The following is a 56,663-nucleotide window of genomic DNA, read 5'->3' as shown; positions in this document are numbered from 1 at the left end:
ACAGGACCACAGATAGCAGTAGGCGACACAGCCAACTTTGAATATGTAGTCACCAACACCGGAGACACAGCATTAGGTAATGTCACAGTCACCGACGACCAAGGTGTAGAAGTCACATTCCAAGGTGGAGACACTAACAACAATAACTTATTAGACACAGACGAAACCTGGACTTACACAGGCAGCACCACAGTTACCGAAGGTCAATATACCAACATCGGTAGTGTGACAGGCAACCCAGTAGATGAAAATGGTAATCCACTCACAGACATCGATGGTAACGACCTACCAGATGTCACCGACAATGACCCCAGTAACCATATCGGTGTAGTGCCAGCATCTGGTTTAGGAGACTTCGTGTTCGAGGACACCAACGCCAACGGTATCCAAGATTCAGGGGAGCAGGGCATCGACGGTGTAGAAGTGAAACTGTTAGCTGACAACGACAACGATGGTGAAATTGATGATCTCGTTGCAACTGCTATCACTGGTGATGATCCCAACACTCTTGAGATTGAGCAAGGTTACTACGAATTCACAGGTCTGACACCAGGTGACTACAAAGTCATGTTCACTCAGCCCACAGGGTTTGATGGGGTCAGTCCGTTCCAAGAAGGTGACAATACAACTGTTGATTCAGATGCTGGCCCCGGCTTAATATCTGATGTGGTCAATCTAGAGCCTGGTGAATTTGACCAAACCATTGATGCAGGGTTCTTCAACGATGCCCCAGAACCTAACATAATCGACGGTACCAGTGGTATGGACATGATTACAGGAACTCCTGATCGAGATATCATCACTGGCTTTGAGGGCATGGATATGATTACCGGAGGTGGTGGAAATGACGACTTTGTCTACACCTCAACTTGGGATCAATTAGATTATGTCCAAGACTTCCAGACTGGTAGCGATCGCCTGGTATTCACTGACCTATTGCAGAATGGAACTGACTTCTCTGGAGGAGACCCTCTTGCTCAAGGCTATTTGATATCCACAGAGTACGGTCCATATGGAACCTTAATCCAGGTTGATCCTGATGGGTCAGCTGGTCCAGGATTTGCTGAAAATATGGTCTTCCTGACTGGAGTTTCAAGCTCGAACGACAACGCATTCAACCCAACCACAGACCTCTTAATTTAAGTAGACCACAGTATGGAAGTTCCATGGAACTTCCCTACAAGGGTTGTGGTTTTGACTGTATAGTTCACCCAGATGAAAAGCGCTATAGGCAATTAAATTAATTGTCTTACGGCAAAAGTAGATACCTGTATTGATGTCTCTAGTGCAATTAGTTCAGTCGCAACCTAGCAATAGGAGAATGACTAGCTTCAGTTGAGTAACCATTAAGGGTGGAGTTTGCACTTTAATCCTCAACTGTTCCCAACTACATAATCTTGCAAGTAAATGTGAGTATCCTAGAAAACATAAGTCCTGTTCCAAACTAAGATGTAGTTTGCTGCAATCACATCTGTGCATCTGTGAAATAGAAACCTTTGTTAATTTGTCCCTAATTTTTTGAATTAATTCAATGACCATGTTTAACCTTTTTTCTAGTTCCAAGTCCATTTTTAGTCGTTGTTCCTGGTTGACTGTTAGCAGCCTCAGTTTAGTAAGTTTCGGAAGTATAGCTGTTAGTCCAGCTCAAGCCCTGATTAATAGAAGTTTTGAAAATGGCTTCAATGGTTGGGATACCGCAGGAGATGTCAGTATTCAACGTGCTTTCCAAGGGTTTGCCCCAACAGATGGTTCTTCCCAGGCTTTGTTAACCACTGCAACAACCTTCAGATTTGACGATATACTTGGAAACCTAGATGCCTATAACTTCTCAGGAAATTCCGCTGTTGATGCCCGTTCCGATACCGCCTTACTGCAAAACTTTCTGGGTTTATCTAACGATGCCCTAAACTTTACTGGAGCATTTAATTTTCCACATGATTCTAAGGAAGGATCTGCAATCAAACAATCCATCTCTTCGACAACTGATTTTGAAATTAGTTTTGATTGGAGTTTTCTGACCAACGATGGAGCGCCCCTTTTTCCAGGCGATCCTAGAGATACTGCCTTCGTTACCCTATATAACGTTACAAGTCCCGAAGAAAACCGAGGGATAGAGGTGCTTGCTCAAAGCTTACCCATCACCAATGGATTTATGGGATTCCCTGCCCCTGGAACACTAGATGGAACCAATTTTTTCCAGAGTTCTGGGGTTTCCAGATTTAACTCAGGAACTCTGGCTGCTGGTGACTACATCTTGGGTATCGGAGTTTATGACGTAGATGGAACTGATAAGACCTCTGCTTTGCTAGTCGATAATGTTAGAGTAGAATCTTCTGATGATCCACAACCTGTTCCTGAACCACTGAGTAATCTAGGATTAGTGGCTGTTGGTGCTTGTATTGCTTGTTATAAAAAGCGTCAGCAAAATACTCAAACTTCTAAACAATAACAATTGTTTTACCCATCAACGATCAATAACCCTATTATCATAACGGTAATCGAATTTTTCGATCTCAAGTAGAGTTAATTGGTTAAGAAAAAATGGAGGTGAATACACATATGACTCCATTCAAGTCGAACCTCAAGGACAATTTTTTGTCGAAGGCGATCAAGTAATTGTAGATGTAAAAGTCAGTGAAAATAGAACTCTTAGTATTCAGGGGCAAATCGATTGGTCTCGAACTGGCTGCACTACAAGTGTATATCGTTGGACTTTACAGAGAGAGTTTTAGCCCACTTTATATGAGCAGTAAAGTTTTTAGACTACTGCAGGGTGGCGGAAATAACTGACCAGTTACAAAATTCTAAAACAATTACAAATCAAAAATGATTGACTGTCAGATGTGCGTCTTACATTCCGGAGGGGCTGTGTGCGGAATTACTTCCGCACAGTAGGCGCCTCGTAGGAAACCTCGCCAATTAGCACTTGCTTTTAAATGCATGACTTTTAACTTCCCAGTAGCGGCACTAGAGACGAGGACTTTATGTAGAAATAATATTACTTATGTTCTGGATGAGCTGGTGTATTTGCTCCCATCTTATTTATCTGAGCAATCATTTGATATAATCTACCAGTATCTTTCTGATTGAAGGACATAACTAAACGAGGAAGATGAGCTGTTTCATCTCCCAACTCTTCTGGTAAAATTTTACTTTTTTCAATTTTTCCTATAGTCAAAATATCACTATATTCTTGATTCAAATAATTCACATCCCCTTCTGAAAGTTCTGAATTCAGACGAATCACAAACTTTTCTCCCACATAACGACTCGAATGATAAATTCTGTAAAAGTTAGCGATCGCTTGACAAGCATCTTCTAAGTCATCTGTAATAGTATATAAGCTAGGGTCTTCTGGACTAATCAAACCACGCCGAAGCAGTTGTTTATGAATAAAATCGTTCCAGTCATGCCAATAGTTTCCACCAGGACAATCTATTAAAACTAGAGGTGCCGGGCCATATTTACCTGTTTGTGTTAATGTTAAACTTTCAAATGCTTCATCTAAAGTGCCAAAACCACCGGGAAATAAAGCTAAAGCATCACTTTCTCTGAGGAAAAATAACTTACGAGTAAAAAAGTATTTAAAGTTAATTAATTTTTGTTCTCTTTCAATAAAAGGATTTGATTCTTTCTCAAAAGGTAACTGAATATTTAAGCCGAAAGATTTTTCTGCCCCAGCACCTTCATTGCCAGCTTGCATTATTCCGCCTCCACCACCTGTCATGACCATAAAACCTTGCTGAGTAATGCGACGGGCAAAGTTTACGGCCATTTGATATTCTGGAGCTTCTGGGGATGTTCGTGCAGAACCGAATATCGTAATTTTGCGAATATGGCGATAGGGATAAAAAACCTCAAATCCTTTTTCCATATCCTGTAGAGAAGCTGCTAATATCTTCCAATCTAATCGGTCTAGCTCCTGTGATGCCATACTGACAATGGTAGAGAGCGATCGCTTAATCCATTTCTCATGTTTTAGGGTCGGCAAATTTTTGACTAACTTAGTCACTTCTGCCTCAATAGACTCAACTGCTGTTTTCTGAAAATCTGAGGCCATTAACTTTTTCCAAATACTTAATAACTTTAATTTTTACTGGAATTTTTTAGTTGATGGTTTTTTCATTTTTCCCAGTTAATCGTATTTTATCTCGTGACATCTCCCACACGCTCGCTGACGCTATAGTGTAGGCTTCTCGTTTCGTAGTCCTGCCATTGCATCGGACAAGCGCGTGCTTTAAGGACGGGATGCCCCGCCGCCCTATTTTTTATATTTATTGCTGCATTTAAGTCGCGGTCTATGACGATACCGCAGTGTGGGCAAGAATGAGTTCGTATGTTTAATTCTTTGGGGACTTTTTCACCGCAATTCGAGCAATCTTGGCTGGTATTTTGAGGGTTCACTGCTATAGTTTCCACCTCCAGCATTTCCGGCTTTGACAGTCAAAATAGACAGGAATTGTCCCCCAAATCGCATCGTTAATTGATTTACTCAAACGGGTCAATGCTTGCCCTTTTATGTTTAAGTTTGCCTCCGGCACGCCGCTCCGCGTCTACATGGGCAATAACATCCGATGAGTGATAACAATTCATTGGCTGTTTTGAAGTTAAAATCTTTACGTTTATCGGCAACCTTTTTATGTTGTTTGGCTACAGCTAGAAGAGCCTTTAACCACCTTTTGCTACCTTTTTTCTTTCGAGATAAACGTTTTTGCAAAGTCTTTAATCCCTTCTGATATGAGCGATAATATTGAGGTATTGGAAGCGATTCTCCAACACTAGTTACTAAGAATTCCTTCAGTCCCATATCAATTCCCAGAGTATTTTTTAATGTAGGTTCAACTTTAGTTGTCAAAGCTGGAACTGATTTTTCTTCTAGGGATAAAGTCACATAATAACCATCAGCTTTACGGCTAATCGTCACAGTTTTAATTATAAATCCTTCTGGTATTGGACGATGCTGAATTAACTTTACTTTTCCAATTTTGGGTAAGTTTATTTTATTTCCTTCAATGCAGTCAAGTTTGATTTGAGGATAAGTAAAACTGCGATAACGTCCAATTCCATTAAACCTGGGTTTTCCTAATTTCTGCCCATTTTTGTCTGCCTTAAACCATCTATCAAAAGCAAGTTTTACCCGTTTTATGCAATCTTGGCATACCTGAGAATGAATCAGTTTGTACTCAGGAAACTTGTCTTTAGTATTGACCAAATCTCGTTTTTGAGAGTAATAATTTGGATTATCTCTTAGTTGAGGAATTGGCATGCACCTTGGGGCAAGCGTTAACTGGACAACGGTTTTCTGACCACCATGAGAACCTTTCACCCAACCGATAGTTGTACTGCTGAGGCAACAATTCCAACCACAATTCTATTGTGGCTATTTGATATGAGTTGGGCCTCAATTTATATTGGTAGGCAGTCCGCATGGTGGAAATTTTCTGGGGTTATTGCAATATCATAATACAAGTTTTTCAACTAGAGCGAAGGTTTTTGCTGAGATAGCATGCAAATTGAATGGGCATCGAACCCATTCAATTTGCTGCCGATTCATCTCACACCAAATCTGCATATTATAGTGTGAGGCTTCTCAGCGATTCAGCTAAAACCTTAGTATTAAATTGGGGCTTTCTATTTATAAATAAAAATACAAAATTTCCGAGACCACTGAGAATCTCGGCTAAGTCATAAAATAGGTTTATTCTACCTTACTTGCTTGAGAACTAGGACTGTAGAAAGAAAACAGTTTTATTATGTTAGATTAGTTGACTAGAAACCTGACAGAGCATTATTCTCTCAATGAGAATATAACTGAGAATTACTTTCTACTTTTAAGGATAAACATATCTCAGTTTAGATCGTTTTTCCTGTTGTTCTAGAGATACTTAATCAAATGTTTAGTATATCTTAATTAGTTCTAAACATTTATAAACATAAACAGTTTTCTACAACTTTCTACATATCTGTTTCAAAAGTTCTCAATTATTCTCCAGGTACTTTTCTACAGTGTTAGCCAATGTAGTTTTAGGAACAGCTCCAACCACCATATCAACTCTTTGGCCTCCCTTAAAAATCATCAAGGTAGGAATACTGCGAATTCCATACTGACTTGCTACATTAGGATTTTCGTCCGTATTTACTTTAACTACTTTTATTTGTCCTTCGTATTGCCCTGCAATTTCTTCAACTACAGGAGCCACCATCCGGCATGGCCCGCACCAAGGTGCCCAGAAATCTACTAAAACTGGAACTTGACTTTCAAGCACTTCTTGCTTGAAACTGCTATCGGTGACTGGTGTTGCTGCTGTCATTCTTTACTAATCCTTAAATATGAATCTTTAATAGTATGGCGTAGGATTCTTGCTTCTTGCAGATTGCCTCTTGACTAGATTTAACTTGGTACCAAAGAAACCCTAGAATTTCTCCCAAGTATCAGCCAGGATGGCTTCACAAGCGTTTCAGACTTGGTTGCTAGTCCAAGACACGGTCTGTCTGGCCGCCAAAGTATGCCTATTTACTAGGCTTAATGCAACTCAAATTTTTTTTATACAGTTCATCAGTTGCCAGTTACGTCTGTTTGAAAACACCTTTATTATAATTTGGTATTTTTTGATTTTAGCAAGTTCACTTTTCCCAGAAAACACCAAATTTATTATTAGTTTAAGTGTTTTGGGAAAAATTTAAGATAAAATCCTGAAAAATATGGTAGGTTTTGATTCTACCAATGTATCTATAAAGAGTATAGTATAGACTGGTATCAAGGTTAACAAACTATCATATAACATTTAATTAAAGTCTTCTCTAAGTACAATGGAACTTTAGTTAGTTAAGTCCACCATACAATCTTAAATCACTAGCTTTGTTAATAGTTCATAAAAATATAGTCAAATATGACATATTCTTCGGAACGCAGGTGTTACCCTGACGCTCGTTTTAGCGTAGCTCCTCCGTTTGCGCAGCATGACCTAGGAAAGGAGGCACTACAACACCACGCCAGTTGCTTTAAGTCGGGAGACTCGAAGGGGGCACTGGCTTCTCTATCCCATGGTCAAAGACAAGAGGGAGCTGCTTTTTTCATTATGTTTAGATAAGCATTAACATCAGCTTTAATTAATCCAATGCTTGCAGTACGATTGCATTACTCTTTTTCCTGAAAAGGTGACTTGATTGTTCTGACCTTTCTTGTACACAGGAATCAAATCATTATCTATAAAGCTCGCTTTTGAGGTTTAAGATTCTTCTGTAAGAATTACATCTATACCCTACCATCTTGGCTTTATAATATAACATTTATATTAACTTATTATAGGAGACAGATACAAAATTTTGATTATTTCTTTTCCCTAAATTTATCTTCTGCTTCCACTCTTCATTGTGCCCAATTATCAAAGTTCCTATTTTTTGATTAATCAGAGTATTAATAATTAAACGGGATGATTTATGGAGATAATCCTTGATTTTAAATTCTCTTTTTAACATAAGCTTTTTCAGTTTCTTACTTGATTGATTTTCCTGGAGTTGAGACTGTAGAAAGCTCCTCACTTTATTATAGTATTGATTGATAGATTTTAATGGTCTGCCATTTATCACTCTTGGGTTTTATTCCGGCGCTTATTAAAAGTTAATTTAGCTAGATTGTTTAATCCTATATCAATGCTGGCGCAACGATTTTTTTCTAGCTCGTATTGTTTTTCTGTCGCTTCATAAATGACCTCTATTACATAATGGTTAATTCTGGGGACGAGACGAACTTGTTTAATTTGTGAAGTAGGTACTAATGTTTTTAGATAAATTCCTGTTTTACTTAGATTAATAATTCCTTGTTTTAATTGCCTCTTGCTAATGCCTTGTGTTGTATAAACTACAATATTTATTCCCGTTATTTTATTTTTATATCTAGGAAAGGAATACGAGGACAAGCATTAAACTTTGATGGATTCTGTTTATAAACTTCGTTTGCTGCTAAAAAGCTTTTCGGTGTTTCTATCTAGTATCATCAATATTTGTTGAGATACTTTAGCTGGCATTGCTTGATAGTCTGCTTGAGTAGAGAGTGTTTTTTGTAGGTCATAGTAAGATAGATTTGTCTTTTCAAATATCCAAGACTAACGAACTAAATAATTACCATGAGTTTAAGAGATTTTTAGACAAGAAACATAGTCTGTCAATTTCAGCATAAAACCGATGATTTTTTTGAATAATATGCCTCTCTACTAATTTCATCAATCCAGGAGTTAAAATTATATTAGGATTCGAGCAGTTCGGAATTTTGATGACTATTTAGTCTGGAACTCTCAGCAAATTTGATTATACTATCAACAGATGGTCAAGATTTATTAAATTTTGTCAAATATTTAGTAGCTCTTTTGTACAAACCAACGAAAATATTTGACAGAATTTGACTATATATGACTATATTTATGTATAACTTTTATTATACTTTCTTTTATATCTTCTTCTGTGTCAAGTAGTATATAGAAAAATTAAAATACAAAGCGCGGAATCTTTTTTTCAAGTTAAGTTTTTCCCTATTCTCAAAAATTCTAGATATCTATCCATAACTTTAACTTTATCAAGTCGCAAATAACTAACTAAGCAAACAAGTCACTATATTTATTTGTACCGTACTTGATTTGCACGATAAATTTTATAAACAATTAAGCAATTAACTGAGTAGCTTACGCCGAATCTGTGATACCCTAATCACTATCAAAAAAAATTTGATCAAAATAACATGGGTCGTGCAACCCCGCCTTTTAAGGCGATCAGGTTTTTGGAGCGGGGCTTAAATCCCCTACTTCCCCTCCAGGGACGAGGTTAGGGGTGGGTTAACTTCTGTACGTCGCCAATCCGACGGCTCCCCTATCTGACTTCTGACTTCTGACGCGCGTTAACTGATCGAGCCTTAAGTGGCCATAAGGAACCGCCCAAACTAAAAAAGCTCGGGCGGAGTGTGGTGTGAGGAGTGAACGGAAACATGCATCTCCGCTATTTCTATTGTGACATTTCTTTTCAGATAATTCCAGGGTAATTTGTAAATTTCAAAACTGTTTCACAAATTTTGTCCAGGGTACTGAGATATCTTAAGTCATTGACATACTCTCCAGCGGTCAGCCACGGAGATTATCCTAAAACCAGGATTCTTGGTTTGCGCTCCGCAAAGCTAGGCCAACAACGAGTCTACTTAAACTAATTACCATCGGTAAATCTACTTGCCCATACCTAATTGTTGGGCTTTTTGATAGACTTTACCCTCAGTCAACAATGAAGGAGCAATAACAACTTCAACCTGCTGCATTTCTTTCAAATCCTTAGCTCCCAAAGTGCCCATGCTAGTTTTGAGAGCGCCCAATAAATTATGTGTACCATCATCCAATAATGCTGGACCACGCAGAATTTGTTTGATAGTGCCAGTAGTACCTACCCTGATCCGAGTGCCTCGTGGCAAAACGGGACTAGGAGTAGCCATACCCCAATGATAGTCACGTCCAGGTGCTTCTGCGGCCCTAGCTATAGGCGAACCAATCATCACCCCATCAGCGCCACAAGCAATACATTTACAAATATCTCCGCCAGTAATTAAGCCCCCGTCCGCAATAACTGGGACATAATTTCCTGTTTCTTGGTAATAATCATTTCGTGCTGCTGCGCAGTCAGCTACAGCAGTAGCTTGGGGAACTCCGACACCTAAAACACCACGAGATGTACAGGCAGCACCAGGACCAATACCTACTAGCACCCCTGCTGCCCCTACTTTCATTAAATTTAAGGCCACTTCATAAGTAACACAGTTACCTAAAACCACAGGTATAGGCATTTCTTGACAAAGCTTAAACAAATCGAGGTTTTCCACTGACTCTGGTGAAAGAAATGCAGTTGAAACAACTGTTGCCTGGACAAAAAATAAGTCTGCACCAGCATCAGCGACTACTTTTCCATATTTGAGTGCTCCCGCAGGTGTTAAGCTTACTGCTGCAATGCCACCTTGGCTTTTTATTTCCTTAATTCTCTGAGAAATTAATTCCGGTTGAATTGGAGCAGCATAAAGTTCTTGCATTAAACCCACAAATTCATCTTTACCCACAGAGCTAATTTTTTCTAATATTGGCGCTGGGTCAGCATAGCGAGTTTGAATCCCTTCTAAGTTGAGAACTCCCATCGCTCCTAACTCAGATAATAGAACGGCCATTTTGACATCAATTACTCCATCCATTGCGCTGGCAATAATGGGAATTTCTCTTTCAATGCCGCCGATACTCCATCTAGTGTCTGCTAAAGTTGGATCGAGTGTTCGTCCCCCAGGAACTAGGGCAATTTCATCGATTCCGTAAGCTCTGCGAGCTGTTTTTCCACGTCCAATAAATATATCCACTGCTTTTACCTATTCCCAAGACCATTTTAGTTAGAGTATCAAATTTAGAGGAGTATTGGTCAGGAGTTAGGAGTTAGGAGTCAGTAAGAATAGCTTATATATCTATATATCATTTAGTTAAAGTCAAACTCTGTTTTTAGTAGTTAGAGCCAAACTCTGTTTTTAGTCAAATCGACATTTCTAGGTAAAGTATTTTCAGCAGGGAAGTTATTTGTAGCATTATTTTTTCTATTTCATTAGGACTTACGCAGATACGCTATATATAGTACTTGTAACTATTGTCCAATAGTTACTAGACTCTATACATAGTGTCTTTGAAGTCCTGTTCATATTATTTGCCACATTCCGTAGGTCAATTTATAACGTTAAAAGTAGTATAAAAATCCCTGTATTGGCAGGTATTGATACTGAATAAATTATCTTCATTGACCTTTCTCCAAAGTCAAATTATCCGGAAAATATTCAGCATAAATACTCAATTATTCCTAAGCATTCAGCGGTCAGCTATCAGCTACCAGCTTTATTACCTTTAGTGTAGAATTTAAGCTTGCTGGTCTTGTGCTTTAATTCTTTGTTTGAAAATGTTTTAGAAGTTAAGCAAATGCTTACTTCATTTATTAAAAAGCTGATAGCTGTTTGCGCAGCATTCGGCAGGAAATGCTTACAATTATTCAACCAATTATGACCACTATATATTTTCTCCTGGCTGCTGAAATATGAATTATGAATAGACATAGGCATCATTTCAGTTATCAGTTATCAGTTATCAGTACCTTTGCCTGTTTGCGCAGCATGACCTAGGAAAGTATTGGGATTTAAATATTGAACTTGATTTTTTTTCATACCTTTGAAAGGGGAGGCTTCAGACCTTATTTTTTGGTGAAAATAAACTTGCCCTTTATTTGCTATAAACTAGAGTTTAATAACTCAAAAAATAATTGTTTGTGTTTTTTTTCCTAAAAATATCTTCCCTATTCTCTATTCCCAACTTTTACCTAAAAATTCAGGTATAAAGCCTCTCCTTTCATGGAGAAAAAAGCGGTCGATCTTCGGAGCTTCCCGAAGGGTGGGATGGATGGGTTTCCTAACCATATCCAATCGACCAAGAGAAGAAAAAAATTCCTTTTAACCCAATCCTCTTCTTTTCCAGGAGAGGTAATTCTAAATTCGCGCATTCTAAATTCTTAATTCTTGAAAAAAAGTCTATATCTTTTTCACACCTATCTCTAATATATAGCAAGAAACGAATTGGTTAGGACATAGATTAATGATCGACCGTAAGACAAATAAATACTTTTCCCACTGTTTCTTGTTCCCTATTCCCTATTCCCTGCTATAGTTAAAAACCTTTAAATCCTAAGCCTGTTTCTCTTTGCTGAGGATGATCCTTTTGAGCAAGTGGATTAATAGTAGTTTCGTTTTTATTCCCGACTTGGCTCAATATAATCCCAACTAAAATAATAGCTCCCCCAATATAGTGAGCAGCGATGGGTTTTTCTCCTAAAATTAAATAGGCTGCTATGACTCCAGCAATGGGATTAAATGCACTGGCAATAGAAGCATCAGAACTACTGGTTTTACTTAATCCTTTTAACCACAGAATTTGACCTATTACGATAATAACTGCGCTATAAATTAACATCCATTGCCATAAAAAAGGTGAAAATAGTTCCATAAAATGACCGCTTCCATAAAAATATAATGCAGTTATAAAGAAGATAAAACTTCCAAAACCATTACGAATAATATTAAAAAATCCTACGGGAATTCGATGAAGACGTGCTTTGCTAATAGTATTAGAAATTGTCGCAGCGATGGCTCCAACTGCGGCTAAAATTTCTCCTGAATTGATAGATATCATATTTGTAGAATCAACTGAGTTTTGCCCAAAACTTTGCAAAACTATAATTAAAATAACTCCGGCAAATGAAATAATTGCTCCAGTAATTTTCCACCGATTAACTTTTTCTCCTAGCAAAAAAATAGCTAGTGCTAAAGTTAAGGGAGGTTCAATACGTCCAATTAATATTACATTGTTAACCATTGTGCGAGAAAGTGCTTCAAATGAGGCAGCAGGAGATAGAGCGCCAGCTAGGAATGCAACGGCTAACATACTTGCCCAATCTTGACTTGAAAATTGTTGAAAATAACGTAGATTTAGTTGTTTTCTATAGATAATAATTAAAATTAATAGGGCGCAGATATTTCCCACAAATAAAACATTACAAAATGAAATGGGATTTTCTCCAGGAAATTTTTCGGCACCAATTTCTGTTAATTGTTTTGTAATTGCGTTAGAAGAACCGAAAATAATGATGGCTAATAGTAAGTAAATTTGTCCGGGAATTTTTTGCCAAAGGTTAGAGATATTTTTCATTAATTGATAATTGATAATTGATAATTACCTCGGGTTTTAACCGTTACGGAATTGAATATAATACCAAATTCAAGAAAGATTGTTACAGTAAAATATAGATGCTTAACGGAATTGAAAAATCTTCACTGTTTATTTCTTATACCTACCACCTACCACCTATCACCTAACACCTTGAATCGCCAATGTAGCAATTTTTTTTGAAAATGGTATAAGGAAATATTATTTCTTTTCTCTTGGTGGATGGTCTCCTCGCCATATCTATGAGACTAAGAGAAAAAGAATATTCCGTATTTTCGTAGCCTCCTGCTTTCGGTCCGGAATGCGGAACTAACAGCAGAAAGTACTGATAACTGATAACTGATAACTGATAACTGAAATGACTAGAGTTTCCAAGATTGATGACAAGTCCAAGAGTTATTGGGGTGACGTTCATAAAATCGTAATTCCCATAATACCTCTGCTTGGGAATTGATAATTTTTTTTGCTATTTTTGCTAGTGTTTGTTGTTGTTCAGATGGAAATTTGTAGGCTAAACTGAGATGTAAATTATTTTTGAGACGTAATTCATCAATACGAGTTTTTGAATTGGCAATATTAGCAAAGTTAGCAATTAATTTTTCTAGCCAAATTGATTTTAATTGGAGATAATGAAAGTCTGTTTTTAACTCCATATTTACAACAACTATAGGTGGGGATGGGCTTTTATTACGAGCATTTTTTAAGGCAGTATCTAAAGCTTGAATATATATTGGAACTGCGGTTAATTGGTCGTGAAAAAAACCTGTTAAGGTACAGTGCGGCATATATTTATGCGCAGCATTTTCGCTACATTCTGCACGAGTAGTGGTGAAATATTGTTCTAGTTGATTATTTAGTTCGCCTACTGGGCAAGCATATACGATAAATTCTTGTAGCATCAGATTATAGATTAAATTTTTGACCAAAAAATAAGGCCTCAAGCCTCCCCTTGGCTGCGCTGCAAGCTACCGCTCTACAAGGGGATGAAAAAGCGGTCGAGGGATGGCGAGGTTTCCTCGCCATATCCAATCGACCAAGAGAAAATCAAGTTCAATATTTCAAGCCTCTGACTTTCCTGCGGAATGTTGCGCAAACAGGCAGAGAGAGGTACTGATAACGCAGTTCCGACCATAGGAGGCGTGCCTGATAACTGAAATGACATTCTATAGTTCTTTCTGCTTTGAGTTTCTCCTTTCAGAGATAGTAATATCATGTCGGGATAATTAGCCATAGAGCTCTGTTCCGCTTACGCTTTCAACAACTTTCTTTTACTTTTACCTCCTGAATTCTAAATTCTGAATTCTAAATTCTGAATTCTAAATTCTCATATTGCAATTAAGAAAACTGTAGAGCTAGGGTGTCAGACATAGGTTTTTGAGGCAAGCAAGAACTAGAAGTTACATATTTATTAACTATTTCTAGAACTTGTTTTTCTCTAATTGGTTTAATTAGATAATCTGAACATCCTACCATTGTTGCTCGAACTCTATTTATTAACCTATTACTGCTTGTTAAAATTATTACTGGTGTTTCTTTTAATGCTGAAATACGACGAATCTGAGCACAAATTTCATAACCGTTTGCTATGGGCATGATTAAGTCTAAAAAAATTAGATCGGGTTTTCTTTCTATCAAGGTTATGATGGCTTGGACTGAGCTGTTAATACCAACAAAATCAAGGCTATTAGCAGTCACAATTTGTTTCATTTGATGGCAAACTATTAGGCTATCATCTATACAAGCAATTAAAGGTTGATTTTTTTTCTCTTGGCTACATTCTCTTTGTTTATATAACTGTGGATTTGTTTTTTGTAAGTGGGGAAACATTACGGGAATATCTGGTAGTTTTCTCAGCTTAATTAATCCTTTTTGAATATGAGGCAAGAGAAATTTTGCTAGACGAAACTGGTCTGATTTTATTTTACTCGCGATATCTCTTAAACTGCGTTGACTGTTGATTAATTTTCCTAATTTATTATAGAGAGTGGGTGATATTTGTGCTTGGAATTGTTCTGGTTTATATAAAACTATCCCCAAGTTAGGAGATAAATGTGTTAACCCTGAATTACTCCAATTACACCAATTTTCTACTGCTTTTTTAAGAATGCTTTTCGTATCAATTAAAACTATTGGCCAATGCAGAATGTTTTTCTTAGTATTTGGTTCAATTTGATAATTTATTTGTCTCTGATTTTCCTGTTGTAATATATCAAATAATACTTCTAAAACTATTGATTTAATTATATTGTCAAACTGTTCTCTTGTAATTTGCTGTTCTTGCAGTAAACTACACAATAATTGATAAACCCAGCAATTATGATTATTATTAATTTGAAAGGGGTCTAAATTTATCGGATTAATTTTAACTTGATAGCGTATGATATGTTGTCGTAATTGTCGTCGAGAATATTGTCCACTACAACCCCAGACTATACGACCTCTAAAAAAGTAAAGACTCCACTTATCTGTGGAGCTAGCTACTACATTTAAACTACCTGTAAATTGCTTTCTACTAATAGCGATTAGTCTATTAGTTAGACTCAGATTATTAATATTTGTAGTGGATAACATAAGTTGTCTAAAATAATAATATTTGTAACAAATATTTCATACTATAAAATCTAGTATACATAGTATAATTTTTTGATACTGGCATTTAAGATATTTTTAATTTTATAACAATAAAATACTGACAGTTTTGTAGATGTACTGGTCAATTCAAATAATATTAGTTTGGGCTAAACTGAAACTTCTATTCCTTCCCTCGTTGCCACCAAAAGCTGATTCTCAAGTGAGATTAGCCTCAAAGTCAGTTTTAGATTAATACTATTATGGTCGTTAAATTTCGATCTAGCTAAACAATTACAAATAACTTATAAGCTTGTTTGATCTGGTTTTTCTGACGACTTAGGTGGTGACTTAGGAGGATAATTATGTAAATATCGCTTTACTATTGCCAATATTTTTTTCGGCTCAAGAGGCTTGGTTATATACCCTGTTGCTCCCACCATTTTAGCACGAACTCTATCGACCACTCCATCGTTTCCAGTGATGATAATTATGGGTGTATTCTCAAATATGGGTACTCGTCGCAGTTGAGTGCAAATTTCATAACCATTGGCAATTGGCATCATTAAATCTAAAAAAATTAGATCGGGTTTAGTTTCAATAATTATTGGTAATGCTCTAATAGAATCTTGAATTCCGATAAATCTATAATCTGCCTTTTTAAGAATTCTCTCTAACATATAACAAATTTGTTTACTATCATCTACACAAATAATTAATTCTTGGACTTTAGCTGGAGCTTTCTTTTTATTTACATCAGGCTGTAATCCTGGACTTCCTTCAATACGTTGTTTATCTGGAACTGACTTAAGAATAATTAATTCATTACGCACATAAGGCATTAAAAATAAAGTTAATTGACGCAAATCTTTATTCATCAAAATAGCTATTTCTCTGAGAGTTTTTTTGCCATCGACTAATTTAGTGATTATTTGATAAGAGTTAGGTTTAGCTATTTGTTGTAACAATTTTTGTTTGATAATTTCAGGAACTAAATTAGGAGAATATTTAGTTAAATTAGACTGCTGCCATGCTAAAAATGATTTATGAAGAGTAGGAATTATAGATTCAGGAGGAATAATTGCTGACATTAAAATCAAGGATTTTTCCAATCCTTTTGGAGATAAATTATAAGCTAATAATTCTTGTGATTGCTGCTGTAAAATATCAAATATAACTTCTTTGATGTTCTCAATTATAACTGCTTTTACTTGATTGGGAATTAATACTTTTTTTCTAGATAAAATAGATAGAAGATGATAGTAATAATAATTAAGATCATTATGTTCTCGTAACTTCATATTAGCCAGAGAAATATTCGGACAAAATTGATGCCAAATTCTATGAAATCTGCGGTTAGGATGTTCACCTCCAGTAGCCCAAACTAGACGACCAACACAAAAGAAAATCATCCAACTTTTCTGAGAACCTTTTACTTCTAACTTCCCTGTAAATTGATCGGGAAGCTCATTGAGCAACAAATTAAAAAGTTTATTTTTCCTATTTTCATTACTGTTCATTTTTAATACCAATTGAATAAAGAATTAGGGAAATAAAAATTCAAAACTATAGAATTATAGATGTATAAGAAAATATTGTAGACTATTTTTGAGTACAGTATCCTAATTCTAATCAAAATTATTTCCTGTTTTCCAGTGAAATTTATTGGCAATGTAAAAATGCGATTGTTAGAATTATTTTCCTGAAAAAAAAGGATAAAAAGGCAAATAAATCTATCATTTTATGTATTTTTATAATTTATTAGTTTTTATTTTACACTGAAATTTTTTTATTAAAAATAATATCAGTCCTACTCATCCGAAATCAACTCCCTAGTAAACAAAAGTTTCTCATAACAAGAATCTGAGAGAGACAAAATAGTACAAAATATCTTTTAAGAGCATATAGGGTGAGACCCATAATGTTAAATGGCCAGATTCAGATTATATGGTCTTTAACTAGCTATTAGCTATCAGCATTTTCTGTACCGGAATGCTCTGCAAACAGCACTTCAGCTTTTTGACCTTGGGTTAAATTCCTAGCAACTATTGCGCCGGATAGCTTAGGAGGGATTGTTCATCTTCTCCTAAACGTCAAAAAAATTCCTAATGCTGAGTGCTGAGTGCTATTTAAGTTACAGTTCTATCCAAAATCTATCACTTGCCGTAAATTAGGAGAACTCCTAAAATGAAGAATTCCTATCTCTACCTTAGTTACTTGAGCGCGATCGCTATTATTCTTTTCCCAGTACCCACCATCACAAATATCCCGAATGTCTTGGCCCAAACTTCCGAAGCGGAAAGTTCGCCAGAATCTTCTGCCTCCAAGACTGAAGCAGATAAGTTATTTGAAACAGGTGTGGAACAATTTCGGACAGGAAAGTTTGATGAGGCCCTGGAAAGCTACGAAAAAGTTTTGGCAATTCGTAAGGAGCTGGGAGACCAGGCCGGAATTGCCCAAACCCTGAATAATATGGGGGATGTTTATGTTAACCAAAGGGAATATGCACAAGCTTTAGATGTTTTGCAACAAGCTTTAACTATTCGCCGAAAAATAAACGACCGCCTAGGGATATCGGAGACTCTTAACTTGATTGGTTTTACCTATCAACGACAGAGGGAATTTTCCCAAGCGTTAAACCTGCATCAAGAGGCTTTAGATATTTCTCAAGCTGTGAAGGATCGGCCTAATGAAGGAGAGTCATTACATAATATTGCTGCGGTTAAGGCCAGTCAAGGACAATTGGACCAAGCACTTGAATTTTATGAACAGGCGCTGACCATTCGCGAAGAAGTGGGCGATCGCCGAAATAGAGGACGTACTCTTAATAATATGGGGGTGGTCTACTTTCGGATGGGTAATTATGACAAAGCTTTGGAAACATATCAAAAAGCTTTAACTGTGCGTAGAGAAATTAATGATAATGCTGGAGTTGGTCGGTTATTAAATAATATAGGTTTTGTCTATCGGGAAAAGGGTGAAGATTCTGAAGCTCTGAAATATTTTCAGCAAGCTGTGGCGATGTTAGAAGGTATTGGCGACCAAAGAAGTGTGGGGCGAATTTATGGTTTCATGGGGAAACTTTATGAAAAGCAAGGAGAAGAAGCTAAGGCATTAGAGGTTTATGAAAAAGGGTTGGAAGCTGCTAAAGTTGCGGAGGATAAGACTGCTCAATTAGAGGCTTTGAGTTATTTGGGTGATGCTTATTATGAGATAGGAGAAGATGCTAAAGCACAATCAATTTATGAACAAAGTTTAGCTTTTTATCAGGAAGCAGAAGATAAGGCAGGTGAAGGTAAAACAACTGTTGGTTTAGGGAAAGTTTACAACCGTTTGGGAGAAAATGATAAAGCCAAGCAAGTTTTACTGAAAGCTTTGCCTATGAATAAAGAAGTAGGGGAAAAGTCGATTATTGCTGCCAATTTGAATGCTTTGGGTGAAGCTTATTATAGTTCTGGCGATTATTCTATTGCTCTGAATTATCACAAACTTGCTTTGAATAATTTACCAGATAAAGAAGATAAAAATGCTGTTGCTATAGCTTATGAAGGAATAGGAGATTCTTTATATCAACTCAGACAATATCCCCAAGCTTTAGAAAATTTAGTAGAAGCATTGGCAATATATAAAGAGAGTGAAGAAACGGTTAAGGAGGGTAAAATTTATGAGCAGTTAGGCACTATATTAGCAGCTCAGGAAAAACCAGAGTTAGCAGTGGTTTTTTATAAGCAAGCTGTTAATTTGAATGAAGTTATGCGGAGTGAGGAAAGCGAGAAAAGTTTCTTAGAAAAGCCTGAAGAAATTTATCGGAATTTAGCAGGTTTATTATTACAACAAGAACGTATTATGGAAGCTCAACAAGTATTAGATTTGTTGAAAATTCAAGAATTAGATAATTATCTAGGGAATATTAAGGGGAATGAAGCAACAGCAACCGGAGTTAAACTATTAGCTGCTGAAGAACAAATCCTGACTGAAGAAACAACAGATATTTTAGAACAGGAAATTGACAAAAATAATTTAAAAGCGGATTTTCCAGAATTTAAGAATTTGCAAGCAAAATTACAAAAATCACCAGGGACAGTGCTATTTTATCCGTTAATTTTGGCAGATAAATTAGAATTGATATTAATCACAGCAGAAGGCGACCCCATACACAAAACCGTAGAAGTAAAAGCAGAAGAAATTGAACAAGCGATCGCTGAGTTTCGGCAAACAATTTTAACCCCGGTTGGAGATGTCAAAGATTCTGCGGAAAAACTCTATAATTGGTTAATCAAACCAATAGAAGATGAGTTAATTAAAACAAATACTAATACTATTCTTTATGCACCAGACAATCAATTACGTTATCTTCCTTTAGCAGTACTTTATGATGGAGAAAAATGGTTAGTAGAAAGTTTTGGTGTGAATAATATAATTGCAGCTAGTCTAACTAATTTTGAGACTCAACCTAATAACCAACTCCGCGTATTAGCAGCAGCTTTAACCGAAGGGAATTATCAAGTTCAGGTCGGAACTCGCCAAGTTAAATTAACACCAACAACGGTAAAATTAGTCGAAAATTTAACAGAAACAATTCCTGACTCTCGTAAACTTGTTAACAGCGAATTTAGTTCTGAAACAACAATTACTAGTTTTAATGACTACAATATTGTGCATTTAGATACCCCCGTTGTCTTGTTAAATGGAGAAACAGGAAATGGGAAACCAGAAGACTCTTTTATATTATTTGGAGATGGCGATCGTGTTACTCTGCGCGATATGGAAAGTTGGTCATTACCGAATGTAGATTTAGTCGTATTAAGTGCTGCTGAAACTAACATTGGTGGACAAATAGGTAATGGAGAAGAAATAGTCGGTTTTGGTTATCAGATGCAAAATGCCGGAGTTGAAGCAATAGTTACCTCCTTGTGGCGAGTTAATGATGATTCCGCTCAATTAATGAATACTTTTTACACAGTTTTACAAGAAGGAAAAAGCAAAACAGAAGCATTGCGGGAAGCTCAAATAAATATGATTACTGGAAAGGATAAAGAAGCAAATAATCCTTACTATTGGTCATCATTTATCTTGATGGGAAATGGATTTTAATTAGAGTTTGCGCTCAAAAGTCTTATGGGTAAGGGTAGGAGACAGGAGACAGGAGACAGGAGACAGGAGGAACGGGGAATTATAGAGGAGGTAGGAGGAAGAATAATCCCTTGATTATTCTGCGCAACTATGAGCCTAAAATGCGCTCTTTTTTGAACCATTACGACCATTAAGGCTAGACTTTTTTCAACTAAAAAATGCGCTCAACCTTTATATGTCATATGTCAATGCTTTTAGATTTAATCAGCAAACCCTAATTATTAGACTTTTTGCAGAAGTCAGGAGTCAGGAGTCAGGAGTCAGGAGGGAATAAAGAAGAAGAAAGAAGCAAGAGGGAAGAAGGAATAAGAAAAAAGCTTGATTAGTAATATCCTGCTGTTTGAGCTATTTCATAAGTCAAATGCAGTAATGACGACTGCTATATCTATAAATTAGAAACCCGGTTACTGAAATTAACCGAGTTTTTTTGTGGGTGTTGCTGATTTGATATATTACTCAGAATATTACAGCGGTTTTCATTTGGGTAGACCACAGTAGGGACCTTCCATGGAACGTCCCTACAAGGTTTTGCTTGTGAAGATGTAGTTCATCTGAAGATGTACTTCATCAATTTGAACAGCGCTGTAAAATCTAGATAGGTGCGTTACATTTCATTAACGCACCCAACTAGAGAATAAATTAAGCATAAATACTTGATATAGCTACCTATTGAGTCCTGACTCTTGTGAAATCATACATTTATTCAGCAACGCCTTTTTGTGCATAACCTCTAATCAATCAGATATATGTTGATATGACAGAGGTTGAGGTTTCCTTTCATATCATTTCTCATTAGACATCTCCAGAAAAGAGAGAACAGGGAACAGGGAAGAATACAGAAAAGAGGGAACAGGGAACAGGGAACAGGGAACAGGGAACAGGGAACAGGGAACAGGGAAGAATAATTGATAATTTCTGGATAATAATTGATTTTATTTTTAATTTTTGGAGATGTCTATTAGACATCTGGTGAAAAAGAATAGACTTTTTGCAAAAGTAGGCAACAGGCAACAGGGAAGAAAATTTCTGAAAAAAGACACAAAAAATGATCTATATGTGTAATTTCCGGAGATTTCTATTCGTATCGTTTGTGTAAAAATTTGGGAAATATCTACTTTTTCCCTTTCAGGACTTATATCATATCTGGATAAGAGCGCGATCAAAAAACTTTCTCTTTCTTCTTCTTTCTTCCCTCCTGACTTCTGACTCCTGACTCCTTCATAGACATAAAAATATTTGTACTTTCTGCCCCAAAAAACTATGTTTCCTTCAAACTATCCTGAAAATTCTACCCGTGCTGGGTCAACAACACTAAATTATGTTGTTGCTCCTGGAGAAAATATTTATTCGACTCTTCCTAATAATGATTTTGGAAATCAAAGTGGTACATCATTTGCTGCTCCTCATGTTGCTGGTGTAGCTGCTTTAGTTTTGAGTGCTAATCCTTTTTTAACTCCCGAACAAGTGGAATATATGATTACTACTACAGCTAATTCTAACCAAGTTATAGTTTAGTGCCGCTACGCGGAAGTCAAAAGTCAAAAGTCAAAAGTCAAAAGTATTGAAGCGAAAAAAGCATTTCCTTCTTCCTTTTTGCCTCTTCACTTCTTCCTTCTTTCCTCAATAAATATTGCATAACCTCTAGGAATATAGAAATATATTCCAATTGAAGGGATAAATATCCTGATATTAGAGCAAACTTTTGACCAGGAAAAATGATTATACAATTAACAATAATCAGCATTGTTGATTGAATATCTGACGGGTTAATGTTTTATAACAGTCGAAGCAAAGGTTAGGACAGATTGAGAGCTTAAAACTAAGACAACGTAATACTTTTCCTTCTTCCTTCTTTCTTCTGCTATAAGCTAATATATCTAGATAATTGTCCATTTTTATTGATATCAAATCTAAAAGTGAATGGGTACTGCTTCTAAATACTGGGAACAGATTAAGATTAATAGTTCTGGGTCTCGTCAAATCCTGGAAATTACAGAGGCAAAACAATTTTTTACCTTAAATTTTCCAGAGTATGTAACAGATAGTGACATTTCGGACATTAATATTCAGCGTAAACTTTTAGCATGGGTGCAAGATAATTCAGATACTAATCTAGAGAAAAATTCTTTATTAGCAGAACGTTGTCTTCTCTGTTTTATATCTTGGCAAATTGACGTTGTTTGTCAACAATTAGCCGCTAATTTTGGTAAAAATCATGGCTTTACTAAGGAAAACTTATTCCCTTATGTTTTGACTGATGATGGCAGAATTTCTAGTCAAAAAAATAAAAATTATTCTTGTTCTTTTGCCCAAGAAATTCTCCAAAGTTTTAACCCAAATCAAAGCAATTTAGCTAGCTGGACAACTAGAAAAGTTAAACAGCATCCCGAACTTAATAGTTTCTTACTAGAATGTGGAGTCTATTTAATTAGTGATTGGGCAATTCTGAATGATACTCCTCCCAAACAACTAGAGAAAATTTTCTCGTCATTTTATAATTTTACTGCTTTTGAAACTCGGGAAAGTATAGATATTTTATCAAGTTATCATGGTATTTATCGGGCGCAACGTCGCCAACAAAGTTTGTCAAGAGCAGGGAGAAAATGTTTACCACCAACTACAGAACAATTAGAACAAATTGCTCAATTAATCAAAACTAAAACTGGTAAAAATATTTCTCCAAAGCAAGTATTGACTAAATTGCAAGACCTGGCTTCTCAAATACGAGAATATCGAATTTCTGTGAGAAGTGGTTCTCTACCGACAATACCATTAGATACTTCTAACCATAAATCTTTAGCTAATCAGATTTGTATTGTTCAAGAAGCTGATTCAATGGATGAACAGAATGAATTTTTGAGTAATTATAGAAAGCAATTTATTTTAAGTTTAGATGATGCTATAGCTAAAGTAACAGATTCTTGGATGCAATTACTAAAGAAAAGAAAAAACAAAAAAATGGAACAATTTATCCAAGCGTTACATCTATATCATTGTCAGAGAAAATCAATGACAGAAATTGCTCAAAATTTGGGTTTAAAAGCGCAATATCAAGTAACTCGTTTACTGAAATTAAAATCTTTTCGGGCTGATATTAAACAGGAATTATTAATTAGTTTGCGGGGTCGGATCTTAGAAATTGCTCAAGATTATGCAGATCCAAAACATCTAAAAACTATAGATAAAAAAATAGAAATAGCTCTAGATGAACAAATAAATATAGTATTTAAAGAAGTAGAATCAGACGGTTATAAGTCTCAGTCTAGTTCTAAAGAAAATTTATTTGCTCAAAGAGTTTGTAAGCATATAGATAAATTTAGTTATTGTAATTTATCTTGAAGAAGGCAGTAAGCAGTAGCCAGTAAGCAGAATTGCTTATCAATTCAAACCCCAAACAATTTTAAGCGCCCCCATTGACCGAAAAATTGAGTAGTTATGCCTCCTCTTTTAAGGAGATAAAAAAAGGATATTCCGTAGTTCAATCCCAATGCTTTCCTAGGTCATGCTGCCCAAACAGCTAGAGGTACTGATAACTGATAACTGATAACTGATAACTGATAACTGATAACTGAAGTGACGGTGGGGTATTAAACCCGCATTCATAAAAGATAAAACTTATGATTAAGGAATACTTTAAATGAAGAATAAACTAACTAATAAATTAGAAGACTTGCTAGATTTTCAAGGTATTGCTACAGAATCTATTCATTTATCATTAGATAAAGTTGAGCAAGCCATCAAAATTAGCAATCAAATCCCTAATGAATTGCGGCAATGGCAGACATATTTGAATGGGTTAGCTTTGTTCGGATTTGAACAATGGTTAGAAGAACGAGGTACAGATAATTTAACAGTTAATTTAGCTGATGCTTCTATTTTTAATCCAGCTCTTTCTAACTCAATTCCAGCCGTTTGTCATCTGAATATTAATCAGTTTAAAGTTTGTCTAATTACTCAAGGTAGTTTTATAGATGAGGAAGTTATTTTACCTAGAACAGTAGTAGATTTACCAGAGTTTGCCCATCATTTATATGTAGTGGTGGAAGTACAAGAAGAACTAGAAACAGTTGTGATTAATAGTTTTATTTCTTATGCAGATTTAATGCGCAATAAAACACAGCTTAATCTAATGCCAGATGAAGATTGGAATTATCAAATTCCCTGGAGTTGCTTTGATACAGAAATAGATAATTTATTACTTTATCTTCGTTGTTTGGATGTAGCAGGAATTCCTTTGCCAGAGGTACAACCTAAGTCAAATAATTTAGCTGTAGATAAAGCTGAATTAACAAAATTATTACCTCAGCTATCCGAACAAAGTTTATGGGAATTTTTTAATTGGGAAAAGGGAAAAACTATCCTCACTAATTCGGAGTTATTAAATTGGATATATAATTGGCAATTGCAAATAGATATAGAGGAGGGGAATATTCCGAATAATTTAGTAGAAATTACAGAAAATTCAGAAAATTCTTTAAGTAACCTGAGTAAATATTTGCCAGATTTACTTAATCTCTTGACTGAACCAACAATTAATGTGGGGCGTTGGTTAAAGAATGAATTAGATGATTTTACTAATGAATTATCCTGGGTTTTATTACCAGAATTATCGGCACTATCTCCCATGAGAGGAATATCTTCTCCTACAGAAGAAATTGCCGGAATTATCAGAGAGCTTCCCCAAAATGGTGTATATATTCCTCCTCATGCGAGGGTTGCTTATCACGATTTATTATTAGCTGGAATTCCTTTAAGATTGTATGCTTTAACTTGGTCTTTAGTCTCAGATTCAACATTAGAATGGATGTTGTTATTAATATTAAGTACACCTACAGGGATGGGTTTACCGGAAAAAATAAAATTACGGGTTAGTGATGCAACGGGAATTTTAGTTGAACAGAAATTAAATTCTAATGAGGATGATTTTTATATATTTACTAATGTTGTAGGAGGTTGGAATGAGAAGTTTATTGCTACAGTTTATTTGACACCAGAAAATCAGGAAACTTTTCCCCCTTTTGAATTTAATCCTTGAAGAAGGAAGAAGGAAGAAGGCAGAAGGCAGAAGGCAGAAGGCAGAAGGCAGAAGGCAGAAGGCAGAAGGCAGAAGGCAGAAGGCAGAAGGCAGAAGGCAGAAGGCAGAAGAGAAAATTGCTTATCAATTCAAACCCCAAACAATTTTAAGCACCCTTTAGACGGTGGAGTATTAAACCCGCTACAGATAAAGATAATTTTAATCAGTTTGGCATTATCCAACTTTTGATTTTTAACTTTTGATTTTTAACTTTTAACTTCCGTGTTTTGAGCTGATCGAATCTAACTTTTGATTTTTAACTTTTGACTTCCGTGAATGTAGTGCAAAGTTCTGCATAACCTGCCAAATTTGAGAAATAGAGTAGTTTACAACCGGAAAATTACCAGTATTGTTCTGGAGGAACTACTTATGGTGTCCACTGCTATCTATTCCGCAGAATTAAAACAACTATCTCAAACAGGCGATCGCCTATTCGATCTGGGACAATTTGAAACTGCATTAAATACTTTTCAGGAAGCGTTAAAAATTGTCCTCACATCTGAGCAACAAATAAATATTTTAAATCGTATTGGATTAGTTTATCGTCGTCTGGAAAAATATGATTGTGCCTTAAAATATCTCAATTTAGCCTTACAACTTGCTCAAGAAGTTAGGGACCAAAATCGAGTTGTAATGATTTTGAATGATATTGGCGAAACTTATTGTTTGTCTATAGAATATACTTCTGCCTTAAGATACTATGCTCAAGCTTTAGAAATTGCCCAAGATTCTTGTAATTTATTAGGAATGGGTATAATTCTTAATCATTTAGGCGAAATATACAATTTACTAGGATTATTTGAACAAACTCTTAACTGTTGTCAAAAATCTCTAGAAATTTTCCATAAACTTGAAAGAAAATCAGAATTAGATAAATTAGCTGCCCAAATTAATGTTGCTACAGCTCTTCATAATATAGGAGAAGCTTACTTGTGGATGGGTCGATATACCCAAGCAAAAGAAATCCTAGAACTTACTTTAGCTATTCGTCAGAAAATTTGCAAAGTAACTTTGAATAAATTTAGTCAAACTACAGACTCTTTAGATAAAAATATTCTCCGCAATAATTATCTTAATAGCAAAAAATCATCTCAAACAAACCAACTGCTTCAACAAGAAAAAATTTGCTTCAGTCAAAGTATTATCTCCCAATATCGAGCAGACTTAGCCAATACTATGAATTTAATCGAGAAAGTTTATTGCCATATAGGTCAACTGCAAAAAGCAGAGAAGTATCGTCAAGAAAAACGTGAAATTTGGGAAAGTTGTGGTGAAAAATCTGTAATCTACAATACCTATGTTTTGCCCTTTTATTTAAGATTTCCTTGTCATTATGCGTGAAAATAAATTATCAGATTAGTTGGCAATACTATTCAAAAAAGTTTCAAAAATTACAGCTGGTAAGTGTTTGTTTTTTTCTCAAGGCGTATAAAATAGTTATGCTAGTATATAATTTATCCGTGCATTAATCAAAAAGTTCAGTGTTGTCAGGGAGCAATATTATGAAATCTTATCCTAGCCATCAAAATGAATTAAGATATCTATTTCAAACAGGCGATCGCTTCTATAGTATAGGTCAACTAGAAACTGCATTAAAAAATTTTCAAAGAGCTTTAGAAATTACTAGATTAATTAATAACCAGGAAAAAAGACTCAATATTGTCTATAGGATTGGATTAGTTCACCGTAAAATAGGAGAATATGCCAATGCCCTTAAATACCTAGAACTAGCCTTAGAACTAGCAAAAAAAATAGGAAACGAAGGAAAAATTGCCACTATATATAATGAACAAGGAGAAATTTATTATCTTTTAAAAGAGTATACTACTGCTTTGAAGTGTTATTCACAAGCTCTAATAATATTTAGTAAATTCAAAGATATCGTAGGTATCGGCAAAACAATTAATCACATTAGCACGATTTATAATTTAACTGAATTATCAGCTCAATCCCTAGAGTATTCTCGCAAATCTTTAAATATTTTTCAAAAGCTTGCTCAATCGGCAAAAAATGATAAATTGACAATCAAAATCAACGAATCAATTGCACTGCATAATATGGGAGAAGCATATTTTCTCATCAGTAGACCTCGCCAAGCTCAAGCCTTTTTAGAACTTGCTTTAGAGATTCGGCAAAAACTCTGGAAATATTCTCTAGAGCGGTTAGCATTAACAATAGATAATATTCCTAAAATAGAAAAAAATCATCATTATAGCTATGTGTATCCTCGCAAAATGGCAACTTATGAACAGAAAGAAAAAGATGGATTTCGCAGAAGTATTTTTGCTGAATATGGTAAAGATTTAATAAAAACTCTTGATTTAATCGAAAAAGTTTACAAAAATCTAGGGCTAGAGAAACAAGCGAATAACTATCATCAACAATGGATAGAAATTAGTGAAAAAATTAATAGTAATTCTTGGTTAGTTACAACTTAAGCTGAAGTAAGATTATGCCAAATTCAAAAAAAGTCTATCTCTTAATCTGTAGTTCCTATCAATTTTTTACAACTTTACTACCTGTGATAAATTGCAAAAGTTATAAGCTTTTGAGCATTTAAAACATATATTCATTTTTTCTGGAAGGCAACAGGTATATCGTTACGCGTAAGTCAGAAGTTAGCAAATGGCCATTAGCTAGCGCACAACTACGTTAACGCCCTTACTGCCCCTATTATTGGTAACATTCTTTTTTCATGCTTGGTATATAGTTGGAAAAGATGGGGAGATGGGGACGCACCCCTAACGATTCCCAGGAGTGGAATGTGGGGAGATGGGGAGATGGGGAGATTAAATATTGAATATTGAAGTAACTATAGAATTATAAACATACTGTATAACCGGATTATATATAATCAGGACTTACGCACAAGACAAAATTATACACCATTTGTACGGGTTAACGGCCGTTAACCCCTACCATAAGTGGTAGTTATGCATAAGTCGTAATCATATCAAGTCCGATTAATTGACCACACTAAAAATTTTCTGCTCTTTCTCCTGTCAAATTTCTCAAACCTACTCCTATTAAATGTTGCCTAAGACCTTACTATCATTTTTAACAGCTGTTTGCGTAGCATTTCCAGACCGAAAAGAGACCGACTAATTACGCACTCGATGCCTGACTTTTGACTTTCAATTGCCCATAACCACTCTATATTTGACAAATATTAAGTCTTTTTACCATGGCAGAAAATAATTTTTCTAACTCCATAAACCATACCCAGTTTCCACTCATAGCAAACATTGCAGGTAAGTGACCATGGGGTGCTTTCTCTAAATTAAATATTAAGTTATCGTGATTAGTCCAACCAATTATTGAATGCCAACCCAAGCGATCGCCGAATTTTTCATAAGTTAAAAAAAATGTTTGAGTAGGCAAATTTTCCCAAATCTCTTTTTGTGCAGAAAAACCAAACTTACCATTTGAATATTTTACCCAAAGTTGATTAATAGTCCGTAGATCGGTGCAGGGTAAATTATCAATTGAATTAATATTTAATTTATTTCTATTTTCTCTATTAGTAATTTTTAACATTAACCTTGCTGTTTCTATATCAGCTTCTCGCCATTTTCCAGTAGACAATAAATTATACAATTTACTATAATCAACTCCCCTTTCTGAATTTAAGTTTACTTCTAGAATAGATGAAGAGTCTACCAAATTACTTACCTGTTTTTTAGGTAGTGAAACATCAACATCATTAGGTTTAATCAATGCCATAATTTCTGTCGCTGACTGAAACCTTTTCTTCGTTGCTCCGACAATCATCCGGTCTAATATATTACCCAAACGATCGCTAATAGGAGAAATTAAAAAATCTCGCCATACCCAATCATTTTCACTTACATCAAACAATTCAAACGGTTCAACTTGAGTCAATAAATGAATACAAGTCACACCCAAACTATAAATATCACTAGCAAAAATTGACTTCCCAATAGCTTGTTCCGGCGCAGCATATCCAGCAGATCCAATAACTGTTCCAGTCACCGCCAAAGCAGTACGAGTTGCAAATTTTGCTGCCCCAAAATCCACTAATACTAATTCACCTTTTTGCTGGGAAGATAGAGGTCGTTTAATAATATTATCCGGTTTAATATCCCGATGAATTACCTTTTGAGAATGAATAAATTCTAATACTGGCAATAAATCATTTAATAACTCCCAAATCTGAGTTTCATTAAACGCCCCTACTGTTTCTAACTCCTGCTGTAAATTTTGCCCCTCAATAAATTCTTGAATTAAATATTGACGATTATCTTGAGTAAAAAATGCCAGTAATTCCGGAATTTGAGGATGTTTTCCTAAACCTTCTAATCTAACTGCTTCTTGAGCAAATAATTCTGCAGCTTTTTCCATACTTTGTCGGTCTTGAACTTCAGGAAAAAACTGCTTGATTACACAAAAAGCTTGAGATGGTTTAAATTCATCTACTGCTTGAAAAGTTCTACCAAAACCACCTTTACCAATAATTTTAATGGCACGATAACGTTCTGCTAAAAGTAATTTTGACCCGCATTGCTGACAAAATTTTGTATCAGAAGGATTTTGATTTAGACATTCAGGATTTAAACATTGACTCATAATTTAAACCAGTTATATTATGTGCCCTCTCCAGGAGAGCTAGGCTATCAGATAATTAGTTATAATAAAATTTTTGTCTGTAGTTTTGCTCTAGCCCTTTAAATACTTATCTTATTGCTTAAGCCTAACTACGAAGCCGTATTATAACTGTTCTACCTAACATGATATTACATAAAAGAATATTACAATATTTTGGTTGCAGGGAAGACAAAATTCTCACCAATGATTCAAAAATGATATATATAATTTATCAAATATATGAGTTACACAACTTTTTTATTTTCGGTAATAAAGAAGAAGAAACAAAGAAAAAATACCGTATTTTATTAATATTAAAACCGCTATAGTAGCCTGATATCATGTGCCCTTGAATATTTATAAAGTAAGGGAGTAGGGACGTTCATGCAACCTCTGTACGCAGTAGAGATAATAGAGGTATTTACCTTGTGTAAAAGGATAGGTTATTTCATCACTAATTATCCGGACTTAATATTAAATGATTGATATTTTTATTTTGGGTTTAATACCCCGCCGTCTACAGGGTCTTGACAAGCTTGTTGGGATTTTTACCCATCTACTTTTCCCATCTACTTTTTCCTTCTTCTTTGTTTCTTCTTCCTTATTCCTTAATTTAAACAACAAACTCTCCTTGAGCGACCATGATAACTTGACCACCAACAAATACTTCTATTCCTGCTTGTTTTTTCTCTGCTTGTAACAATAATAAAGAAGGTCGATTAATTTCATATCCCTGTTCTACCCTAATATTAATTTTTGGCTCACCAAAATAATTATACTCAGCTAAATATCCTGCCAAACAACCATTAGCACTGCCCGTTGCCGGGTCTTCAGTAATTCCTAAATATGGTGCAAACATTCTCACACTTAAATTATTAATACTATTGTATGTCTCTGGGCAAAATATTAAAATCTCTGTCGCTTTCGCTATCTGAATAAACTGATAATATTTATCCAAATTTACTTGAGCTTTCTTCAATGCTGTGAGATTTTTCAAAGGCACAATGATAAAAGGTATCCCTGTGGAAACTTCCTGAATAGGAAACCTCATATCTAGATCGCCCACCTCTAAATTTAAGACCTCTGCTAAAGATTCAATTTGATATTTTTGACCAAAACTAGGCACATTCTGACCCATCCATAAAACTTCACCTTTCCAACTCACAGTAATTTGTCCTACACCCAGATTTAAAATGACTTGTTCCACCGAATTTTTAATAATTTCTCGTTGAATAATATAGGCAGTTCCTAATGTTGGATGTCCTGCAAAAGGCAATTCTTGAGTAGGAGTAAATATCCGCACGTCATAACCATTATTTCGTTGTGTTGAAGATAAAATAAAAGTAGTTTCTGAATAGTTCATCTCTCTGGCAATTTGCAACATTTCACGATCAGAAAGATTCTCAACTTCAGAACCTGTAAATACCGCCAGTTGATTACCAGCATACTTAGTTTCAGCAAATACGTCTACAATGTAAAATTTCATAGTATTTTCTTAATAATAAGTGTTTGTTATAAATGGTAGGGACATTGCATGCAACGTCCCTACTCCTTACCGAAAAATTGTGGTAAAAATCCTCCCCTTTTAAGGGGATAATAAGCGGTCGAGGGATGGCGATCTTCGGAGCGGGTCTGCAAGAACGGGTCTCGGAGCCATATCCAATCGACTCCTGTGAAGAAAAATTTTCATGAATTTGTCAATCCTCTTCAATTCATGGAGAGGTAATTATTCATTATTCATTATTCATTATTAATTGTTGAATCCCCTAGCATTAGAAGGTTACGAAAACAGTTATGCTCTAGTAATGCTCGATGATGGAGCAACATCTCTATCAGACTATTGGCCAAAATTAAACCCCTCCCTCACAGAATTCCTGGCCATTGCCATTCAACTAGCATCAGCTCTCCACTATCTAAACCAACAACATATCATCCATAAAGATATCAAACCCACTAACATCCTCATCCACCCCGAAACCAAACAAATCAAACTTATCGACTTCAGTATTTCCAGCTTACTACCAACAGAACAACAACAACTCATCAACCCCAATGTCTTAGAAGGAACTCCCTGGGTGCCACATTTTTTGAACTCCTCAGCGGTAAATTACCCTTCACCACCACCGATCCAACTTGATACGGTCTCGGGGTCTCCCGTTATAATCGAGCCATTTAACGGGAGGGGAATTGCCGACAGCAAGCTTATGTAGGTGTCGATTGATGTTCAACTGTTTTCACTGCCATACGAATCAGCGATCGCAACAGTTGAGTCTTCATCCCTGTCTAATTCTGTTCTTAATTTTTGGCGTATAATGCCCATGAATCTGTTGCCAAAAACCGCCTTTTTGCCATTTTTTGAAGTATCTGTATACAGTGCTGTAGGGTGGCAGATCATGAGGCATCATTTCCCACTGACATCCAGTCCGTTGGACATAAAATATACCGTTAAAGAATTCTTTTGAAATCCACTTCGATAGGATGACCAAACCCTTTGGGTAAAGGTACTAGAGGTTTGAGTATTTCCCCCATACGAGTCGCTCAAGTCACTTGAATATGGTTGACGTTGAGGATTAGCGATAACCTCCGGTTAAGCGTACGCTATCGCAGGTAGACGGCTTATTAGTCACAACATAGCTTAACTATAGCATAATAAGTAAATGTAGCACCATATTCACGCCCATCCCCTACTTTACATGATATAACTACTTCTTCAATGGTAATTCTAAAATAAATTCTGAACCCTGGCCTAAAATTGATTCACACCAAAGTCTCCCACCATGATTTTCTACTACAATTTGATGGGCAATGCACAATCCTAAACCTGTTCCATCACCCACTGGTTTAGTAGTAAAATGGCTATCAAAAACTCTTGCCTTAACTTCTTGTGACATTCCCACTCCGTTGTCTTGAATTCTCACCACTACTGCTGTTTGATTCTCATTTATTGCAGTATGAATTAGAATCTGAGGCGCAACTTTCAACTTAGAAAATTCTTTTTGATGAATCAATTCATTTATAGCATCAATCGCATTAGAAATAAGATTCATAAATACCTGTCCTAATTGTCCGGGGAAACATTCAATATGTGGAATATATCCATAATTTTTCACTACTTTAATCCGTGAACGATACTGATTAGCTTTCAGACGATGATTGAGAATTAATAGGGTGCTATTAATGCTTTTATGGATATGAAATATCACCTTTTTTTTGTTATTTAATTCAATGCGAGAAAATGTTCGTAAAGATGTGCTCAGGTAAGTAATTCTTTCTGAAGCTGCTTTCATAGATGTAACCATGTTAGGTAAATCATGAATGATAAAGTCTAGATCAATTTGTTCCGCATCTTCAATAATTTCTGAAACAGGATGAGGATAATATTTTTGGTAAAGAGATAAGTGATGAATTATATTTTTAATATAAATTTCTAGATGATTAGTATTACTATAAATTGAGCCGATGGGATTATTTAATTCGTGAGCTATTCCAGCAATTAATTCTCCCAGTGCCGACATTTTTTCGCTTTGAATCAGTTTTACTTGAAATTTTTTTAACTCATTTAAAATTTGATCGAGTTCATGAGTTTTCTTAACTATTGTTTGTTCTAGATTTTTTCTCAAATATTGTAAATTGATATGATTTTTAACTCTAGCAAGAACTTCTGTTGCTTGAAAAGGTTTTGTAATATAATCAACAGCTCCTAAAGTAAAACCTTTAACTATACTTTCACTGTCTGTAATTGCTGTCATAAAAATTATAGGGATATCTTTAGTTTCAGGATTTTCTTTCAACTTTTTACAAGTTTCAAATCCATCCATGGCTGGCATTTGTATATCTAGCAATATGAGTTCTGGCAATTCATAAGAAATTTGTTTGAGCGCTCGTTCACCGCTAATTGCTGTGGTAACTTCATATCCTTCATTAGTTAAAGTTTCAACCATTACTTTGAGATTAGCTGGAGTATCATCTACAACTAAAATAAGTGCTGAACTACTTGTGGTTGTCACTAATTTACTCCTTTTGCTCCAAAAAACTTTGAATAAATTCTTCAATTTTATCAGCTTCAAAATCTTCAGTCCATTGCAAAATTGGTTTAACGAAAGGAATATATTTTTGATTCGACTGCTGAATTTGTTGAGTTTTTGTACTCAATTTATTTAGCCTACCTCTCTGTACCAATTCGAGTAAGATTTCTAATTCTTCTGGTGGTGGGGATAAAATCTTAGAGTTGTCAATAACTATATCTGAAGCAGATGATTCTGGCATTATTTCTATATTTTCTGTTTGAGCATATTTCCATTCAATTCCTAAATGTCGATCTAGCATTTTAAATAATTGCTGTGCATTTACAGGTTTAGGGAGAAAATCATCACCCCCAGCATCAAGACTTTTGTGTCGATCTCTCTCTGATACGGAGGCAGAAGAAACTATTACTACCAAATTTTTCAATTCATCAACTGCACGCAGCTGCCTGAGCATCTCAAAACCATTCATCACTGGCATCTGTAAATCTGCAATGGTTACATCTGGTTTTAGTTCTGCTAATTTAGCTAATCCTTGAGAACCATTTTCTGCCTCCGCAGTTACAAAACCAATTGGTTGCAGCAAATTAATTAGCACAGATCGATTCTCCCAGCGATCGTCAATAACCAGAACAGTTTTTTGTGTCCCTGTGTAACCAATAATTTGTTTTCCAGCGATCGTAGAAGCTGACTTGAACCAGTTAGTACTAAGAGGAAATTTCGCTTCAAAAGAAAATGTACTGCCTACACCTAAATGACTTTCTACCTTAATCTTTGAACCCATGAGATTAACAATTTGATTACTAATAGCTAATCCTAATCCTGTTCCTTGAGAGCGCTTGATCTGCTCTCCCACCTGTTCAAAGGGTTTAAAAATAGCGTCGATTTTTTCTGCTGGAATACCAACTCCTGTATCTTGAACTTTAAATTCAATTGCAGAAAATGAATGTGAGTTATCTCTACTCTGACTCAACTCACCTGTAAAAGTTTTCACTTGAAAAACCACCTTACCTGTATCAGTAAATTTGACTGCATTACTTAATAAATTGATTAAAACTTGGCGCAAGCGTTTTTCGTCTGAAATGATGCTTGTTGGCAAGTTGGTTTCTGGTTGATAAATAAACTCAATTCCTTTTTGATCTGCTCTAATACGAATAATTTCTACAACTCCTTCTAGGAAAGAGGGAAAATGAAAATCGGAGGGATATAAATCAAGTTTACGAGCTTCTATTTTTGATATATCAAGAACATCGTCGATCAGAGTTAACAAGTGGTTACCACATTGATGAATAATTTCAATGCCTTTGTGTTCTTTTTCTCCCCAAGACTTAGAACGATGAAGGATTTGAGTGTAACCGAGAATGCCATTGAGAGGAGTACGTAATTCATGGCTCATATTAGCTAGGAATTGGCTTTTGGCTTGGTTTGCTATCTCCGCCGCTTGTTTCGTTTTTTTGAGTTGCTTTTGCTCAAATGATTGTACTTTCCACAAGACGATAACCATAGTAACGGCTAAACTTAGCACTACTAGCGCCATCAGATTTAGTGCTTTGAGTTGTGATTCAATATTTGCCCGGGGAATAATTAAACCCAGAGACCACTCTGCTTTCTCTATGGGAAGATAGGCTAGATAAACTTGGCGATACTGCTGACGCAACCCTCCGTTATCGCTAATTTCTATTAATTCGATGCCCTTTTTCTTGGCAAGCATTTTTCGGGCAATATTCTGCAACTCTGGGTTTTCTGACGACGAAAAATTAGGAATAGGTTTTGTTTCATTGCCGTTTAGATCTTTTGGAGGTGTAAATATTGACTCTCCTTCAGAATTAAGTGCAAAAGCATAACTATTGGTGCCATACTGCAAACTACTCACTACTTGCCTCATCCGGTCAGTTGAAATTGCACCCGCTAGAATTCCTATTGGTTGTCTAATATTAGGAGCGTCCGACCAGACAGGAGCCACAACAAAAACCATCAGAACATCTAAAGTTCGAGAAATGACAGGGTCGGAAACATTTACTTCACCAGCTATTGCTCGTTTAATGTGTTTGCGGTCTTTGAGATTGGCTTTTGCCTTACCAACTTTACTGGTATAGTAGGAACCGTCAGGATTAATCATCGCAAAAAAGAAGAAATCTGGCGATCGCAACTCTTTAGATTTTAAGAAAGGTCTAACTACTGACCAGTCCATGGTTCGGAATGTAGGAGTATTAGCGCTAGTATATGCTTCAATTTTTTTACTACCCAACCATTGATCGATATTATCTGCTCCTAGCTGCACTTCCAACAAAGCATTTTTTTTCAAATTATCCAGAATTAATTCACGTACAACTTGATAGCTATAAAAAGCAGCAATACTAACTACAACAGTAGTACCTGCAACCAACAAACGTAATAGAAAACTACGAGTCGATTTCTTGTCTTGTAGATAATTTTTCCACCAAATACTTAAATTTTGACAAAGTTTTATTGCTGGTAGTTGCTCTTTTCTATTCATAGCTATTTTATTCTAGTTGATTGAATCAAATCATTAGTTTTTTTTAAGCAACTTAATTCACTATAATTAATCAGCCTGATTTTTATTATACCAACTTGGTCTGCTCAAAAAGAATAACTTTGTAATGGTAATAGAAATAAATTCTTAATTCATTTATCATTTTTGATGATCTATTATTCTCATTTTGAAGTTATATTTATTGGTAATTATCCTATAAATACTAATAAATTATTGATAGATGTTAGGATATATAAGTCATCAGTATCCGAGTCATAACTTCAAATTTTTTGAGTTAATTTGAATGATTATTTAATTGTAGACAATCTATGTTCTAATTGCGATAGCACCTCTTAAGACATATTATCATAAAGAAAATAAATTGCTCTTAAACTCTGAAAAGAGTAGTATAAAATTAATACTAAAAACCAAACACTTGATTATGAACAGCTCATTTTTAAATCGTCTCCATAGCCCAGAACGCCCAGTCATCGTCTTTGATGGTGCGATGGGTACTAATCTCCAAGTCCAAAACCTGACTGCTGAAGACTTTGGCGGTAAAGAATACGAAGGTTGCAACGAATATCTTGTCCATACAAAACCAGAAGCAGTTGCTACAGTCCACCGAGCTTTCTTCGCAGCAGGTGCCGATGTGGTTGAAACGGATACTTTTGGCGGTACAAAAATTGTCTTGGCAGAATACGATTTAGCGGACAAAGCTTATTATTTGAATAAAACAGCAGCGGAATTAGCAAAGTCTGTGGCTGCGGAATTTTCTACTCCAGAAAAACCTCGATTTGTTGCTGGGTCAATGGGGCCAGGAACAAAATTACCTACCCTCGGACATATTGATTTTGACACCCTAAAAAATGGTTTTGCCGAACAAGCGGAAGGTCTTTTTGATGGGGGAGTAGATTTATTTATTGTGGAAACTTGTCAGGATGTTTTGCAAATAAAAGCTGCATTAAATGGCATAGAAGAAACCTTTGCTAAAAAAGGTGATCGCCGCCCCATCATGGTGTCAGTAACTATGGAATCTTTTGGCACTATGTTAGTAGGTTCGGAAATTAATGCTGCTCTGACAATTTTAGAACCTTATTCTATTGATATTCTGGGATTAAATTGTGCTACTGGTCCGGATTTAATGAAGGAACATATTCGTTATTTGTCGGAAAATTCGCCTTTTGTTGTTTCCTGTATTCCTAATGCTGGTTTGCCAGAAAATGTTGGCGGACAAGCTCACTATAGATTAACTCCTTTAGAGTTAAAAATGGCATTAATGCACTTCGTTGAAGACCTGGGAGTGCAAGTTATCGGCGGTTGTTGCGGTACTCGACCAGACCATATTAAATCATTAGCTGAAATTACCGAAACTCTTAAACCAAAAGAACGAAAATATAACTTTATTCCCTCAGCAGCATCTATTTATTCTTCCGAAACTTACGAACAAGATAACTCATTTTTAATTGTTGGGGAAAGACTTAATGCTAGTGGTTCTAAAAAATGTCGAACTTTGCTGAATAATGAAGACTGGGATGGTTTAGTTGCCCTGGCAAAATCTCAGGTAAAAGAAGGGGCACATATTCTCGATGTTAACGTTGATTATGTGGGGCGCGATGGGGTTAAAGATATGCACGAATTAGCATCTCGCTTAGTCACAAATGTTAATTTGCCTCTGATGTTAGACTCCACTGAATGGGAAAAAATGGAGGCTGGTTTAAAAGTTGCTGGCGGTAAATGTTTGCTCAATTCTACTAACTATGAAGATGGAGAACCTCGTTTTTTTAAAGTATTAGAATTAGCGAAAAAATATGGTGCTGGTGTGGTAGTTGGAACCATCGATGAGGATGGAATGGCGCGGACGGCGGATAAGAAATTTGAAATAGCTAAACGAGCTTATGATGCAGCAGTAGAATATGGGATTCCTGCCCATGAATTGTTCTTTGATACTTTAGCTTTGCCAGTTTCTACAGGGATTGAAGAGGATAGGGAAAATGGAAAAGCTACTATTGAATCTATTAAAAGGATTCGGGAAGAGTTACCAGAATGTCATATAATGCTTGGGGTTTCTAATATTTCATTCGGTTTAAATCCCGCAGCAAGACAAGTATTAAACTCGGTATTTTTGCATGAAGCAATGTTAGTAGGTTTGGATGGATCTATTGTTAGTGCCAGTAAGATTTTACCCATGTCAAAAATTGAACCAGAACATCAAGAAGTTTGTCGGAAACTAATATATGATCAACGTGAATTTGATGGGGATATTTGTGTTTACGACCCTCTAACTGAATTGACAACAATGTTCCAGGGTAAGACAACTAAAAAAGACCGAAGTGCCACACAAAATTTACCAATTGAAGAACGTTTAAAACAACATATTATTGATGGGGAACGTATCGGTTTAGAGGATGCTTTAGCAAAAGCTTTGGAAACATATCCGCCACTAGATGTTATCAACGTCTATTTATTAGATGGGATGAAAGTAGTGGGAGAATTATTCGGTTCTGGACAAATGCAATTACCATTTGTATTGCAGTCTGCTCAAACTATGAAAGCAGCAGTTGCCTATCTACAACCTTTCATGGAAACAGAAGAGTCAGGTGAGGATAATTCTAAAGGAACTTTCTTAATTGCTACTGTTAAAGGGGACGTTCACGATATTGGCAAAAACCTCGTAGATATTATCTTGTCAAATAACGGTTATAAAGTAATTAACCTCGGAATTAAACAACCAGTTGATAATATTATTTCCGCTTACCGGGAACATAATGCTGACTGTATCGCCATGAGTGGTTTATTGGTGAAGTCAACCGCATTTATGAAAGATAACTTGGAAACATTTAACCAAGAAGGTATTACAGTTCCGGTGATTTTAGGTGGTGCTGCACTAACACCTAAATTCGTTCATCAAGATTGCCAAAATACCTACAAAGGTAAAGTTGTTTATGGTAAGGATGCGTTTTCCGACTTGCATTTCATGGATAAGTTGATGCCAGCAAAAGCAGGAGAGAAATGGGATGACATTCAAGGGTTCTTAGGTGAGTTTGCCGAAGAAAACGGTAACGGTGATGGGAATGGGAATGGTAATGGTAAAGTTGATACCCAAGTTAAGTCCGAGGAAAAAGAGGAAACTAAACCTGCTGAACCAGTCGTGGTAGATACTCGACGTTCCGATGATGTAGCAGTAGATATCGATCGCCCCACTCCTCCATTCTGGGGAACCAAGTTATTACAACCAGAAGATATGCCATTTGAGGAATTATTCTGGTATTTAGATTTACAAGCGTTGATGGCAGGGCAGTGGCAATTCCGCAAACCCCAAGGGCAACCACGGGAAGAATATAATGAGTTTTTAGCTGAGAAAGTTTATCCCATTCTAGAAACTTGGAAGTCACGGGTAGTCGAAGAAAAGTTGTTACATCCCCAAGCAATTTATGGTTATTTCCCTTGTCAATCAGAAGGAAATACACTTTTCATTTATGACTCAGAGGAAGTGACTCAGACTGGAAAGGCAACAAAAGTTGTCAACAGTTTTGAATTTCCTCGGCAAAAGTCTGGACGACGGTTGTGTATTGCTGACTTCTTTGCTCCCAAGGATTCGGGAATTATTGATGTGTTCCCGATGCACGCTGTAACAGTAGGAGAAATAGCGACTGAGTTTGCGCAGAAGTTGTTTGCTGCCGATCAGTATACAGATTATTTGTATTTCCACGGTATGGCGGTGCAAACTGCTGAGGCAATGGCGGAATGGTTACACGCTCGTATTCGTCGGGAGTTAGGTTTCGCTGCAGAGGATGCAGATAATATTAAGGACCTCCTGAAACAGCGTTATCAAGGGTCGCGTTATAGTTTTGGTTATCCTGCTTGTCCGAATATGCAGGATCAGTTTAAGCAGTTAGACTTGTTGGATGTGAAAAGGATTGATATGTATATGGATGAGAGCGAGCAACTTTATCCAGAACAATCGACGACAGCGATTATTACTTATCATCCTGTGGCGAAGTATTTTAGTGCGTAGTTAGAGAAGAAGGAGTCAGGAGACAGGAGTCAGGAGTCAGGAGGGAAGAAGGAGTCAGAATGAAGAAGGGGTAAGTAAATAGACTTCTCCAAAAATGAAAAATAAAATCAATTATTATCCATAAATTATCAATTACTCCCCCGTGTTCCCTGTTCCCTGTTCCCTGTTCCCTCTTTTCTGGAGAAGTCTAATTACTAGATTCATACATTACTACAATTGAAAAATGCAAAAACCTTCTGAGTTCTGACTTCTATTCTCTCCTGAATCCTTTATCAGTTATCAGGAATACAGAAACCCGGTTTCTAGGAGAAACCCGGTTTCTTTGCGTAATATTATGTCAGATAAGAGCGTGATAAAAACCTTTCATTCTGACTCCTGACTCCTGTCTCCTGACTAGACTTCTTGGCTTTTTGCCAAACAATTCATACCTGAAAACTGTTAGCAGATTCCCTCTTCATTCTGACTCCTGACTCCTGACTCCTGTCTCCTGACTCCTTCTTCCTCCTTTCATTCTGACTCCTGTCTCCTGACTCCTGACTCCTCCTAACTAGACTTCTTAGCTTTTACCCTTTCTACTCTTTCTAGTTCCACCTAGCATTAAACCGCTAAGTGCGATAAAACCTAATGTGAGGCTAGGTTCGGGGGTCGAAACTTCTTCAGTACCAGTCGTAACGTTAACGTCGTTCCTACTCGTGCGCGTGTCAAAAATTGGCGCGCCAAGATCTACATTTGAGCCATCAGCAAGTCCTAGCGACCATTTCCGACCACCTCCTCGATTGGCCTCATCGCCGAGCATGCCCCATATACCTACCTGCGATCCAGCGACAAGACCTTCGGTATCCGAATAGACCCAGGTGTACCCCCCAAATTCTGCAAATTCTGTTCCGCTGCCTAATTCGTAGCGCTGACCGTCATACCTCACGATCCACTCCCCGGTCAGCTCTCCATCGCTACCTATAATCGTTTCGTCGTCCCCGAACTCACCACTCCAGTCTAACTCAAATTCGACTCCGCCTTCGCTGTTAAGGAATTGTGTGGTAAACGATGCTGCTAGTCCTGAAGGAGCTAGGAGGGAAAAAGTGGCTCCAAGGGAAACCGTCGCAGTAGCGAGAGCTGTAAGGATTTGCTTGCTGAAATTGCTGAAATTCATGTGTTAAGCTCCAATTGGATTTGTGTATGTATTTGTTTTGTAATTTGTGTAATAAAAAAAACACTTAATTTATTCACTTTATATAATCTTACCCCCCCCCAATTTTATATGTCAACGGGATTAGGCAAACTTAATCAACTCTTTAATGACTGCGTAAATTACTTACTATTAATGTCTTAATTTGTGTTTTTTGATTGATATAAAGTTGGCAAATTAAGTAAAGCATCTGTGTTATTCAGGAGAGTGAGGATTGAGGAGTCGGGAGTCCAGTAGGGTGCGTTAAAGAAGTATAACGCACCGCCCAATCTATAACTTTAAAGATGTCATAATACGAGGCATCATAAAAAGCTAAACTTGCCAAATTTTCCTCACCATAAACATGATGGAAGTTAAGAAAATGTTATTTCCTCAAATGCTCCTACTTTGGTAGATTTATTGCAGGAAATTGAAAATATTCTCAGGAAGTCAATATGCCAGAAATAAAAATTAAATGCCAGCATCCAGAATCATTAAAAATTTTATTAAAAGCAGCATTATAAAGAGAATTACAGTCTTTGTCTAATGGTATTGAAATAACTAAACAAAGATTGCAGGAATTTGAGACTAAATATCAGTTATCTACAGCAGAATTTATCATAAGATATGAAAATAATGAATTTACAGAAACTTTATAATTAAATAAATAGATTGGAGAATAAATAATGCTAAAGCGATTACAGAAAAATTTATAAATTATATAATGAAGTGATTTTGCCGATTGAAGAAGATTTTCAGTAATTCAGTTAGATTATTGTAGGGATCGCTTGACACTTATTTACGAACAAACCTATTAAGTTGTTGAACTAATAAATGTACTGTTTAGGACATTATTATAAAACAAATTTCACGGTAAAAATGTAGGGGTGATTCGCGAATCACCCCTACTTACATTCCCTAGTTTAGCCTTAATTTTGATCAATTTCTGTACCACAGGAGAAGGATTTTGACGCTGTTCTTCTTCCATTTTTCTGCTCCATTCTAACCAATCAGCTATATATTGATTTACTGATTCTTGATTGTGCAAATAATATAAAATTGTGGCATAAACCTGTTCCAAAGTTAAAGACGAATAAGTTTGGAAAATTTCTTCAGGAGTTTTCGATCTATAAATAAAATCATAAAAGATAGTTTCAATTCCTACCCTAGTTCCTTTCAGTCGAATATCATTGGGAGCTAAAAAATTAAAATAGTCTTCGAGTTTCATCGTTAATTATTCAATAAAACCATTCAAAACCCAAGCTTCTCGGTTTCGGTTTGCCATTCCCATAACAATTGCGACTTGAGGTTGGCGATCGCTATCTTCCGAGCGGACTTCTTCAATACTTTTTTGTCGCTTGAACTATGGGGTTCTCCATGTTCAGTTATTCGTAAAGGTGATGCCATGTAAACAATTCCTTCGATTAATTCAGCTTTTTTGACATCAGGCATTTTTTCATAACGTTGTTCAAATTCTATCTGAGTAAGTTGGTCTCCGTTTTCAAGAGGAGGAATTGTATTTTGGGGTTTTAGTATGGTTTGAGACATGGTAACGCGATGTGAACTTTTATCGTAGTTTTGCTCTAGCAATAAGACAAGTATTAGGGCTAAAGCCCAACTACAAACAAAATTACTTAATTATATTACATTAGTAGTTTAACTTAACTCAGAAAAAATTGATAAAATGAAAATTACTAATTACTCACTAATATAGGTTATATGCAACCAAATTCAGAAAAACTTCCCTGGTCTACTTCTAATATTAAATACTTTGCCTATGGCTCCAATTTATCTAAATCATTACTAGAATTCAAACTATCATTAAATTCTCAAACAAAGGATAAATACAATACAGAACCTAATTCACTGATTTTACATTCTCAACCAGCTATATTAAAAGACTTTGAATTGAAATTTAATTTATATGTGCCGACGAATAATGTCGATCCAAGTTATGCTAATTTAGTTTATAAAAAAAATTCTACTGTACATGGTTGTTTGTATGAAATGTCACCAGAGTGTAAAGCAGTAATTGATGGATTAGAAGGTAAAGGTCAAGTATATCAAGAAGAAATTGTACGAGTTTTGCCTTATGCTTCAACGACTACTATTACTGCTCTAACATATATAGCTTACAGAGAAAAAATTCAATTCCCAGGTATTACAATTAAAGATGGTGTGCCACCTTCTAAAAGATATTTAAAAACTCTAATTTATGGTGCTCAAGAATGTAATTTATATTCTGAGTGGATCGAATATTTAAAAAATCAAAAATTTGCTACAATACCTTTGACTAAATTATCAAATGAAGAGTTTAAAAAGATTAAGGAAAAAATTTATACTGCCAAAGACTTAGAACTTAAAAATTTACCATTAGACCAAGCTTTTAATGAAAATGGAGAACTAATAAAACCTATTATTAGCAGTATTTGTGGGTTAGTATTTATGTGTTATCCCAATCAAGGATTTGCGATTGGATCAAGGGCGTGGATTGAACAAATATTAGGACGAGATATGACAGTATTTTATGCAAGAAGATGTTTGCGAAATGAAGGCGTTTCATTGTATGAAACTGAACAAGATGTATTGTTGGCAGATCGAGATTGTCTAGATTATGTTATCGCAAATGCCTATGATTTATTGAGGCAATCAAGAATAGAAGGAGAAGGTGTATTTTTACTTGGTAGGACAACTAATTTTCATTTGTGGAAAGATTATTTGTAAGCATTCAGCATTCAGCATTCAGCATTCAGCATTCAGTTATCAGTTATCAGTACCTCTGTAATAAGGAGGCTTAAAATACGCAATTCTCTTTTTTTTATCCCCTTAAAAGGGCAGTCTTTAGACCACGATTTTTCGGTAAAAGCGATTGATAAGTTAAAGCCAAATTAAACTGGGTATTGCTGAAACGCCTTAAAATTTACTATTAATAGCTGAATAGTTATGATTATTTGACTTCAAGAAGTCAGTCAAATTTAAAAATTTATGATAATGTTTATCGTAACTTAGTCCTCCTCTATGATAGAAGTTAATTTTAGCCTAAATACTTAGGAGCTTGCTTCTAATTCTAATATATTTTATATATAGCGCTACGCATTAAGGTTAGAACATTTCTAAAGTTTGTTTCCTGACAGATTTCGCACCGAAAACCCTTTAACAGTTTACTATTCCCTATTCCCTATTTCCTATTCCCTAGTACGTAGAGCTATAAAATTTTAATTAAATAGGATTACTATATATTGAATAAATTATAGAATATGATGATGAATAATTTGGAGGTTAACTTATGATTAAGTATAAATTCAAAAATTTAACTATTTTTTTATGGATTTTTTTCGCAGCATTTCCATCGTTAGCAAATGCTAATAATCTAGAAATATTAACCCACAATAAATCAGATATTTCTCAATCTCAAATTATTACTTCACCAGAGCCAGATAATTCTCCTTATTCTAAGTTAGAAAATTTATTAGCAGATAATAAATGGCAAGAAGCAGACGAAGAAACATACGATTTGATTTTAACTTTAACTCAAAGAAAGAGAGGAGGAGGTATCAATACAAGAGCAATAAAAGAAAAAATTTCTTGTGAAGAAATTAGCAATATCGATCGACTATGGCGGAAATATTCTGAAGACAAATTTGGTCTTAGTATTCAAGTATCAATTTACTTAGAAACTGGTAATAATTTGGAAGCATATGACCCACAAAGTTATCAAATATTTGGTGACAAATTAGGTTGGAGAAAAGCGAGAAAATGGAAACAATATGAGCAGTTAAATTTTTCAGAAAATGCTCCTCAAGGTCATTTGCCAATAGCTTTAAGAGAGCTAGATGCTACTGTGAATATTCCAGAATTTATGATTACTAAACGTTTGCGTCGAATATTATATTCTAAAGTTCAAGAATGTAATCTCTAAATTTAAGAAGGAGTCACTTCAGTTATCAGTTATCAGTTATCAGTTATCAGTACCTTTGCCTGAATTCAGAGCCTTGAAATATGGAACTTTATTTTTTTTCATCGGGCTATTATCAGGATATGATATTATAAAGGTATTTTTTTTCTCTAATACACTTTATTCTGCAACTTTAGCAACTATTTTACCCCGAACATGACGACCTTTTAAACGATTTAATGCTTCTGGTATTTCCTCCAAACTAATTACTTCTGTCAACATTGAATCAACTTTTTTTTGTCTGACTAATTCCCCCATTTCTCTTGCCATCTTCCCTAAGTCTTTAATTGCTATTTTATCCCCAGATAAATAAGCACCTCCCAAAGCAACTTCATGGATAGAAGCAGCAATACTAAAAGGTTTAAACTTACTAAAATCAGGCAACCCAGCAATACAAGCAATTCCACCATTAAATGCCAACATTTCAAAACCTTTTGTTGCAGTTTCCGAACTAACCGTATCTAAAATTGCATCAACACCCCGCCCTTTAGTAATTTCTTTCACTCTCGCAACTACATCCTCATTTTTATAGTCAATTAAATGCTTTGTTCCCAACTGTTGCACATAATCAAAATTACTCCGAGAACAAGTTGTAATTACCTCCAACCCAGCTAACACTGCCAACTGTACTCCAAAACCACCTACCCCACCAGCACCACCATGAATTAAAATAGTTTGCTCTGACTGAATGTGCAAGCGTCGATGCAAAGCTTGGTAAGCAGTCAAACCCGCACAAGGAATAGAAGCAGCTTCAGTAAAAGAAACACCTTCTGGAAGTGGAGCAACTGCTATAGCGGTAGCGTTAGTATATTCTGCATAACCTCCAGGTTTCGACAAATTCCCATGATAATAAACTTTATCTCCAACTTGCCAGTCAGTCACATCAGCACCGACAGCATCCACAACCCCTGCCACATCTAACCCCAAAATAAATGGATAACTCCACCTGGAAAACCCAGAAGCAGCCACTTTATAGTCAACAGGGTTTAATCCGACCGCATGGACTTTTACCCTAATTTCATCTACTTTTGGCTGTGGTAAGGGCATTTCTGCCATAAGTAAACTATCAGGAATTCCTGGTTTTTCTAAGACTAATGCTTTCATTTTTATGTATCCGCTCAATAAATTGGGGTAAAAAGAGAAAAAGTAGAGCTAGTGTTGTAGAATATGACTTATGATGCAAAAACTATCATCAAAAACTCTTAGAACAATTCTTGGATGATTTTTGGGATTACTATCGAGACTTACTTGCTTATAGAGATGCTCCCACACTTTCAACTGCCCATAGATTACGCTCTGAATTTTCTCGACTTTTCGGGACCCAGAGTGGCTATCAGCAGTTGGATTAACGAAAACAATTAACTGCGGCCAAAATTTCCGAGTTGCTCTTGGTGTTAGAGCATCCGGAATTACCATTGCATAATAATCCAGCGGAGTTAGCTGCTAGGACTATGGTTCAACGACGCAATATTAGCTATGGAACTCAGACAAATCAGGGGACTGCATCTTGGGATACTTTTATGTCTCTAGTTGCTACTACTCGTAAACTGGGACCCTCGCTTTTTTGAATATGTACGCGATCGCATTGCTAAGACTAGGAATATTCCCCCTCTGGCAACTATTATTTACGATCGCTCTTCTGTTAACTGCCTTGGTTGGTCTTGGCAACTATAATAATTGCCTACCCCATCATATTGAGTGGATACCTATTTTCGTCTTTTGTGCAACAAAGCCATAATGCGCTCAATTTTTTTTGCTTCCTTACAGTTTAGCTTTTTAACTTTTGTTTCTTTTTCTTGTGAAGAAGAGTTGAACTAGCGCCGATACTTCCAAGGGCAAATAAGCTTAGGATTGAGGATGGTTCAGGTATAGGACATGGAGGACATACATCAGTTACCTGAGCATGAGCAGGTTGTTCAAACATAGATAAAATTGTAGATGCTGACGCAGAAATAGGTTTCATCAGCGCAGTAAGAATGGGATTTTTGGGAAGACTTCCTTGTGGTTCTGGTTCGGGAGGAGTACAACTGCATGGATCAGGAGTTTTCACAAATGAAAATGTAGGACTGTCAAGTTCAAACTCTAATGGACCACCTAATAAAGGAATTGCATCATTTAATTGATCTGCTGAAAGTGTGGCAAATAAAGATACTTTCTGATTATTAACATTCGCTCCTAGTGTAAAATTGTTAACAAATGGAAAAATATCATTAACGCCAGTAGTTTGTACTAAATTGAAGTTAAGGGTAACATCCACTGGTGTATCCCAATCATTATCCCAGAAACTCATAATAGTAAATGTTTGTGAACCGGTAAACATACCTGATTCTGGAATATCAAGATCATTGGGCATGGGTTCACTAGGAAATGAACTTAGTCTCGCTCCAGCTAATGCTACTGAATTAGTTATTCCAATAGCTGCTGTGATGCCAGTGGTAATCAAGCTAGTAATCGCCAGTTTTTGGAAAAAGTGTATTTTATTCATGAGCTTTTCTGGGTGAAAATTTAAAAACTATAAGTTCAAACTAATAATCTCACAATAATTCCAAAGTGATTGTTCATTTTTCTGTTCACTTTTTTATTAAATTGTTCACTTTCTGTTCATTTTTCTATTCAAAGTGTTCAGTTTAGAAAATGAAATGGTAGTGCATCAAGAAAGTGTGGGAATGATAAGATGAGTATTGTCCCTAAATACTCTCAATCATCATGGAATGTCCTCTGTGTGGCCATCAGAAAACTCATAAACATGGAAAGACTAGCAAAGGAAGTCAACGATATTATTGTCCTGAATGCCTACAAACTTTCACCGATACTTTTGACACTCTCTACTATCGGCGAAAAGTTGAACCAGAGAAAATGCGCATGGTTCTACAGGCTCATGTTGAGGGTAGTAGTTTAAGAGGAATTAGTCGCACAGTGAATCTTGCCTATAATACAGTAGTCAGTTTAGTGAGAGCTGCCTCTCAAAAAGGACAGATGATTCATAATGCTCATGTCCAAGATATTGAAACCTCACAAATCAGCAGTGATGAGTTTTGGTCATTCGTCCAAAAAAACAAAAACACTCTCAGGCAAATGAATTAACACAAGGGGATTATTGGATTGGCATGACTCAAGCATCATCGAGTGGATTAATTTTGGCTACTAGAGTTGGCAAGCATACTGACGAGTTCATCCTTTCTTTTTACTAGCTTTGATGTCTGGTTTGCCAAGTTCACCTTTGAGAAGGTTGTTTTCGTCCCGTAGCTGTTGGTTTTCTTCTTCTAGTTGTGTAACTTTTGAGTTGAGTTGCTCTACCAGATTCAGTAATAGTTCTACTGTTTGACGCACTCCCACATCTGCAATCAAACCTGGGTCAATTGATCGCAGTAATGTGGCCACTAATTTTTCTGATGATAGTTTTTGCATCATAAGTCATATTCTACAACACTAGCTCTACTTTTTCTCTTTTTACCCCAATTTATTGAGCGGATACATTTTTATCTCCTAAAGTTGAATTATAATTCTGGCAAAAATGTTAATCTAATCAATTCAAGATATGAAATAAATAATTTCATCTCCCTATTTCCTATTCCCTATTCCCTATTCCCTATTCCCTGACTTTTGCAAGAAGTCTATTGTAATTTTACCAAAATGGGAACCTGTTTCCATATAACTTAGTGCTTCTGGAGCTGACTCAAACGGAAAGACGCGATCGCATACAGGATGTAATTTATTAACATTTATAGCCTTATTCATCGCCTCAAACATTTGGCGCGAACCGACAAAAATTCCTTGTATCCGGACTCCTTTCATCACTGCAGGTAAAGGATTAAATTCTGCTTGCGCTCCTGCTAATACACCTATCAAACTAATTTGCCCACCCATTTTGACTGCTTTTAAAGACTTACTCAAAGTATTTGCTCCACCGACTTCCACAATATAATCAACTCCCACTCCCTCAGTTAAGGTCAAAACCTGTTTTTCCCACTTCGGTACAGACTTATAATTAATCACATCAGATGCACCTAACTGCTTCACCCTCTCCAACTTTTCATCACTACTGGAAGTTGCAATGACTCTAGCTCCTGCCATAACTGCAAACTGTAAAGCAAACAAAGAAACTCCACCTGTTCCCATAACTAAAACTGTTTCCCCTGGTTTTAAACCTGCTTCCATTAAAGCGTGCCAAGCAGTTACTGCAGCGCAAGGTAAAGTTGCTGCTTCTACATCAGATAAGTGAGACGGAATACTTACTAAACCATCTTCAGACAACACCACATATTCTGCCAACATTCCGTCAACTTCACCACCCAAAGCTGACTTAAATACCTCCTTAGTTAAATTACCCGATCGCCATTTCTGCATAAAAATACCCGCAACTCTATCTCCAGGTTTAAATTTAGTGACACCTTCTCCTACCGACACAACTTCTCCCACTCCATCCGAACAGGGAATAGCAGGCAAATTTAGATGGGGGTGGTAAAGACCTTTAACCATTAAAATATCCCGATAGTTCACCGAGACTGCTTTTACTCTGACCAAAACTTCTCCAAATTTTGGTTGTGGTTGTGGTTTTTCTGTTAAAACTAAATTACCAAATTCCTGAATTTCAAAAGCTCTCACAAAATTCCCTCCTTAAAGAAACCTTGAAAAAATAACAGTCGAAGGAAGGGTACGGACATATCAAACCCACATTCCGCATCACAAAATGTAGTATAGAAAAAGGAGTCAGGAGACAGGAGACAGGAGACATAATTTTAGAAGAAAATCATAGCTACCGTGATTGAGTAAACAATCAAGCAAGTATTTATGCGTAAATTTTTTACTCGGAATTTGATCGACGAAAAAAGTAATTGAGATGATTTGCATAGTATAAATACCTACCAAACCACGGATTTATATACTACTTTTAATGTTGCAAATTGAAGTGCGGAATGTCGGATCAAAAACTTAAAATTCAGACAACGCAAAATTTTTTTTTCCTTCGCTCCTTCCTTCTTCCCTCTTCCTTCTTCCTTCTTCCTTCTTCCTTCTTCCCTCTTCCTTCTTCCCTCTTCCTTCTTCCTTATTCCCTATTTTTACTTCTTCCCTCTTCCTTCTTCCTTCTTCCCTCTTCCTTCTTCCTTCTTCTCATCAGACTGCTTTAACCGCCAACCTTTTCTCGTAAGTTGTCGAGAGCGGGCAATAACCAAACTATCATCTTCCACATTCTTTGTTACTACCGAACCTGCCGCCACCGTCACATCTTCCCCCAAAGTAACAGGAGCAACCAATACACTATTTGCACCAGTCTTAGAGCGATCGCCTATTTCGGTCTGATGTTTCTTCACCCCATCATAGTTAGCAATAATTGTACCTGCACCAACATTTACCTTTTCTCCCAAAGTCGCATCCCCTAAATAAGATAAATGAGCTGCATTAGTGCGATCGCCCACCTGAGCTTTTTTCAATTCTACAAAATTACCAATTCGACAGTGAGAACCCACTTGAGAATCTCCTCGTAGATGTGCATAAGGGCCAATACGAGTACGATCGGCCACTGCACTATCAGCAATCACCGAATACAAAATCGATACATTTTTACCAATCTGACTATTTTCAATCAAAGTTCCTGGCCCAATGCGACTACCAGCACCGATGATACTTCGACCCCGAATATGAGTTTGTGGTTCAATAATCACATCCCGTTGTAACAAAACAGTATCATCAATAGTGATACTATCGGGGTCTATCAAAGTTACTCCGGCACTCATCCAATCATCTTTAACCCGCGTTTGCAAAATGTCATAAGCTGTAGCCAAGTGTTTACGGTCGTTAATACCCACAATTTCTTGATAGTCATTCACATCAACTGCCATAACAGGGCTGAGAAAATTAACTGTATCTGTGATGTAGTACTCTTTTTGGTCATTATTTGTGGTGAGTCTTGGTAAAATCTCTGCTAAAGCTGGCCAGTTAAAACAGTAGACTCCAGCATTGACTCGGTGGTTTTGTTTCTGAGCTGCCGTACAGTCTCGGTCTTCTACTATTTGTGTAACGATATTATTTGTATCACAAAATATTCTACCGTAACCTTTGGGATTAGGCAGATTCGCAGTCAAGATGGTTGCTGCATTTTGATTTTCTTTGTGAATATCAATTAAATTCTTCAGAGTTTCTGGTCGTAATAATGGTACATCTCCATTTAAAACTAGAAGGTCTTCAGAAAATCCTGCAAGACTGGGTAACAATTGTTGAACGGCATGACCAGTCCCTAATTGTTCCCTTTGCTCTACAAATTCTGGGGTGGGTAAGTTATCGTCTTGATTTTCAGTATTAAGAAGAGACTCTTGTACAAGGTCTCCACGATAACCAACTATAATAATTATTCTCGATGGTTGAATAGAAACACAACTTTTCAAGACCCGTTCAACCAAGGTACAAGAACCTAACTGGTGTAATACCTTGGGTAGGTCAGACTTCATTCTGGTGCCACGTCCAGCCGCTAAAATTGCTACCGCTACCATGATTTTTGGGATTATGTTCTTAATGAATAAGAAACGTTATATTACTGAATTTATCATAATGTTAGCAGAAGACCCGCACCATAATCTTTGATTTGGTGTCGGGATGAATGCTAACAAATTTAATATTTTTGAGCTATAATCATAGTATAAAAAAAACTACACTGTCAAGCTTTAGTGTTAGAAAAAGGTCGAAAAAATTGAAAGCCAGATATAAATATCGCATCTACCCTAATCATGTCCAAATCACAAAGTTTAATCAACTATTTGGTTGTTGTAGATACGTTTGGAATCAGTCATTAGCATACTGTAATCAATTATATTCTAATAGTATTAAAAAGCCTTCATATACTGATTTAACTAAACAATTTATAACACAAGCTAAAAAAGATTTGCTTTGGTTAAAAGAGGTAGCCTCTACTCCATTACAACAATCATTAAAAGACTTAGAACGAGCATATAAAAACTTTTTTAATAGTTGTACTGGTAAAAGAAAAGGAATTAAGGTTAAACCTCCTAAATTTCAAAGTAGAAAGTCAAGACAAACAGCAAGATTTGTAGGAGCTAATTATCAGATTAACCAAGATAACATCTATCTACCCAAAGTAGGTAAGATTAAAATAGTCTGGTCGAGACCATTAGCTAATCAGCCTACATCTGTAACTATTATTAGAGATTCAGCTAATAGATATTTTGCTAGTTTTGTAGTAGAAACTAATCCGGAATTTCTGCCTAAAACTGATAACTCAATAGGTATAGATTTAGGTATCAGCACATTTGCAACATTGAGTAATGGTGAGAAAATATTAGCTCCTAAACCACTCAAACGAAACCTCAAAAAATTAGCTACATTTCAAAGAAAGTTTGTCAAAACTGAACCAGGCAGTAAACGTCGTGAAAAACGTAGATTAAGAATAGCTAAACTCCATGGCAAAATTAAAGATATCCGTACAGATTTCCTTCATAAATTATCAACTGATTTAGTTCGTAAATACGACACTATTGTACTAGAAGATTTGTTTGCGAAGCATTCCGAAGGAAATGTTTCTGGTCTAACTCGTAATCGTAAACTTGCTAAAGCAATTAGTGATTTAGGTTGGCGACAATTTAGAACTTTAACTGAGGCAAAATGTGAAAAGTATGGTAAAGAGTTTAGAGTCATTAACCGTTGGGAACCTACAAGTCAGAAATGCAGTTGTTGTGGATTTAAAGGTGGTAAAAAGGAATTAAATGTAAGAGAGTGGACGTGCTTAAATTGCGGTACATTTCACGATAGAGATATTAATGCAGCAATCAATATTTTAGAAGTAGTTCAACCGACAACCAAGGTTAAAACTATTGAAACTAAAGTATTAGATAATCCTGTACAACTATCACTTTTCAATGTAGTCGCCGAGGGTCAACCGGAGACTGAACAAAAACGGACACGGAGAAAACGTCAGACTTCCTGTAAAAAGGAAGCAGATTTCAGTGATGTGTCAACCCGCCCTGAGTCATTCGTTCAGCTTGGTCTGTTTGATTAATGGATGGGAATCCCGCGTTGTCTCGTAGAGCAACGTCGGGAGGATGTCAAAATACCCATACTCTCATATATGGCAGTCCTCGAGGTGGTTGTTTAGAAAAAGTGGGAGATGGGGGGATGGGGAGATGGGGGGATGGAGAAAGATTTGGCAATGGCGCTCAGATGGAACATTTTTTAGCGAATTTGATATAAAAAGCTAATAATATAAGACTTTGGAATACTGGGTAGTCTCTGCAATTTGTCAATATACCCCTCAAGCACTGCTATAGTTTCATCAAATCTTACTTTTGACTTTTGACTTTGAAATACTGGGTAGTCTCTGGAATTTGTAAATATACCCCTCAAGCACTGCTATAGTTTGATCAAATCTGACTCCTGACTCCTGACTCCTGACTCCTGACTCCTGACTCCTTCTTCAACAACCAACGTTTTTTCCAATGAGATGTAGGTTCTAGGGAAGATTTTTGTTGTTCTAACTGGCGACGATGCATAATAATTTCTGCCGAGTCTGATAAGTGGGGGTCTCGGTAGGGAATACTAGCGCGAGTTAGTAAATGTTCTTTTTCTTTTTGGGAAAGTGGGGGTAAATATTCTTCAGTAAAACTGGCCACTGTTCCTGGCGATCGCCTACCTACTGGTGCAGTAGAACCAATTTTCAAATGAGCTTCTAGTAATGCTGTTCTAACTGCTGCAGAGCAGGAATATGTTGCTAGATGACCATCAGGTTTGAGAAAGCTAGTTACTAAGCGCAAAAATTCTACTGTCCACAGTTGAGGACAACTGGGTGGAGAAAAGGGGTCGAGAAATATAGCATCAGCTTGGAAACCGGAGTTATTTAGTTCTTGAATAGTGATTCTAGCGTCCCCGATGGACAGTTTGGCTTGAATTTTTTTTGTTTGTAATTGATGGGTATTAGCGAGAGTAGCTAATAATTCTGGCACAGGGTCGGGCCAATTATCTAGAAGATTTGTAGCGATCGCTGCTTTTGGCACTTCTGGGTCTAATTCTAGGCCTACCAATTGAATTTTACAACCAGGATTAATTTTCCAGATGGCTGCTAAAGCAGAGGCAGTGTTATATCCTAGTCCATAACAAACGTCAAGTAGGCACACCACGGGTTGATGTATTCTAGATAATAGTTGAACTGGGTAAACAAACTTAAATTCTGCTTCTTGTTGAGCGCCAAAATGAGAGTGAAAAGTTTCACCAAATTCGGGTGAAAAAAAAGTAAAAGAGCCATCTGCTGTTGGTTGTGGCATGAATTTGTGATTTGTCAATTTTTCCTCTGAAATAGTTATCTAATGAATAAACAGAAAAAATTATACTTACCTCTTTGGTTTCCTTGTCCTAGTTCTTGGTTAAAGGCTTTAATTATGGTTTATTTTATAACTATTTTAGTTGCCGTAATTAAGGATTTAAAACTAGGAATATATTTTTGGCAACAACTACAGGGAAGTTTAGAGTTATTCATTTGTTTGAGTATTATTTTTCTGTTTTGTTTGATTCCTGTTTTTGCTTTTTTGCATCATTACTTTATTTTGATTTTTCATGCTTTTCGGCAAATTTTAGATCGAAGTTATCGGTATAATTTTTTCTTATTCCCGCCAATTACAAGTTGGTGGAAAGCTTTATATAGTTGGTTGATAATTGTTATTAGTACTCTAGCAGCAACTTTAATATATACATTGATTTTGCCTTGGTTTAACCTAAACTATCAAATTGCAATTTTAGAAAAAAGTCAATTTTTAGATCCTGAAACATTTATTGAACGGTTACTTTTATTTGTTTTTATTAGTGTTTGGTTAATTGTAGCAGCTAAATTATATCAATTTGAATTTTTATCTAAAAAAAATTTTGTATTGAACAAAATATATAGTCCTAGCCCGATTATAAAAAATAAAAAATTTTCCAAACAAACTCAGATTAATTTACATAAAACAGAGAATGAACATGAATTAGCAAAAGCTAGCATTTATTATGGAGTAACAACAACAAATAAACCTAAATCAGTATTAGCGAAAAATAAAGCAAACAAAGCCAAGCAAATTCATCAAATAAAAAAAAATAATTACTTACAAAAAATTCAGAAAACAATCAAAAAAAACATTTTGGTATTACTGATTATTCCTTTACTTGCATTAGGCGTATATGGATTTTCTCAATGGCAATTAATGTCTGAAAAATCTGTAGTTATAGTTCCGGAAATCCCCTCACCAATAGCAAAAAAAGTTAACTCCGAAAACCTAGAAATTGAAGAAGTAAAAACTAAACCTACACCTATATATTCCCCAACAGAAAAACCTTTACCAACCCCAAAAATAACTCTTGTATTACCACCCCCAGACCCATTTAAACTCGCAGTTAATCGAGCTATAAGTGCAGCAGAAATGGCTCAGTCTGCCCAGACTAAAATAGAATGGGAAGCAGTAGCAAGTCAGTGGCAAGACGCAACAGAATTTATGAAAATAGTGCCAGCATTTCATCCAAAATATAAACAAGCTAGAAAAAAAATCATAGAATATCAAGGCTATGCTGACTATGCAATTAGAGTAGCGAAAATGAAAAAGTAGTTGAATAAGGAAGAAGGAAGAAGGAAAAAGTGGATGGGAACTCTAATACCATTTCTCAAAAACTTTTCTACATTTTATTGAGCAGAGGAGTAGGGGAGTTAACCCAACTATAGCCCCTTCCAGAAGGCAGGGCTAATTCTTTGTTGTCAGAGAATATTTACAACCCTATATTTTTTTGAGATCCTGTGCTTCCCACACTCCCCACACTCCCCACACTCCCCACACTCCCCACACTCCCCACACTCCCCACACTCCCCACACTCCCCACACTCCCCACACTCCCCA

Annotated in this window: 43 protein-coding genes and 2 pseudogenes; 19 read left to right on the top strand and 26 right to left on the bottom strand. The window is 36.0% G+C overall.

Annotation, left to right across the window (positions count from 1 at the left end; translation table 11 throughout):
• The 3 genes from F6K23_RS23570 to F6K23_RS42065 all read left to right on the top strand — a co-directional run.
• Positions 1–1,143, top strand: a 1,143-nt coding sequence (locus F6K23_RS23570; protein WP_293160323.1) for an SdrD B-like domain-containing protein, incomplete at its 5' end; no start/stop codon positions are given.
• A gap of 388 nt (positions 1,144–1,531) precedes the next feature.
• Positions 1,532–2,449, top strand: a complete 918-nt coding sequence (locus F6K23_RS23565; RefSeq protein ID WP_293160321.1) for a hypothetical protein — start codon at positions 1,532–1,534, stop codon at positions 2,447–2,449.
• Positions 2,450–2,510: 61 nt separating this feature from the next.
• The gene (locus F6K23_RS42065; protein ID WP_367267797.1) at positions 2,511–2,732 is read left to right on the top strand and encodes an IMS domain-containing protein; all 222 of its coding nucleotides are present in this window, start codon (positions 2,511–2,513) and stop codon (positions 2,730–2,732) included.
• Positions 2,733–2,998: 266 nt separating this feature from the next.
• Here the strand turns inward: F6K23_RS42065 and F6K23_RS23560 are convergent, their stop codons facing one another.
• From F6K23_RS23560 to F6K23_RS23505, 12 genes are all read right to left on the bottom strand, one after another.
• Positions 2,999–4,060: an LOG family protein gene (locus tag F6K23_RS23560; protein ID WP_293160319.1), complete on the bottom strand. Its 1,062-nt coding sequence runs from the start codon at positions 4,058–4,060 to the stop codon at positions 2,999–3,001.
• An 86-nt stretch (positions 4,061–4,146) separates the two neighbouring features.
• Positions 4,147–4,428, bottom strand: a complete 282-nt coding sequence (locus tag F6K23_RS23555; RefSeq protein WP_367267794.1) for a zinc ribbon domain-containing protein — start codon at positions 4,426–4,428, stop codon at positions 4,147–4,149.
• A gap of 94 nt (positions 4,429–4,522) precedes the next feature.
• Entirely contained in the window at positions 4,523–5,326 is an 804-nt protein-coding gene (locus tag F6K23_RS23550) for a transposase (RefSeq protein ID WP_293160317.1), read from the bottom strand.
• The gene (locus F6K23_RS23545; protein WP_293160315.1) at positions 5,241–5,429 is read right to left on the bottom strand and encodes a helix-turn-helix domain-containing protein; all 189 of its coding nucleotides are present in this window, start codon (positions 5,427–5,429) and stop codon (positions 5,241–5,243) included. The genes F6K23_RS23550 and F6K23_RS23545 overlap by 86 nt, the downstream gene beginning before the upstream one ends.
• A gap of 549 nt (positions 5,430–5,978) precedes the next feature.
• Entirely contained in the window at positions 5,979–6,311 is a 333-nt protein-coding gene (gene trxA, locus F6K23_RS23540; RefSeq protein ID WP_293160313.1) for a thioredoxin, read from the bottom strand.
• A gap of 979 nt (positions 6,312–7,290) precedes the next feature.
• Positions 7,291–7,542, bottom strand: coding sequence for an IS200/IS605 family accessory protein TnpB-related protein (locus F6K23_RS23535; RefSeq protein WP_293160357.1), 252 nt, complete (start codon positions 7,540–7,542; stop codon positions 7,291–7,293).
• A gap of 44 nt (positions 7,543–7,586) precedes the next feature.
• Positions 7,587–7,919, bottom strand: coding sequence for a hypothetical protein (locus tag F6K23_RS23530; protein WP_293160312.1), 333 nt, complete (start codon positions 7,917–7,919; stop codon positions 7,587–7,589).
• A 1,289-nt stretch (positions 7,920–9,208) separates the two neighbouring features.
• Positions 9,209–10,372 carry a GuaB3 family IMP dehydrogenase-related protein gene (locus F6K23_RS23525; RefSeq protein ID WP_293160310.1) on the bottom strand — a complete coding sequence of 388 codons (1,164 nt, stop codon included), beginning with the start codon at positions 10,370–10,372 and terminating at the stop codon, positions 9,209–9,211.
• A gap of 1,339 nt (positions 10,373–11,711) precedes the next feature.
• On the bottom strand, positions 11,712–12,749 hold the full coding sequence (locus F6K23_RS23520; protein WP_293160308.1) for a DMT family transporter: 1,038 nt from the start codon (positions 12,747–12,749) through the stop codon (positions 11,712–11,714).
• A 380-nt stretch (positions 12,750–13,129) separates the two neighbouring features.
• Positions 13,130–13,693 (bottom strand): hypothetical protein, encoded by a 564-nt coding sequence (locus tag F6K23_RS23515; protein ID WP_293160306.1) that lies wholly within the window; start codon positions 13,691–13,693, stop codon positions 13,130–13,132.
• A 409-nt stretch (positions 13,694–14,102) separates the two neighbouring features.
• Entirely contained in the window at positions 14,103–15,338 is a 1,236-nt protein-coding gene (locus F6K23_RS23510) for a response regulator (RefSeq protein WP_293160304.1), read from the bottom strand.
• 302 nt (positions 15,339–15,640) lie between these two features.
• Positions 15,641–16,855: a response regulator gene (locus tag F6K23_RS23505; protein ID WP_293160302.1), complete on the bottom strand. Its 1,215-nt coding sequence runs from the start codon at positions 16,853–16,855 to the stop codon at positions 15,641–15,643.
• Between the two features lie 667 nt (positions 16,856–17,522).
• On the opposite strand from F6K23_RS23505, the gene F6K23_RS23500 reads away from it, so the two are divergent.
• From F6K23_RS23500 to F6K23_RS23470, 7 genes are all read left to right on the top strand, one after another.
• Positions 17,523–20,429 carry a tetratricopeptide repeat protein gene (locus F6K23_RS23500; protein WP_293160300.1) on the top strand — a complete coding sequence of 969 codons (2,907 nt, stop codon included), beginning with the start codon at positions 17,523–17,525 and terminating at the stop codon, positions 20,427–20,429.
• Between the two features lie 1,299 nt (positions 20,430–21,728).
• Complete coding sequence (locus F6K23_RS23495) at positions 21,729–21,983, top strand: S8 family serine peptidase (protein WP_293160298.1); 255 nt, start codon at positions 21,729–21,731, stop codon at positions 21,981–21,983.
• Between the two features lie 405 nt (positions 21,984–22,388).
• On the top strand, positions 22,389–23,807 hold the full coding sequence (locus tag F6K23_RS23490) for a hypothetical protein (RefSeq protein ID WP_293160296.1): 1,419 nt from the start codon (positions 22,389–22,391) through the stop codon (positions 23,805–23,807).
• Between the two features lie 298 nt (positions 23,808–24,105).
• Entirely contained in the window at positions 24,106–25,503 is a 1,398-nt protein-coding gene (locus tag F6K23_RS23485; protein WP_293160294.1) for a DUF1822 family protein, read from the top strand.
• Positions 25,487–25,663, top strand: a complete 177-nt coding sequence (locus F6K23_RS23480) for a hypothetical protein (RefSeq protein WP_293160293.1) — start codon at positions 25,487–25,489, stop codon at positions 25,661–25,663. The genes F6K23_RS23485 and F6K23_RS23480 overlap by 17 nt, the downstream gene beginning before the upstream one ends.
• 248 nt (positions 25,664–25,911) lie before the next feature.
• Positions 25,912–26,883, top strand: coding sequence for a tetratricopeptide repeat protein (locus F6K23_RS23475; protein WP_293160291.1), 972 nt, complete (start codon positions 25,912–25,914; stop codon positions 26,881–26,883).
• Between the two features lie 161 nt (positions 26,884–27,044).
• Positions 27,045–27,980 carry a tetratricopeptide repeat protein gene (locus F6K23_RS23470; RefSeq protein ID WP_293160289.1) on the top strand — a complete coding sequence of 312 codons (936 nt, stop codon included), beginning with the start codon at positions 27,045–27,047 and terminating at the stop codon, positions 27,978–27,980.
• A 715-nt stretch (positions 27,981–28,695) separates the two neighbouring features.
• On the opposite strand, the gene F6K23_RS23465 is transcribed toward F6K23_RS23470, so the two are convergent.
• Together F6K23_RS23465 and F6K23_RS23460 are read right to left on the bottom strand one after the other, a co-directional pair.
• Complete coding sequence (locus F6K23_RS23465) at positions 28,696–30,129, bottom strand: GUN4 domain-containing protein (protein ID WP_293160287.1); 1,434 nt, start codon at positions 30,127–30,129, stop codon at positions 28,696–28,698.
• Between the two features lie 631 nt (positions 30,130–30,760).
• Positions 30,761–31,633 carry a PhzF family phenazine biosynthesis protein gene (locus tag F6K23_RS23460; protein WP_293160285.1) on the bottom strand — a complete coding sequence of 291 codons (873 nt, stop codon included), beginning with the start codon at positions 31,631–31,633 and terminating at the stop codon, positions 30,761–30,763.
• A gap of 271 nt (positions 31,634–31,904) precedes the next feature.
• Between F6K23_RS23460 and F6K23_RS23455 the strand changes: the two genes are divergently transcribed.
• Complete coding sequence (locus F6K23_RS23455; protein ID WP_375340778.1) at positions 31,905–32,357, top strand: protein kinase; 453 nt, start codon at positions 31,905–31,907, stop codon at positions 32,355–32,357.
• Between the two features lie 63 nt (positions 32,358–32,420).
• Here F6K23_RS23455 and F6K23_RS23450 read toward each other — a convergent pair whose 3' ends face one another.
• From F6K23_RS23450 to F6K23_RS23440, 3 genes are all read right to left on the bottom strand, one after another.
• Positions 32,421–32,549, bottom strand: coding sequence for a transposase (locus F6K23_RS23450; RefSeq protein WP_367267795.1), 129 nt, complete (start codon positions 32,547–32,549; stop codon positions 32,421–32,423).
• Positions 32,550–32,849: 300 nt separating this feature from the next.
• Positions 32,850–34,154, bottom strand: coding sequence for a hybrid sensor histidine kinase/response regulator (locus tag F6K23_RS23445; protein ID WP_293160281.1), 1,305 nt, complete (start codon positions 34,152–34,154; stop codon positions 32,850–32,852).
• A 4-nt stretch (positions 34,155–34,158) separates the two neighbouring features.
• Positions 34,159–36,666: a hybrid sensor histidine kinase/response regulator gene (locus F6K23_RS23440; protein ID WP_293160279.1), complete on the bottom strand. Its 2,508-nt coding sequence runs from the start codon at positions 36,664–36,666 to the stop codon at positions 34,159–34,161.
• A 439-nt stretch (positions 36,667–37,105) separates the two neighbouring features.
• Between F6K23_RS23440 and metH the strand changes: the two genes are divergently transcribed.
• Entirely contained in the window at positions 37,106–40,681 is a 3,576-nt protein-coding gene (gene metH / locus F6K23_RS23435; protein WP_293160277.1) for a methionine synthase, read from the top strand.
• A 556-nt stretch (positions 40,682–41,237) separates the two neighbouring features.
• Here the strand turns inward: metH and F6K23_RS23430 are convergent.
• From F6K23_RS23430 to F6K23_RS23420, 3 genes and pseudogenes are all read right to left on the bottom strand, one after another.
• Positions 41,238–41,831 carry a hypothetical protein gene (locus tag F6K23_RS23430; protein WP_293160275.1) on the bottom strand — a complete coding sequence of 198 codons (594 nt, stop codon included), beginning with the start codon at positions 41,829–41,831 and terminating at the stop codon, positions 41,238–41,240.
• An 883-nt stretch (positions 41,832–42,714) separates the two neighbouring features.
• A complete protein-coding gene (locus F6K23_RS23425; protein ID WP_293160273.1) occupies positions 42,715–43,074 on the bottom strand; it encodes a DUF433 domain-containing protein in 360 nt (119 codons plus the stop codon).
• 134 nt (positions 43,075–43,208) lie between these two features.
• A pseudogene (locus tag F6K23_RS23420) lies at positions 43,209–43,394 on the bottom strand (Uma2 family endonuclease); the annotation flags it as partial.
• Positions 43,395–43,565: 171 nt separating this feature from the next.
• Between F6K23_RS23420 and F6K23_RS23415 the strand changes: the two are divergent.
• Both F6K23_RS23415 and F6K23_RS23410 read left to right on the top strand, forming a co-directional pair.
• The gene (locus tag F6K23_RS23415) at positions 43,566–44,570 is read left to right on the top strand and encodes a gamma-glutamylcyclotransferase family protein (protein ID WP_293160271.1); all 1,005 of its coding nucleotides are present in this window, start codon (positions 43,566–43,568) and stop codon (positions 44,568–44,570) included.
• Between the two features lie 562 nt (positions 44,571–45,132).
• Positions 45,133–45,765, top strand: a complete 633-nt coding sequence (locus F6K23_RS23410; protein ID WP_293160269.1) for a GUN4 domain-containing protein — start codon at positions 45,133–45,135, stop codon at positions 45,763–45,765.
• A gap of 156 nt (positions 45,766–45,921) precedes the next feature.
• On the opposite strand, the gene F6K23_RS23405 is transcribed toward F6K23_RS23410, so the two are convergent.
• Positions 45,922–46,905 (bottom strand): zinc-binding dehydrogenase, encoded by a 984-nt coding sequence (locus F6K23_RS23405; protein ID WP_293160267.1) that lies wholly within the window; start codon positions 46,903–46,905, stop codon positions 45,922–45,924.
• Between the two features lie 426 nt (positions 46,906–47,331).
• On the opposite strand from F6K23_RS23405, the gene F6K23_RS23400 reads away from it, so the two are divergent.
• Positions 47,332–47,475 (top strand): hypothetical protein, encoded by a 144-nt coding sequence (locus F6K23_RS23400; RefSeq protein WP_293160265.1) that lies wholly within the window; start codon positions 47,332–47,334, stop codon positions 47,473–47,475.
• Between the two features lie 94 nt (positions 47,476–47,569).
• Here the strand turns inward: F6K23_RS23400 and F6K23_RS23395 are convergent, their stop codons facing one another.
• Entirely contained in the window at positions 47,570–48,286 is a 717-nt protein-coding gene (locus tag F6K23_RS23395) for a PEP-CTERM sorting domain-containing protein (protein ID WP_293160263.1), read from the bottom strand.
• A gap of 206 nt (positions 48,287–48,492) precedes the next feature.
• On the opposite strand from F6K23_RS23395, the pseudogene F6K23_RS23390 reads away from it, so the two are divergent.
• Positions 48,493–48,971: pseudogene (locus F6K23_RS23390) on the top strand (IS1 family transposase); the annotation flags it as partial.
• Between the two features lies 1 nt (position 48,972).
• Here F6K23_RS23390 and F6K23_RS23385 read toward each other — a convergent pair.
• The 3 genes from F6K23_RS23385 to glmU form a co-directional block, all read right to left on the bottom strand.
• Positions 48,973–49,212, bottom strand: coding sequence for a hypothetical protein (locus F6K23_RS23385; RefSeq protein ID WP_293160261.1), 240 nt, complete (start codon positions 49,210–49,212; stop codon positions 48,973–48,975).
• Between the two features lie 171 nt (positions 49,213–49,383).
• Positions 49,384–50,406 (bottom strand): NAD(P)-dependent alcohol dehydrogenase, encoded by a 1,023-nt coding sequence (locus F6K23_RS23380; RefSeq protein ID WP_293160259.1) that lies wholly within the window; start codon positions 50,404–50,406, stop codon positions 49,384–49,386.
• A 455-nt stretch (positions 50,407–50,861) separates the two neighbouring features.
• On the bottom strand, positions 50,862–52,289 hold the full coding sequence (gene glmU / locus F6K23_RS23375; RefSeq protein WP_293160257.1) for a bifunctional UDP-N-acetylglucosamine diphosphorylase/glucosamine-1-phosphate N-acetyltransferase GlmU: 1,428 nt from the start codon (positions 52,287–52,289) through the stop codon (positions 50,862–50,864).
• A gap of 197 nt (positions 52,290–52,486) precedes the next feature.
• On the opposite strand from glmU, the gene F6K23_RS23370 reads away from it, so the two are divergent.
• Positions 52,487–53,809, top strand: coding sequence for an RNA-guided endonuclease TnpB family protein (locus tag F6K23_RS23370; protein ID WP_293160255.1), 1,323 nt, complete (start codon positions 52,487–52,489; stop codon positions 53,807–53,809).
• On the top strand, positions 53,809–54,000 hold the full coding sequence (locus F6K23_RS23365; protein WP_293160253.1) for a hypothetical protein: 192 nt from the start codon (positions 53,809–53,811) through the stop codon (positions 53,998–54,000). Before F6K23_RS23370 ends, F6K23_RS23365 begins: the two co-directional genes overlap by 1 nt.
• 170 nt (positions 54,001–54,170) lie before the next feature.
• Here the strand turns inward: F6K23_RS23365 and F6K23_RS23360 are convergent, their stop codons facing one another.
• Complete coding sequence (locus F6K23_RS23360; protein WP_293160355.1) at positions 54,171–55,067, bottom strand: tRNA (5-methylaminomethyl-2-thiouridine)(34)-methyltransferase MnmD; 897 nt, start codon at positions 55,065–55,067, stop codon at positions 54,171–54,173.
• Between the two features lie 42 nt (positions 55,068–55,109).
• Between F6K23_RS23360 and F6K23_RS23355 the strand changes: the two genes are divergently transcribed.
• Positions 55,110–56,378, top strand: a complete 1,269-nt coding sequence (locus F6K23_RS23355) for a hypothetical protein (RefSeq protein ID WP_293160251.1) — start codon at positions 55,110–55,112, stop codon at positions 56,376–56,378.
• The last annotated feature ends 285 nt before the right edge of the window (positions 56,379–56,663 follow it).

The organism is Okeania sp. SIO2C9, assembly GCF_010672455.1.
In the GTDB taxonomy this organism is placed as follows: domain Bacteria; phylum Cyanobacteriota; class Cyanobacteriia; order Cyanobacteriales; family Microcoleaceae; genus Okeania.
The sequence above is the reverse complement of the archived record's forward strand: the minus strand, read 5'-3'. Positions and strand labels throughout refer to the sequence as shown.

Coding starts and splice junctions, on each gene's coding strand:
- F6K23_RS23415 (WP_293160271.1), top strand. CDS start 43,566: ATGCAACCAAATTCAGAAAAACTTCCCTGGTCTACTTCTAATATTAAA.
- F6K23_RS23465 (WP_293160287.1), bottom strand. CDS start 30,129: ATGAGTCAATGTTTAAATCCTGAATGTCTAAATCAAAATCCTTCTGAT.
- F6K23_RS23495 (WP_293160298.1), top strand. CDS start 21,729: ATGTTTCCTTCAAACTATCCTGAAAATTCTACCCGTGCTGGGTCAACA.
- trxA (WP_293160313.1), bottom strand. CDS start 6,311: ATGACAGCAGCAACACCAGTCACCGATAGCAGTTTCAAGCAAGAAGTG.
- F6K23_RS23520 (WP_293160308.1), bottom strand. CDS start 12,749: ATGAAAAATATCTCTAACCTTTGGCAAAAAATTCCCGGACAAATTTAC.
- F6K23_RS23355 (WP_293160251.1), top strand. CDS start 55,110: ATGAATAAACAGAAAAAATTATACTTACCTCTTTGGTTTCCTTGTCCT.
- F6K23_RS23440 (WP_293160279.1), bottom strand. CDS start 36,666: ATGAATAGAAAAGAGCAACTACCAGCAATAAAACTTTGTCAAAATTTA.
- F6K23_RS23490 (WP_293160296.1), top strand. CDS start 22,389: ATGGGTACTGCTTCTAAATACTGGGAACAGATTAAGATTAATAGTTCT.
- F6K23_RS23385 (WP_293160261.1), bottom strand. CDS start 49,212: ATGATGCAAAAACTATCATCAGAAAAATTAGTGGCCACATTACTGCGA.
- F6K23_RS23560 (WP_293160319.1), bottom strand. CDS start 4,060: ATGGCCTCAGATTTTCAGAAAACAGCAGTTGAGTCTATTGAGGCAGAA.
- F6K23_RS23500 (WP_293160300.1), top strand. CDS start 17,523: ATGAAGAATTCCTATCTCTACCTTAGTTACTTGAGCGCGATCGCTATT.
- F6K23_RS23430 (WP_293160275.1), bottom strand. CDS start 41,831: ATGAATTTCAGCAATTTCAGCAAGCAAATCCTTACAGCTCTCGCTACT.
- F6K23_RS23475 (WP_293160291.1), top strand. CDS start 25,912: ATGGTGTCCACTGCTATCTATTCCGCAGAATTAAAACAACTATCTCAA.
- F6K23_RS23470 (WP_293160289.1), top strand. CDS start 27,045: ATGAAATCTTATCCTAGCCATCAAAATGAATTAAGATATCTATTTCAA.
- F6K23_RS23510 (WP_293160304.1), bottom strand. CDS start 15,338: ATGTTATCCACTACAAATATTAATAATCTGAGTCTAACTAATAGACTA.
- F6K23_RS23395 (WP_293160263.1), bottom strand. CDS start 48,286: ATGAATAAAATACACTTTTTCCAAAAACTGGCGATTACTAGCTTGATT.
- F6K23_RS23425 (WP_293160273.1), bottom strand. CDS start 43,074: ATGAAACTCGAAGACTATTTTAATTTTTTAGCTCCCAATGATATTCGA.
- F6K23_RS23460 (WP_293160285.1), bottom strand. CDS start 31,633: ATGAAATTTTACATTGTAGACGTATTTGCTGAAACTAAGTATGCTGGT.
- F6K23_RS23450 (WP_367267795.1), bottom strand. CDS start 32,549: ATGCCTCATGATCTGCCACCCTACAGCACTGTATACAGATACTTCAAA.
- F6K23_RS23360 (WP_293160355.1), bottom strand. CDS start 55,067: ATGCCACAACCAACAGCAGATGGCTCTTTTACTTTTTTTTCACCCGAA.
- F6K23_RS23410 (WP_293160269.1), top strand. CDS start 45,133: ATGATTAAGTATAAATTCAAAAATTTAACTATTTTTTTATGGATTTTT.
- F6K23_RS23505 (WP_293160302.1), bottom strand. CDS start 16,855: ATGAACAGTAATGAAAATAGGAAAAATAAACTTTTTAATTTGTTGCTC.
- F6K23_RS23365 (WP_293160253.1), top strand. CDS start 53,809: ATGGATGGGAATCCCGCGTTGTCTCGTAGAGCAACGTCGGGAGGATGT.
- F6K23_RS23485 (WP_293160294.1), top strand. CDS start 24,106: ATGAAGAATAAACTAACTAATAAATTAGAAGACTTGCTAGATTTTCAA.
- F6K23_RS23405 (WP_293160267.1), bottom strand. CDS start 46,905: ATGAAAGCATTAGTCTTAGAAAAACCAGGAATTCCTGATAGTTTACTT.
- F6K23_RS23565 (WP_293160321.1), top strand. CDS start 1,532: ATGACCATGTTTAACCTTTTTTCTAGTTCCAAGTCCATTTTTAGTCGT.
- F6K23_RS23555 (WP_367267794.1), bottom strand. CDS start 4,428: ATGCTGGAGGTGGAAACTATAGCAGTGAACCCTCAAAATACCAGCCAA.
- metH (WP_293160277.1), top strand. CDS start 37,106: ATGAACAGCTCATTTTTAAATCGTCTCCATAGCCCAGAACGCCCAGTC.
- glmU (WP_293160257.1), bottom strand. CDS start 52,289: ATGGTAGCGGTAGCAATTTTAGCGGCTGGACGTGGCACCAGAATGAAG.
- F6K23_RS23545 (WP_293160315.1), bottom strand. CDS start 5,429: ATGCGGACTGCCTACCAATATAAATTGAGGCCCAACTCATATCAAATA.